The following is a 46316-nucleotide window of genomic DNA, read 5'->3' on the forward strand; positions in this document are numbered from 1 at the left end:
AAAGGCCAGCGATGTCGGCGCAAAGTCTTTCCGCATCACTTCGACCTCTGGCAACAACAACCTGCATGGCACCGCAGTGCTTTATAAGTAAGCTGAAACAGGCTTCAGATAAATTCCTGTCTGAAGCCTTTTTTCTATCCATTGCTGCGTAATTGCGGGTAGCGGCGAAAAATATAGACGCACCAGAGCAGCGCGACCAGACCAATCATCCCGCCGACATTGCCTACATCGGCCATCCTGAAATGCAGGCTGACCTGATTCCCCAGCAACGCACCCGCGCCAATACCAATATTGTAGATACCCGACATCAGCGACATCGCAACGTCTGTCGCGTCCGGTGCCAGAGAGAGTACCCGTATCTGCATGCCCAGGCCGATCATCATCATCGCCATTCCCCAGACAATGCACAGGATGGAGATCGCCGCGGGACGAACCGCAGCGAAAATCAGCAGCCCCATGCAGAGCGTAATCAGCGCTATCGCGGCAATCAGCAGAGCTGAAGGGAATTTATTGCCCAGCGAACTGAACAACAGGCTACCGATAATGCCCGCCGAACCAAACAGCAGCAGCAGCAGGGTGGTGAAGTTCTCGTCTGAATGCGCAACTGCCTGCATAAAGGGTTCGATGTAGCTGTAGGCGGTGTAATGCGCCGTCACCACCAGCGTAACCAGCAGATACATGCTGACTAACGCGGGTCGACGGAACAGCATCGGTACGCTGCTCAGTGAGCCGGTGTGTTCACTCGGCAGACGCGGCAGAATCCGCACCAGCATGATCATCAGCACCAGCGCGGAGAGGCCGATAGCCCCAAAGGTCGTACGCCAGCCCAGATACTGACCGACCACGCGGCCAATCGGTACGCCCAGCACCATGGCAAGCGCCGTGCCGGTGGCGAGCATACTCAGCGCCTGGGTTTTCTTACCCGCCGGGGCCACACGGATCGCCAGCGAGGCGGTGATCGACCAGAATACCGCATGCGACAGTGCGATGCCGATGCGTGAAACAATCAGCGAGCGGAAGTCCCAGGCTACCGTTGAGAGCACATGGCTGGCGATAAATATCAGGAACAGCACACCGAGCAGCATTCGTCGCTCAATATTGCGGGTCAGCAGCATCAGCGGCAGAGAGAGCAGCGCGACCACCCAGGCATAGATGGTCAGCATGATGCCAACATCAGCGGTCTGCATCGAAAAATCAGCGGCGATATTGGATAGCAGCCCAACCGGCACAAACTCAGTGGTGTTGAACACAAAGGCGGCAATAGCCAGCAACACCACGCGAAGCCAGGCCGTTTTACGTGAAACAGTAGTTGATTGCATGAGGAGTCAAGTCAGTCAGAACAGCGAATCGGATGTGGCAGAAACATCCGGCGAAAGTGACCTGCGTCACAAATTACTGACTATTGTAGTGAATAAACCCGGAAGGGGAACCTTATAAACCGTTTTTAATCCTGATTATTTTTTATCGCCCTGTGGCAGGGCGATAGCCTGAGGTTATTGACCGCGTCGCCGTGCTGGCATCATTCGCAACAACGTATTGTCCTTCAGCAGATAATGATGAAACAGTGCCGCCACAGCATGCAGTCCGATAAGCCAGTAACCGAGTGGTGCCAGCGTTTCATGCCAGTCAATCAGCCAGTCGGCGAGATCAAAATTGGGTATGGCTGCCACCGGCATACTGATGCCGAACAGCCACCACTCGCGGCCTTTCAGATAGCGTGACGTCAGACCCAGAATCGGCAGCGTGATAAACAGGGCATAGATAAGCGTATGCGTCAGATGCGCCAGCCCGTTTGCCAGCGACGTATAGCCGGCGTAATCGCGGGAGCGCGATGACGGGTGCGCAGCACCAGACGGGTAATCATCAGCACCAGCACCGACGCGCCTGCGCTAAAGTGGGTAATAATCATCGTATAACCCTGCCACGAACCGCGCTGAGTAAAACCGCGCAACTCGATAGTGGCATAGGCGATGACCACCAGCACAAAGGTCAGCCAGTGAAGGGCAATTTGTGATCCAGCATATTTTTCCCGCATGGTAAAACCCGCTAAACAGAATCAGGCCTTCTAACATAACGGAAAATAGCGGCAAATCTTAACAAATTAGCGCAGCGGGATAACTTTTCCGCCGCCACGACGCTAGCGTGACGTCAGGGTATGTTTCAGGGCCACGCTTTGCTGTTGATCAGGGCCGGATTTACCGTTTAGCGGACAGCAGGTATCACAGCCCATCGCGCGTGGGTAGTACTTTTTCGCCTGTAAAATAGCCGCGTTGACCTGATAAAAACTGCCGAGAAACAGTCTGTCAGCGGGCCCCGGCAGAAACGCACAGCCCGCGGCATGTACCACATGGTTTTCGTTATAACCCGATAGTTTGTTTACGTAATAATAGAGAGCCACAGGCGGTCCTTTTTGCTGTGTTAAGCGACAAAAGTAAGCAAATGTCACAATCAGACCGATTATAGCGGGAAAAGCGCATTTTGTTCCTGCTGGACCTGAAGGTTCTGGTACCAGCGGCAAAACCAGGCCCGGAAACTTTTCCGGACCGCGTGGGCAGCAGGGCTGACTTCAGAGCTGTTTAGATTGCAGTCGCCAGGCGACCATCAGCGCCAGCAGCAGCAGGGCGCTGATAAACAGTGTGATACCGGACCAGCCGTAATTGTGCCAGAACAGCCCACCGAGCGTGCCGGCCACGCTGGAACCGACGTAATAACTGAACAGATAGAGCGACGAGGCCTGACCCCGCGCCCGACGCGCTCGCGGACCTATCCAGCTGCTGGCAACCGCATGGGCGGCAAAAAAGCCGGCGGTGAACAGCATCATGCCAGGCAAAATCAGCCACAGCGAATCAAAAGCAGTGAATAACAGGCCTGCCAGCATAATCGCGGTGGCACCGAACATCACCGGCCCGCGTCCCATCCGGCTGGTTAACGCGCCCGCTTTGGGTGAACTCCATGAACCGGTAAGGTAGACAACTGACAGCAGGCCCACAACGGCCTGACTCAGATGCCAGGGCGCCGCCAGCAAGCGATAGCCGATATAATTAAACAGAGTAACGAACGCGCCCATCAGCAAAAACCCTTCGGCGAACAGCACGGCAATCCCGGGTCGCGCCAGTGCAGGCGAAAATTGATCAGCAGGTTGCGCGGGCGCAGCGAGGTGGCGCGAAAATGGCGCGACGGTGGCAGGATTTTCCAGAACATCAGCGCCGAGGCCAGTGAAAAACAGCCGATAACCGCAATCGCGACGCGCCAGGAGTAGAAATCGGTCAGAACACCACTCAGCAGGCGACCACTCATGCCGCCGATTGAGTTGCCGCTGATATAGAGTCCCATCGAAAACGCAACGATCCGGGGTGACATCTCCTCGCTCAGATAGGTCATGCCGACCGCCGCGACGCCGCTCAGTGACAGCCCCATCAGCGCCCGCATAATCAGAATGCCGTGCCAGCTGGTCATGGTGGCGGAGATCAGCGTACAGATTGCCGCCAGCATCAGGGCGGTCACCATCACAGATTTACGCCCGACAGCATCAGAGAGCGGCCCGGTCACCAGCAGGCCGAGTGCCATCAGCCCGGTGGAGATGGAGAGTGACAGACTGCTGGCCGCCGGCGACACGCCAAACTGCTGCGACAGCACCGGTAAAATCGGTTGTACACAATAGAGCAGGGCAAACGTCGCCAGACCGGCTGAAAAGAGTGCCAGCGTGACACGCATAAATTGCGGTGTCCCCCGGGTGATCCAGCCTGATGAGGCTGGCGAAACTAACGGTCTGCCTGCGACCTGATTCTCAACGGTAGCGGCCTGAGTAGTGCGGCTCACAATCTTTCCTCAGTGATGAAAAACCTGTCGTCAGCTTAAAAAAGGGTGATTATGATGTCTAATATATTAATAATCTCAAATGAGACGTTGAACATATGAATATTGAGCTGCGTCATCTGCGCTACTTTATCGCCGTGGCCGAAGAGTTGCATTTTGGCCGGGCGGCGTTGCGGCTGAATATTTCCCAGCCACCCCTAAGCCAGCAGATTATTCAGCTGGAAACAGAGACCGGTGCCCGTTTGTTTAATCGCACCAACCGCAGCGTGCAGCTGACGGCCGCCGGTCATCAACTGCTGCAGGATGCCCGCGCAATCCTGCTGCAGGTTGAACAGGCCTCAGATCGGGCGGCGCGACTGCACCGCGGTGAAGAGGGTGAACTGCGCATCGGTTTTACCTCTTCCGCACCCTTTACCGCAGTGGTGTCAGATGCGCTCTACCAGTTCCGACAGCGCTGGCCGCAGGTGCATATCCAGATGCAGGAGATCAATACCCGTCAGCAGCTGGCACCGCTTCATGATGGACGGCTGGACCTCGGGGTAATGCGCAACACGCCGTTACCGGCGGATTTACGCCACCAGCTGCTGCTGAGCGAGCCGCTCTATGCGGTGGTGCACTGGGCGCATCCGCTGGCGACGGCGGAAAAAATCTCCGTCGCCGCGCTGGCGGCTGAGCCTTTTCTCTTTTTTGATCCCCAGGTCGGCACCGCCCTCTACAGTGAGATTCTGGCGCTGCTGCATCGTTATCAGATCAAGCCCTACATCACCCAGGAGGTGGGCGAGGCGATGACCATTCTGGGTCTGGTGGCGACCGGGTTAGGCGTGTCGATTTTACCCGCCTCTTTTCGCCGGGCGCAGCTGGCGGATGTGGTCTGGCTGCCGCTGGAAGAGCGCGATGCCCTTTCCGAGCTGTGGCTGGTCTGGTCCGCAGAGCGCGAAATAAATAACCAGATGCGCCATATGATGGCGTTGCTGCAGCAAAATAAGGCGTAACTTCGGCCAGTCGTCACGACAATGTGTGCGATAAATCACATTTCTAATCAAATATTTGACGCTGCCGCCTGTTCTGCATCACCATGACGCATGTTTATTTAGAAGCGCGAAAATAACCGGGAGCAGGGTTGTGAATCTGGACAGTCAACCTGGCCATATTGACCAAATTAAGCAAACAAATGCAGGCGTCGTTTACCGATTAATTGATCAACATGGTCCTATTTCGCGCATCGAACTTTCCCGACGCGCCCAGCTTGCGCCGGCCAGTATCACCAAGATTGTCCGTGAAATGCTGGATGCCCATCTGGTACAGGAAACGGAGTTTCAGGAGCCAGGCAGCCGGGGACGTCCGGCGATTGGGCTGATTCTGGATACCGATGCCTGGCACTATCTGGCGATTCGCCTTCATCGCGGTGCCATGACCTTTACCCTGCGTGACCTCAGCAGCCGCGAACTGGCAGAAGATACGCTGCCGCTGCCGGACGAATCGGCCAGGCCGTTATTGACCGCGCTGATTGAACAGGTTGACGCCTTCTTTATTCGTCATCAGCAGAAGCTGGAACGCCTGACGGCCATCGCGGTGACCCTGCCAGGCTTAATCAACGCCGCCTCTGGCGTGGTGCATCGCCTGCCGGGTTACCAGGTGCGTGACATGCCGCTGGGTGACGCGCTGGCGGCCCGTACCGGTTTACCGGTCTTTGTGCAGCACGATATCTCCGCCTGGACGCTGGCCGAATCGCTGTTCGGTGCCTCACGCGGCGCGGAAGATGTGATTCAGATTGTAATTGATGAAACGGTGGGCGCCGGCGTCATTAGCGGCGGTCAGTTGCTGCATAAACGCGGCCGGGCGCTGGTGGAGATCGGTCATACCCAGATCGATCCCTACGGCCAGCAGTGTTACTGCGGTAATCATGGCTGTCTTGAGACGGTCGCCAGCATCGGCAGTTTGCTGGCGCTGGCCGCTCAGCGTCTGCCAACACAACCCGACAGCCTGCTTCATCAGCAGCCGCTGACGCTGGCGTCGCTCTGTGAGGCGGCCCAGGCGGGCGACCGGCTGGCACGCGATACCATTGCCAGCGTCGGGCATCACGTCGGGCGAATCCTGGCAATGATGGTAAATATCTTTAACCCGCAACATATTCTTATCGGTTCGCCGCTGAATGCCGCGGCAGATGTGCTGTTTCCGGCAGTCAGCAACACTATTCTGCAGCAGTCTCTGCCAGCTTACAGTGCTGTTATCCAGCTGGCACCTACCGCCTTTAGCGAGCCTGGCACGCTGGGCGGTGCGGCGCTGATTAAAGATGCCCTCTATAGCGGATACCTGTTAGTGAAGTTATTGCAAGGTTAAGCAAGACTAATCTTGCGCTAACGCAATCTGTTCTCATCAGCCATTCCTTAAAATGCCGTTTATCCGCAGGGTTAATCGCCGATTAGCCATAAACGGTTTAAGAGGAGAGGGGAGTGAAAAAACTATTTGTTACCGGCACCGATACTGCAGTGGGTAAGACCGTGGTGTCACGTGCCCTGTTACAAAGTTTTATCAAAGCAAACTTCAGTGCGGTCGGGTACAAACCCGTGGCGCGTTGCGCAGTAAAAACCGCTGACGGCCTGCGTAATAAAGACGCGCAGGTGCTGCAAAGCGCGTCCTCTGTTGCGCTGCCGTATCAGGCCATCAATCCGCTGCTGTTTGAGGAGCAGGAAATCTCAACCCACAGCGGCCAGATTATTCATTATGACGCCCTGACTCAGGGCTTAACAAACCTGACGCAGCTGGCGGACCGGGTGGTGGTAGAAGGCACCGGCGGCTGGCGTAGCCTGATGAACGATGCGCGGCCGCTCTCCTGCTGGGTCATCGAGCAGCAATTACCCGTGGTGCTGGTGGTCGGCATCCAGCCGGGCTGTATCAGTCATGCGCTGTTAACGGCAGAAGCCATTCGGCAGGATGGATTACCGCTGGTTGGCTGGGTTGCCAATCGCATTAATCCGGGGCTGGCGCAATACAGCGACATTATTGAAGTGCTGCGTGAAAAAATTTGTGCGCCAATGCTGGGTGAGCTGCCTTATCTGCCGCGCGCAGAACAACGCGATCTGACGCCGTATATCGATATCTCACTGCTTGATCGGCCTGACCTGCACGCTGTGAGTGCAAAGACTGCCTGATCATGAAACAAAATAAATCATATCTGCCGGTAATGAACGTAAAGTTGCAGGTTGATTACCGGCGTAACGCAAAAAATTTATCTTAATTATTCAAGCACCTGGCTAGAAGCGCGAGGTGAAACTGACACGATGGTGTAAAAAATGCATTAACTCCGCTAATCACTGTTACCGGAGCACCATCATGTCGCAATCGCACGAGAAAGGTTTGTTGTACGGACTTGACGCCCGTATCGGTCCCGTCCCGGCATTTTTCGCCGCCTTACAGCATCTGCTGGCCAGCGTGGTCGGGATCATTACGCCGCCGTTGATTATCGGTTCAGTGCTGGGTCTTCAGGCCTATATCCCTTATCTGATTAGCATGTCACTGTTTGTTTCAGGCCTGGGGACGTTTCTGCAGGCCAGGCGTTTTGCCGGCGTCGGGGCCGGCATGATCTGTCTGCAGGGCACTAGCTTTGCCTTTCTTGGGGTCCTGATATCGGGCGGGATGATGATGAAAGCACGCGGCGGATCGCCTGAAGAGATCCTGGCAATGCTGTTCGGCTGTAATCTGGTGGCGGCACTGATCCCGATACTGATCAGCCGCTGCGTGGGTCAGTTACGAAAAGTGCTGACGCCAGTGGTGACCGGCACGGTGATTACCCTGATTGGCATCAGCCTGATTAAAGTCAGCATGACCGACTGGGCTGGCGGACACAACGCCCGCGATTTTTGGCGCGCCGGGCAATCTGGCGCTGGGTGCGCTGACGCTGCTGGTGATCGTGGCGCTTAACCGTTCCCGCAACCGCTGGGCTCGCCTGATCGCGGTCGTGACCGGCATTGTGGTCGGCTGCATTGCGGCGGCGTTAACCGGCCATCTGCAGCTGAAAGCGCCTGACAGCAGTGACTGGGTGGTGCTGCCCGCCTTGTTTAAGTTTGGCTTTGCCTTTGACTGGACCCTTTTCCTGCCGATTGCGCTGGTCTCGGTCATTGCAGTGATTGAGGCGGTAGGGGATCTCACAGCGAATTGCCTGATTTCACAACAGCCCATCAGCGGCGCGGCGTTTCAGCAGCGGCTGCAGGGCGGCATCGTCGCCGACGGCCTGAGCTGCGTGCTGGCTGCGATCTTCTCAGCCTTTCCCAACACCACCTTTGCGCAAAACAATGGCGTGATCCAGATGACCGGGGTCGCCAGCCGTTATGTCGGTATGGTACTGGGCGTGATGCTGGCGCTGCTCGGCCTGTTCCCGGCGATTGGCGCACTGCTGCAGCAAATCCCGCCACCGGTGCTGGGTGGCGCAACTATCGTGATGTTCGGCAGTGTGGTCGCAGCGGGCATCCGGGTGATGACGCAATCGCCATTAGGTCGTCGTGAGATGCTAATCGTCGCGGTTTCATTTGGTGTTGGTCTGGGTGTCGAAGCGGTGCCGGAGGTGCTGAAGCAGCTTCCGCCGCTGATCAATACCTTATTTGGTCATGCGGTGACCACCGGCGGACTGCTGGCGATCCTGCTGAATATGGTACTGCCGGAGGAGGCGCGTGCCGTAACGGCGTCAGAGGCGTCAACGCTGAGTGGTAACGAAAAGCAAGCGTAAAAAAAAGGGCCGTGATGGCCCTTTTTCCGTCAGGGGTTCAGGCGGCGGCGGGTCCGGCCTGAACTCAGGTAATCCGCAATATAATCCTGCGAAATTTCACCGCTGTAGCGGCCATCTTCATCGACGATCGGCATCCAGACGGTATTGTGTTCATACAATTTTGACAGTACCACGCGCAGGTTCTCTTCCGCTTTACCGGTCACCTTAAAGGTATGCAGACGTTCTTCACAGCGGCCGCTGGCGTGACGTGCCTCACGACGTTTCACAAAGCCGAGCGGTTTGCCATCCTCATCCACCACGGTAATCGAGCGCATGTCATTCTCATCCATGGTGCCGAACGCCTCCTCCAGTGAGGTGGAACGCCGGACGGTGATGGTCGGTTGCTGATCGGTCACGTCACCCGCCTGCACCAGCAGCAGGCGCTTCAGCGTCCGGTCCTGACCGACAAAGGAGCCAACAAATTCATTGGCCGGCGTTGCCAGCAGCTCATCCGGACTGGCGCACTGCACGATTTTCCCCTGACCAAAGACCGCAATCCGGTCGCCCAGTTTCAGCGCTTCGTCGATGTCGTGACTCACCAGCATCACGGTTTTCTTCAGCTGACGCTGCATATCGAGAAATTCATTCTGGATCACTTCGCGGTTAATCGGGTCAACGGCACCAAAGGGTTCATCCATCAGCAGTACCGGTGGATCCGCCGCCAGCGCCCGAATCACCCCGATCCGCTGCTGCTGGCCGCCTGACATTTCACGCGGGTAGCGATGCAGAAACTTGTTCGGGTCAAGCGCCACCATACTCATCAGCTCGGTGGCGCGCTCCCGGCAGCGCTTTTTATCCCAGCCGAGCATACGCGGCACCACGGTAATGTTCTCTTCGATGGTCATGTTAGGAAACAGACCGATCTGCTGGATCACGTAACCGATGTTGCGGCGCAGGGTAGTCGTATCCTGGGTGCTGGTGTCTTCGCCATTGATCAGAATACGGCCGCTGGTGGCGGGGATCAGGCGGTTAATCATCTTCAGGGTGGTCGTTTTGCCGCAGCCCGACGGCCCCAGCAGTACGCACATCTCACCGGCAGGGACTTCCAGGCTGACATTATCCACGGCTTTCATGGTGGTGCCGTTTTTCTGGGTAAAGGTTTTCGTCAGGTTTTCCAGTGTAATCATTATCGAATTCCCTTAGGAGTCAGCGCCTGCTGCAAACGGTGCAGCAGCCAGTCAAGTACGATCGCCAGCAGGCAAATCATTAACGCCCCGGCAATCAACATACGAATATCACTGCCGCTGATGCCATCCAGCAGCAGCTGGCCCAGCCCACCGGCGCCAATCACTGCGGCGATCGCCATCACGCCGACGTTCATCACCACCGCGGTGCGGATGCCGCCAAAAATCACCGGCAGGGCCATTGGAATTTCAACCCAGCGTAGTCGTTGCCAGAAGGTCATGCCGATGCCGCGACCGGCTTCGCGCAGGCCGCCGGGCAGGTTCTCCAGCGCGGTGTGGGTGTTACGCACAATCGGTAGCAGCGAGTAGAGAAACACCGCGGTAATCGCTGGCAGCGCACCAATGCCCTGACCAATCAGCGAAAACAGCGGGATCATCAGGCCAAACAGCGCAATGGTCGGGATGGTCAGCACCACGGTCGCGATACCGAGGATCGGCGTGGCCAGCCAGCGCACCCGGACAATCAGAATACCGAGCGGCACGCCAATCACAATCGCCAGCCCGACGGCCACCAGCACCAGCCAGGTGTGCTGCCAGCTCAGCGTCAGCAGGCTGCTCCAGTTATCCATGATGTAGTGAAGGGTATCCACAGTGCCTCCTTACAGCATGTTTTTGGATTTAAGGAAATCACGCGCCACCTGTTCCGGTGACTGGTGATCGATATCGACCCGCTTGTTCATCTCGGTGATCGACTCGTCGGTAATCAGCGGTGACAGCTGATTCAGCGCCGCTTCCAGACCGGGATGGCTCTCCAGCACATCTTTACGTACCACCGGCGTGACGTTATAGCTCGGGAAGAAATGCTTATCATCCTCCAGCACTTTCAGGTCGAAGCCTTTAACCCGGCCGTCGGTGGTGTAGATCAGACCTGCATCAACAAAGCCATCGCGGATGGCGTTATAGACCAGACCTGGGTCCATCTGGCGAATCTGCGGGCGGTCCAGCGTCAGGTTATAGGTCTTCTGTAGCGGTTTCATGCCGTCTGAGCGGCCGGAAAACTCCAGATCCAGCCCCAGCCGCCAGTTATGGTCCGGATCGCGCTGACGCACCTGTTCAATCTTTGCCACCAGCTGCGACATCGTGGTGATACCCTCTTTCTCCGCCCGCTGCCGGGTCATGGCGAAAGCATAGGTATTGTTCATCGGGGCCGGTTTAAGCCACACCAGACCCAGTTTCGCATCGAGTTTTTTAACCGTGTCATACGCCTGTTCTGAGGACATCGGCTGGTTGATATGGTTAAAAATGATCAATGAGGTGCCGGTGTACTCCCATGTCATATCGAGCTGCTTATTCAGCAGCGCATTACGGCCAATGGTGGTGGCGATATTACGCTTGGGGATCACCTCAAAACCTTTTTTCTGTAACCACAGCACCGTCATCGCCGACAGGATGTGCTGCTCGGTAAAGCTCTTGGTGGCCATCACCAGCGGGGTAGCCGCCTGGGCCGTCTGGCTCAGGGCCAGCGTCGCTATCAGGGTCAGGGCACTCTTTTTTATCCAGCGCGTGAGCATCGCAAAATTCCTTATTGTTATGCCGCAGCGTGCGGACTGAGAAAGCGGCCAAGCGCGGCCAGCAGCATATCCAGCACCAGCGCCACCAGCGCAGTCGCCGTTGCACCCAGAATCAGCGTCGGGAAGTCGTTGAGGTAGATGCCAGGGAAGATCAGCTCACCAAAGCTGCTGGCACCAATCAGAAACGCCAGCGGCGCGGTACCAACATTAATGGCGGTGGCAATACGCACGCCCGCAAGGATGACCGGTAGCGCATTGGGCAGTTCAACCTGGCGCAGACGCTGCATTTTAGTCATACCAATGCCGTTGGCAGCTTCGATCAACGAGGGGGGGACCGCACTCAGACCGGAGAAAGTGTTACGTACGATAGGCAGCAGAGAGGCGAGAAACAGTGCAATCAGCGCGGGACGGTCACCGATGCCGATGATCACCATCGCTAATGCCAGCACCGCCAGCGGTGGCAGCGTATTACCGACGTTAAATATCTGCATGACATATTCGGCCCAGCGACGGGCGAAAGGCCGGCTGAGGATAATGCCGCTGGGAATACCGACCAGCAGGGCAAACAGCATTGACCAGAAGACCAGAAACAGGTGTTGCTGACCGAGATAGAGCAGATCGACTCTTCTGGCGACTAACTGATCCCAGCCGAGGCCCCAGACTAGCGCACCCATCACCGCGGCCACAGCCAGCAGCGCGAGACCAGCGCGACGGGCCAGTGAAGCATTTTGCATAAGGGACTCTCCCTGATTACGATCTCAATTGTTATACCGATCATTAGCAGCCCGACAGAAGCAGCAAAACCCGCCGCCGCTTCCAATACCGTAACTGCGATAAAATGCAGATCAAATGGCTGTTTATCGACGAATTTTAACTGAACGCTGAAAAACAGGCTTTAATGCTATAGCAGCCCTCAGCGAGGCGCGCTAGCTTTAACGCGCGAAAGCAGCCGGTGAAAAACAGGTTAAAATAGTGTTAAAGCCGCATGGAGATTGGGCTAACGCATCAATGAAAATTTTTCATCGACTTTGGGTGACAACGTCACAATTTGTGCCACTAATGCGCACTGACGGGAAACTGCATTCGCTTAATCTGCGCGAGTGTTGCAGCTTAAAAAAGGATCTCTATGACTGAAAGCGCACAGCTCCAGACCGGGCACCGCCACTGGATTTTAATCGCCTGTATGCTGGCGATGTTTATGGCGGCGATTGAGGTCACCATTGTGGCCACCGCGATGCCGACCATCATTGCCGAACTGGGCGGTTTTTCGCAGTTTGGCTGGGTATTCTCCATTTACCTGCTGACTCAGGCGGTCAGCGTACCGCTCTATGGGCGACTGGCGGATATCTATGGACGTAAGCGCATGTTTTTTATCGGTACCACGCTTTTCCTGATCGGCTCGGTACTGTGTGGATTTGCTCATACCATGACGTGGCTGATTCTTTTCCGCGCGTTTCAGGGACTGGGAGCCGGTGCCATCATGCCGCTCAGCTCAACTATCGTGGCAGACATTTACTCACCGCGTGAGCGCGCCAGCGTGCAGGGCTGGCTCTCCAGCGTCTGGGGCGTGGCGGCCATCGTCGGTCCGCTGACCGGTGCCTGGCTGGTGCAGCACTTCAGCTGGTCAGTGATCTTCTGGGTCAACCTGCCGATAGGGCTGATCAGTATGCTGATGCTGGCGCGCTGGTTACCGGCTCATCAACAGGAGGCGCAGCCGCAGCCGCTGAATCTGGCGGGCAGTGGCTGGCTGATGCTGTGCATCAGCGCACTGCTGATTGCGCTGCTGCAGGCTGAACAGCTGGGCTACTGGCTGATTCCGTTCCTGCTCTTTTCGCTGTTCGCCGGCTGGCGGCTCAGTCGCCACGAGCAGCAGGCTGACGCACCGCTGTTTCCGCTGATTATCTGGCGCAGCCGGCTGATTATTGCCGGTAACGCCGGCAACCTGATCATCGGGGCCGCCATGATGGGGATAAGCGCCTTTCTGCCGACCTGGATTCAGGGGATCGGCGGTGGTTCGCCGTTGCAGGCGGGCAGCGCGCTGGCGATGATGTCGATTGGCTGGCCACTGGCCAGCACCCTGAGCGGGCGACTGATGCTGCGCACCTCTTACCGCTTTACCGCGCAACTGGGGGCGCTGTTGCTGATTACCGGCAGTGCGCTGCTGCTGCTGCTGCAGCCTGACAGCTCGTTGTATCAGGCGGGCTTTACCGCTTTTGTCATCGGAACCGGGATGGGCATGACCAGTACCACGTTTCTGGTGTCGGTACAGAATCAGGCGGATTATCAGATTCGCGGCATCTGTACCGCCTCGATTATGTTCAGCCGGATGATGGGATCGGCAATTGGCACCGCCATCATGGGCGCGGTGCTGAACCTCAACCTGCTGTGGCGACTGCCGCAGGCGCAAGACCCGGTGCAACAGATTATGGCGGATGAGAGTCGGCGTCAGCTGGCTCCGGAGACGCTGCAACAGATGGTGCAGGCGATTGCCGGCTCACTGCACTGGGTGTTTGTGGTGGCACTGGTAATTGCGCTGTTTGCGCTGGGCGTGGCGTGGATGATGCCGCGTCAGCGGCCGGAACATGCAGAATAGCGAGCAGGGCGACAGCGCGTCGCCCTGATATCATTTACTGTGCGGGCGCGTCCTGTGAGCTGCCGGCACTGTCTGGCACGCTGGCGTCATCGTCACGCCCCATGCGCTTGTAAACAATCTTTTGTGTGTCGTTCTCACAATGTCCCACCACCTGACCGCCAGCCTGATCAACCTGATCGTTGGCGACGATGTCGAGACTAAAACCCGATTCGGGCACACCGTTCTGAATAATTTTCTGGCTGATCTCGGTTTTTACCGATTCACAGGATGCCTGTGCCAGTACGGGCAGCACAAACAACGTCGCGGTTAACAAAACCCTCTGTAGCTTCATCACGTATTCCTTATGTTAGTCGTCCGTCATTACTATAGCTGAAAATCAGGGTGCAACTGGCCGGCCGGAGCGGCGATCCAGACAACGCAGGGTGTTCGGCTCCCAGTAGGCGTTGAGATTCAGGCTCTGCTCACACTTATCGCGGGTATCAAAAGCACGATCGGTCTTATCAAACTCCTTCTCGACGCGGCTGTTCACCTTATTACGCAGCATACGTGTGTCATTCCACTGCTCTTTATCCTGACGCGCCGCTTCATTACTGGCGGCGCTGCTGCCATCTTCAATAATCAGGCGATTAGTGGTCGCACTGGCATTGAATGCTGCCGCTGACAGCAGGCTCACCAACAGGACCGGGATAAATTTTTTCATTGCGCTTTCCTTCAGTTAACGCAGACATCACCAATGGGAACGGCTGTTGCCGCGGGTATCGTTAGTATATCATCGCCGTTTCTTTGCTCACCAGCCGTGTGTGGTTTGTTTACGTTTATGAGAGGTCGGGTTGCTGATTAAAACCGCTTTGCTGTTTTTTATTACCGCGCTGGCGGAAATCATCGGCTGCTTCCTGCCGTGGCTGTGGCTGAAAAAGGGCGGCTCTGTCTGGTTGCTGCTGCCCGCCGCTGCCAGCCTGGCGCTGTTTGTCTGGTTACTGTCGCTGCATCCCGCTGCCAGCGGACGGGTTTATGCCGCCTATGGCGGTGTCTACGTGCTGACTGCACTGCTGTGGTTACGGGTGGTCGATGGGGTGAAACTCAGTGCCTGGGACTGGAGCGGGGCGATCGTCGCCTTTATCGGTATGCTGATTATCGTGCTGGGCTGGGGACGCGGATAGAGCCAGCCGGTGCGGCTGGCCCGGAGGGTTACGGCTTATGCACCTTGAGACCGGCCAGCGTCTGACTGACGGGCATCATCTCAAGGGTATTAATATTGACATGCTTAGGCAGCGTGGCGACCCAGTAGACCGCTTCGGTGACATCCTCCGGCGTTAAGGCAGTGGCACCTTCGTAGACCTGTCCGGCTTTATCATCGTCGCCCTTGAAGCGCACATTAGAGAACTCGGTGCCGCCGACCAGTCCTGGCTCGATATCGGTGACGCGCAGTGCGGTGCCGTGCAGATCGGTACGCAGATTCAGGCTGAACTGGCGGACAAAGGCTTTGGTCGCGCCATAGACGTTGCCACCGGCATAAGGCCAGCTGCCGGCAATCGAACCGATATTGATCACATGCCCGACATTACGCTCAACCATCTGCGGCAGCAGGGCACGCGTCATATAGACCAGTCCCTTGGTATTGGTGTCGATCATGTTTTCCCAGTCTTCTACATTGGCGCGGTGGGCTGGCTCAATCCCCAGTGCCAGACCGGCGTTATTGACCAGCACGTCGATTTCGCGCCAGTCGGCAGGCAGCTGATTCACCGCCTCTTCAATGGCCGCACGGTTCCGCACATCAAGCTGCACGGTATACAGATGCTCACCCAGCTCATCTTTCAGCGCTTTCAGGCGCTCGGCACGTCGTCCGCTGGCAATCACTTTGTGACCGTTTGCGATAAAGCGACGGGTGATGCTTTCACCAAAACCGGCGGTCGCGCCGGTGACAAAAATAATCATCTCACTGTTCCTTATGCCATTTTCAGAGTCGATGGCTTCACCATAGCATTTCATTTCCGCTTGCGCCCGCCGAAAAACCGATCGGGTTGTAAAGGCATTTTACCGTCACGGCAGCTGCGCTGTTTTGGGGCGCACTGCACGCTAACGGGGCAGTGCAGGCGAAGGATCAGCCGGTAAAACGCACCCGATTCTGCATTCGCTAATCAGGCAACCGGTTGCTATTGCAAAGCAATCGGTTGCGGGGGCATTTCGTGCCGTATAAGTTGCGCAACAAGTGGTTTTTAATTTAACTGATTGATATTACAGTTAAAAATAATCATTTCGTTCTGGCACGGCAGTTGCAATGTGGCATTAAGGCAATCATCTGCATAATTAAAAGAAAGCCGCAGTGCTTTCGGTAAGGAAAAGTCATGTCATCAGCGACAGATACGGCGATACGCGCCAGTTTTTTTGACTTCACATCGGTGGTGGACCAGCCCGACGCGCTGCTGTCTGCCGCGCGCTATCTGGAGGATGGGGTGCTGCAACTGCGCGACGGACGCGTGATCGGGTTAGCGCCGTGGGAGGCGTGCAGTGCCGGACTGGCGGGGCAGCCGGTCATTGACCTGCGCGGCAAGCTGATCGTGCCGGGTTTCGTCGATACCCATATTCACTACCCGCAGACCGAAATGATCGGCGCGTTTGGCGAACAACTGCTGGAGTGGCTCAACAACTATACGTTTCCGGTAGAGGCGCAATATCACTGCCCGGACCACGCTGCCCGGATGTCGGCCTTTTTCCTGCATCAGCTGCTGTCGAATGGCACCACCAGCGCACTGGTGTTTGGCACCGTGCATCCCCAGTCGGTTGAGGCGCTGTTCAGCGCGGCGGAAGCGCTGAACATGCGGCTGATTGCCGGCAAAGTGATGATGGATCGTAACGCGCCTGACAACCTGACTGAAACACCGGAACAGAGTTATCAGCAGACCCGCGCGCTGATTGAGCGCTGGCACCAGCGCGGACGGCTGAGCTACGCGCTGACCCCGCGTTTCGCCCCGACCTCCTCGCCACAGCTGCTGGAAAAAGTGCAGCAACTGCGGCAGGCGTTCCCGGATACCTGGCTGCATACTCACCTGAGCGAAAATCCGCAGGAGGTCGCCTGGGTGAAGCAGCTGTTTCCTGAACGCGCCGGCTACCTTGATGTCTACCATCACTATCAGCTCACCGGTCGTCGCAGTGTGTTTGCGCACTGCGTCCATCTCGACGACAGCGAATGGCAATGCCTGCACGACACCGATTCCACCATCGCTTTCTGCCCGACCTCAAACCTGTTCCTGGGCAGCGGGCTGTTTAACCTTAAACGCAGCTGGCAGCAGGGCGTCAAAGTGGGTATTGGCACCGATGTGGGTGCCGGTACCACCTTCAGCATGCTGCAAACGCTGGGTGAAGCCTACAAAGTGGGCCAGCTGCAGCAGTATAAGCTGAGCGCCGCTGAAGCCTTTTATCACGCCACGCTGGGCGGCGCGCGGTCACTGGACCTCGATCATGCCATAGGCAATTTCAATCCGGGTAAAGAGGCGGATTTTGTGGTGCTCGATCCGGCCGTTTCCGCCTTACAGACTTTGCGCATCGGCAACAGCAAAGATATCTGGGAAAAACTGTTTGTTCTGATGACGCTCGGCGATGATCGCAACATTGCCCAGACCTGGGTTAACGGACGTCCGGTATGGCAGCGCGACGCGGGAGAGCAAGCCGCATGATCCAGTTCCTGTTAAATAATCAATTAGTCACCGAAGCGTCGTTAGATCCTAATCTTACGGTGCTTAACTATCTGCGCGGTCATCTGCGCCGCACCGGTACCAAAGAGGGCTGCGCCTCGGGCGACTGCGGTGCCTGTAGCGTCACGCTCGGTAAAGTGGTCGATGGTGCGATGCAGTATGAAACGGTCAACAGCTGTCTGACACTGGTCGCCACGCTACAGGGCAAGCAGCTGATCACTGTCGAGGATCTGCGTCACGGCGGTGCCCTGCATCCGGCGCAGCAGGCGATGGTTGACTGCCACGGCTCGCAATGCGGCTTCTGCACGCCTGGCTTTGTGATGTCGCTGTTCAGCCTGCAAAAATCGGCCAGCGGCTGGGATCGCCATCAGGCGGAGAGTGCGCTGGCCGGCAACCTCTGTCGCTGTACCGGCTACCGGCCGATCATGGCGGCTGCGCAGCAGCTCTGTTCACAGCCGGTCAGCGACCCGTTTGATCAACAGGCTGCCAGCGTAGTGCAACGACTGGCAACGCTGTCGAATCATGAGATGCAGCAGCTGAACGGCGATGGGCGGCGCTGTTATCTGCCTAAAACCCCGACTCAGCTGGCGCAGATCTATCTGGAACATCCTACGGCGCGGCTGATTGCCGGTGGCACCGATCTGAGCCTGACGATCACCCAGCAGCATCAGCGCATACCGGTGCTAATTGCGCTGGAGCAGGTCACGGCGCTAAAAGTCTGCAGTGAATTTGACGATCACTATCTGCTCGGTGCGGGCGCCTCACTGCAGCAGGTTGCCGATTTTCTGACCGACCGGATTCCGGGTATCAGCGAAATGCTGCAACGTTTCGCGTCATTGCAGATTCGCCTGCAGGGCACGCTGGGCGGCAATATCGCCAATGCCTCGCCGATTGGTGATGCCTCGCCAATGCTGCTGGCGCTGAACGCCAGTCTGCTGCTACAGCAGGGTGAGCAGCAACGTACGCTGTCGCTGGACCAGTTTTTCACCGGTTACCGGCAGACCCGATTGCAGCCAGGGGAATTTATCCGGGCGATTCGTATCGACAAAGTGACGGTGTCACCGGATTTTGTGGCCTGGAAAGTGTCGAAGCGGCTGGATGATGATATTTCCGCGGTGTTTGCTGCCTTTAATCTGGAAATTGAACAGGGGCAGGTACGCGCGGCACGGATCGCCTTTGGTGGCATGGCCGCGACGCCAAAGCGGGCGACGCATTGTGAACAGGCCCTGCGGGATCAACCCTTTAATGCCGTGACGGTGTCACGTGCCGCGGCCGCGCTGGCGGCAGATTTCCAACCGCTATCTGATTTCCGCGCCAGCGCTGACTACCGCCTGCAGGTGGCGCGTAATCTGTTGCGGCGCTACTACCATCGCTACAACGGCGAATTAACCTGTGTTGAGGTGACCCGCTATGTCTCATAATCGTCCTGAACTGAGTGAAGAGGTGCGCAAAGCGCAGCATAGCGCCGGGATCCAGAGCGGCGTTGGCCGCAGCAACAAGCATGAAAGCGCTGAGAAACATGTCTCCGGCGAGGCACGGTTTATCGACGACAAGCCTGAGCTGCCGGGCCTGCTGCATCTCTGCCCGCGGCTGAGTGAGCATGCCCATGCGCGCATTACCCATATTGATGTTCAGCCGTGCTACGCCATTCCCGGCGTAGTCAGCGTGCTGACCTGGCAGGATGTGCCCGGCATTAATGATGTCGGTCCGCTGGAACCAGGCGATCCGCTGCTGGCGCACGACAAGGTAGAGTATCTCGGGCAGATTGTGATTGCGGTGGCGGCCGATTCCCCGGACGCTGCCCGGCTGGGCGCCGCCGCTGCCGTAATTGAATATGAGATGCTTGAGCCGTTGCTGGATGTTGAACAGGCGCTGGCGCAGGGCAGCTTTGTGCAGGAGCCGCACGTTCATCAGCGCGGCGATGTCGACGCCGCGCTGGCACGTGCCCCGCACCGCATCAGCGGTTCCTTCCATATTGGCGGTCAGGAACACTTCTATCTGGAAACCCAGACCGCGCTGGTGATCCCGGGCGAAGATCAGCAGCTACAGGTTTTTTCCTCGACCCAGAATCCTACTGAAGTGCAGAAGCTGGTGGCGGAAGTGATGGGCATCAGCCTGAATCAGGTCACCATCGATATGCGGCGGATGGGCGGCGGTTTTGGTGGCAAAGAGACCCAGGCGGCGGGCGTGGCCTGCCTGTGCGCCATCGTCGCGCGCCAGACTGGCCGGGCGGCGAAGATGCGGCTTTCCCGTCGTGATGACATGCGCATTACCGGCAAGCGTCATCCCTTTTTTGTCCGTTACGAGGTTGGCATCGAAGAAGATGGCCGTCTGTGTGGTGTGAAGATCGATCTGGCGGGTAACTGTGGTTATTCACTTGATCTCAGTGGATCGATTGTCGATCGGGCGATGTTCCACGCTGACAACGCCTATTACCTGGGCGATGCCCGGATTACCGGTTACCGCTGCCGTACTAATACCGCCTCGAATACCGCCTACCGCGGCTTTGGCGGTCCTCAGGGAATGGTGGCGATTGAGCAGATCATGGACCACATCGCGCGCGATCGCGGCCTTGATCCGCTGGCGCTGCGCAAGCGCAATTACTACGGTAAGCAGGATCGCAATATCACCCATTACCATCAGCAGGTTGAGGATAATCTGCTGGACGAAATCACTGACCAGCTGGAACGGAGCAGTGATTATCAGGCGCGCCGGGCGGAGATTCAGGCGTTTAATGCCCGCAGCCCGCTGCTGAAACGCGGTCTGGCGCTGACGCCGGTTAAATTCGGCATCTCGTTTACCTCCAGCTTCCTTAACCAGGCAGGCGCGCTGATCCTGATCTACACCGACGGTACGGTGCAGCTCAACCACGGCGGCACCGAGATGGGCCAGGGGCTCAACACCAAAGTCATTCAGATCGTGGCTGAAGTGCTGCAGATTGAGGTTGATAAGATTCAGATCACCGCCACCGATACCGGCAAAGTGCCGAACACCTCACCGACGGCGGCCTCCAGCGGGGCCGATCTCAACGGTAAGGCGGCGCAGAATGCGGCGGAGATTCTGCGCGAGCGCATGACGCAGATGCTCTGTCAGCTGCATCACTGCGAGGCATCGGCAGTCAGTTTCCGTAACGGCATCGTGCGCGCCGGGGAAAAACATTACACCTTCGCAGAAGTGGCGCAGCTGGCGTGGTTCAATCAGGTGCCGCTATCCGCCACGGGTTACTATCGCGTGCCGGGCATTCATTACGATCGGCTGGCCGGGCGCGGTAAGCCCTTTTACTACTTCGCTTACGGCGCAGCCTGCTGTGAAGTGGTGATCGATACCTTAACCGGCGAATATCGCCTGTTGCGCGCTGACATCCTGCATGACGTGGGTGCCTCGCTGAATCCGGCCATTGATATCGGTCAGGTTGAAGGCGGTTTTGTGCAGGGCGTTGGCTGGCTCACCTGTGAAGAGCTGGTGTGGAACCCGAAGGGACAATTGCTGACCGATGGCCCGGCCAGCTACAAAATCCCGGCCATTAGCGATGTTCCGGCCGATCTGCGGGTGACGCTGGTGGAGAACCGCAAAAATCCGCAGGATACGGTTTTTCACTCGAAAGCCGTCGGGGAGCCGCCCTTTATGCTGGGCATCGCCGCCTGGTGTGCGTTACAGGATGCAGTGGCCAGCGTGGCCGGTTATGCGCAACATCCGCTGCTGGATACGCCCGCCACGCCGGAACGGGTGCTGAACGCGGTGCTGCAGTTGTCAGGAGTCTGTGATGATCTACCATGACTGGATTAGCGTGCTGCATCAGTTGCGTGAAAAGCGCCAGAGCTGCGTGCTGATCACCGTGCTCAGTGAGCGCGGTTCGGTACCGCGCGACAGCGGCAGCAAGATGGTGGTCACGCTGCAGGAGAACTTTTTGACGATTGGTGGCGGTCAGCTTGAGTTTCAGTGCATTGCCCAGGCGCGCGCTATGCTACAGAGCGGGGCTTGCGCGCCGCACACCGAAGAGTACAGCCTCGGCGCACGGCTGGGTCAGTGTTGCGGCGGCAAAACCACGCTGCTGTTTGAGCCGCTGTTGCAGTGTCAGCCGGAGATCCTGCTGTTCGGCGCTGGTCATGTCGGCCAGGCACTGGTTAACCTGCTGGCTACGTTACCCTGTCACATAACCTGGATTGACAGCCGTCCCGATCAGTTTGACCGGGTACCGCCAGGCGTGGTTACGCTGCAACCGGAGGATCCGCTCGACTGTGTGGCGCGGGCGGGACCCGATAGCTATTTCATCATTATGACCCATCATCATCCGCTCGATTTCGAGCTGTGTGAGGTGGTGCTGAAACGCGGCGATTTTCGTTATGCCGGTGTGATTGGCTCGCAGACCAAAAGCCAGCGCTTCCGCTACCGGCTGGCGGGCAAGGGCGCACAGGCCGATCGGCTGGCGCGACTGCGCTGCCCGATTGGCCTGCCGGACGTCAAAGGCAAGCTGCCCGCCGAGATCGCCGTAGCGATTGCCGGTGAAGTGATTAGCGTTTATCAGCAGCACCTGACCTGAGTTGTTCAACCGCCCGCAACCTGCCAGGATAAGGCTTTGCGATGCCCATCCAGGAGCAAATCATGAACGCCCATCAGAATCCTTTCTTTAGCGTCAGCACGCTGCCTTATCAGGCACCGCCGTTTGATCAGATTCAGCAGCAGGATTTTCTGCCCGCCTTACAGGCAGGCATTGAAGAAAAGCGTCGGGAAGTTGAGGCAATCGCCACGTGCAGTGACGAGCCGACGTTCCTCAATACGTACGAGGCGCTGGAGAAGAGCGGGCAGCTGCTGAACCGGGTCAATCTGGTGTTTAGTGCCATGACCTCGGCGCACACCAGCCCGTATCTGCAACAGGTGGATGAAGAAATCGCTCCGCAGCTGACCGCACTCAACGACGAGATCATGCTTAACCGGCCACTGTTCTCGCGTCTGGATGCGGTCTATCTGCAGCGCGCCCAGCTTGACGCTGAATCCAGGCGGCTGGTTGAGGTGATCTGGCAGCGCTTTCAGCTGGCGGGTGCCAATCTGCCTGAGGCGCAGAAACAGCAGTTAAAAGCCCTGAATCAGGAAGCGGCGCGTCTCAGTACCCGTTTTACCAACAAGCTGCTGGCCGCCACCAAAGCGGGCGGTCTGGTAGTCGATCAGGCAGAGAAACTGGCGGGACTTTCTGCCGCTGACCTGGCGGTGGCGCAGGCAGAAGCACGTGCCCGCGGTCTGGAGAATGCCTGGCTGCTGGTGCTACAGAACACGACTCAGCAACCTGCACTGCAAAGCCTGAGCAATCGCGAGACCCGCGAGGCACTGTTTAATGCGGGCGTGACCCGAACCGAAAAGGGTGACGAAAATGACACGCGTGAGCTGGTGCTGCGTCTGGCTCAGGTGCGGGCGGAGCAGGCCAGGCTGCTGGGCTTTGCCAGTTATGCGCAGTGGAAACTGCAGGACCAGATGGCGAAAACCCCGGATGCTGCGTTTGCCTTTATGCGTAACATCGTGCCTGCCGCCCGTGCGCGTGCTGAACGTGAAGCGGCGGCTATCCAGCAAACCATCGATCGCCAGCAGCAGAGTTTTACTCTGCGCGCCTGGGACTGGAATTTTTACGCCGAACAGGTGCGTCACGCGCAGTACGATCTCGATGAGAGCCAGATTAAACCTTATTTTGAACTGAACTCGGTACTGCAGAATGGCGTGTTCTGGGCGGCGACACAGCTGTATGGCATTCAGTTTTCGCCACGACAGGATTTGCCGGTTTACCATCCCGATGTGCAGGTATACGAAATTTTCGATGCCGATCAAACCCCGCTGGCGCTGTTCTATGCCGATTTCTTCAAGCGCGACAGCAAAGGCGGCGGGGCGTGGATGAGTAACTTTGTTAACCAGTCGACGCTGCTGGAGAGCAAGCCGGTGATCTACAACGTCTGTAACTACACCAGACCGCCAGCCGGTGAACCGGCGTTGCTGAGCTGGGATGAAGTGATCACGATGTTTCACGAGTTTGGGCACACGCTGCACGGCCTGTTCGCCAGCCAGCGCTATCCGAGCCTGTCAGGCACCGAGACGCCGCGCGATTTTGTGGAGTTTCCGTCGCAGATTAATGAGCACTGGGCCAGTGAGCCGCAGGTGTTCCGCCATTTCGCCCGTCACTATCAGAGCGGGGAACCGATGCCCGCCGCGCTGCACGAAAAAATTATCCGCGCCGGAAAATTCAACAAAGGCTACGAGATGAGCGAGTTGCTGGCGGCGGCGTTGCTCGATCTGCACTGGCACAGTCTGGCGGGCGACCGGACACCGCAAAGTGTGGACGGTTTTGAACAGCAGGCGTTGCAGAGCGACAATCTGGCGTTAGCGGCCGTACCGCCGCGCTATCGCTCCAGCTATTTTCAGCACATCTGGGGCGGCGGCTATGCTGCTGGTTACTACGCCTATATCTGGACCCAGATGCTGGCCGATGACGGTTACCAGTGGTTTGTTGAACAGGGCGGGCTGACACGGGAGAATGGCGAGATTTTCCGGCAGAAAATTCTGTCGCGTGGTAACAGCAGCGACCTGAAAACTCTCTATGAAAACTGGCGTGGCGGCCAGCCACAGCTGGAGCCGATGTTGAAAAATCGCGGCCTGGCGGAGTAGTTAATCAGCGGGCGTTTGCGCCGCCCGCTGATGCATAAAAGTGCAGGCTGACTAACCCAGCGGTCCGCCTTCAATGGCTTCACACATTCCGGCCAGCACCCGCTCGCCGGTTTCACTTTTCAGCGATCGATACCACTCTGCGGTCACCGCCGGATCTTTCGCATGGGTAACGTCACAGCGCTTACGCGCTTTCAGCACCAGATCTTTTACCCGCTCAACCCGGCGCGCCTGGTAACGCAGCAGGGCATCTTCGATGCCGAGCGAATGCGATGCCAGCGTCGAGGCCAGCACGATAGCATCTTCCATCGCCGCACAGCCGCCCTGGCCGATATCCGGTGTAGTGCTGTGGGCCGCATCACCCAGCAGCGCAACGCGTCCTTTAACCAGGCGGCTGAACGGTTCAATATCGTGGATTTCGACCCGGTTGGTGGTGTCGGGGTTGATCGCAGCAATCAGCTTCTGCACCGGCATGGCCCAGCCAGCAAAATAGCCGCTCAGATCGGCTTTGACGGTGCTGCGATCCTGCGGCAGCCCTTTCGGCAGGGGCACGTCGAAGAAAAAGTAGAAGCGGTTATCGCTCACCGGCATCAGTGATACGCGTTTGCCGTCGCCAACGAACGTGGTCCACTGATCGGCAGGCGCGATGCTTTCATCTATTGCCACCAGACCGTTCCAGTTGACGTAACCGGCATAGCGCCGTTCCAGCGCCTGTTCCAGTACATATTCACGGATCACCGAATGGGTTCCGTCAGCCGCAATCAGAAAATCACCCTGAGCCTGGCTGTTATCAGCAAAGGTGGCAATCACCCCGTTATCACTCTGTTCAACCTGAATCACCCGTTTGCCGAAATTGACCCGCTGGCGACCAAAGGTATCGATCAGCATCGCCTGCAGTTCAGCGCGCGCCACCGGATAGGGAAACTCACCGACCTGCTGCACCAGCGGCGACATACTAAACCGGGTCAGCGCGGCACCGGTCACCGCGTCGTGATAGGCCATGTAGGCCATGTTGCCGCCCAGCGCGCGCAGCGCCGCCTTCATGCCAAGGGCATTCAGACACTTCACGCCGTTTGGCCAGATTGAAATCGCGGCCCCGACCGGCTTCATCTCTTTCACCGCTTCAAAGACTTCAACCTCAATACCCGCTTTTTCCAGCGCAATGGCACAGCTCATACCGCCGATACCACCCCCGATTACGATCGCTTTCATAGTTATCTCCTGTCTGCTTGCTACTGATACTGCAACTTTTGTACCAGTACCTCCCAAAACAGCCAGAAAGCCTTTATTGTCATCCTGTTCAATAACATAGCGCAGGAAATTAGCGTGAAGAGGTTACCCCGAATGATGCCGGTGCACGCTTATGCTGCAATATGATGCGCCCGAACGGTGCACCACAGCAGAAAAATTCTGCTGTTGTATCATTTGTTTCATCGGGCCAGGCGGTTAACACCGTGGCTCCTGCAACCCATTGGCGCAAAAGAAGAGATACAAACGGAAGCAAACAACAGGCCCGATAACTGAAAAATCACTACAGAAAAATTGATTAGTTGAATAGTTATCAACTGATTGTATCCGGGTCGCGACGGTTTATTTTTAACAAATTATTAAACTTGCACATAATAACTGGCCCACAGGTTGCCGGGGTTTTATTTCTCATATTTAATCAAGACGTTACCCGCTGGAATATGATAATGGATGTAAAAAATCACCTATAAATTTTTTTCTGCTGCGTCAGTCCAGGAATAAACCCTGACTGGCAATCATAAATAAATAACGCGATGAGCGGATAAAATAATTTTTAGGATATTCTGTAGGCGCGCCTTCTGGAAACGCATGATATAGATCATCCGGAACTCAAGGACTCTGGAATACGATCATGAAAATCGGAATCACCAATAACCACTACCCGGAGCAGCGTAATATTTTAGTTAATCCGGAAAATGAATATGTAAATCTCAAAAAGTACAATCTGTTTTACTTTATTAACCCGTTACGGACTCGGTTACTCAAAAAAAATAAATCCTTCATCTTTCTGCCGCTGCCATTTTCATCCGCAACCCGGCCCGAGGTTCTGCATCTGTTTAATGAAGTGGCGATTACCCGTCAGAAATGGGTTGCCTCGTTTGAAACGGAATTACCGCGTGTGTTACCGGTGCCGGGTGTGGCTAAGCAGGATAACCCCGAGCTGAAGCGGCTGATCCCGCATCTGCTGAAAGAGAACTGTCTTGGGCTGATCGCCATTTCAGATGCGACGCTGAATATACAGATGAAACTGTTTCCGCCCGGAGACGGTGTGGCGCAGCAAATCAGACGCAAAACGGTAGTATTACATCCACCACAGACCCTGTTCACGCCGCATAAAGCGCCGCGTCAGGCCGGGGTATTCCGGCTGGTGTTCGCCGGCAACGAGTTCTACCGTAAAGGCGGAGCCGAAGTGGTCCTGGCGGTAAGCGAGCTGATTGAAGAGCGCAAACTGGATGAGTCACAGCTGGATGTGCAGCTGATCGGCGATCTCACCAAACGGCATAATGTGGCGCATCGGCAACATCAGGACGATGAGGCGTTCTGGCGTTCAATTGAGAACCGCATCGGCCGTTATCGCTGTTTTAATCACCGCTCCCGACTGGATAATGGTGCGCTGCTGCAGCTGTTTCGTGACAGCGACATCGGCTTACTGCCTACCTGGCAGGAGACTTACGGCTTTTCAGTGCTGGAAATGCAGGCCAACGGCTGTCCGGTGATCACCAGCAATGTGCGTGCTTTACCGGAGATTAATCCGGCCAGCGCCGGTTGGGTGATTGGCGGCGCGCTCAACGGCGATCGTGAATACAGTGTCAGCACGCCTCAGGAGAAACAGCAGCTGCGTCAGGCGCTGGTGGATGGGCTGAAGCAGGCGCTGCTCGCCATTTTCGATCGGCCCGAGATGCTGCAGGAAAAAGGGGAGGCGGCTATTCTGCGCATCAAAGATCAGCACGATCCGCAGCGTTATATTGTCCGGCTACACGATATTTACCGCCGCGGCGTGATCAACGTCACTCAACACCCACCGGTCCTTCCAGTTTGATAAGATTTTTCAGACGACGCGTGCCAGACTAGCCATACTTAGTGCAGCGTTCATCTGGAGATCGATCATGAAAATTTTCCTCAGCCTGCTGCTGTCCGGACTGCTGGGCAGCAGCGCCTTTGCTCAACCTTCATCCCCGTTTCCGGCGCGTGCGCCGCTGCCACAGCTGACGCCCGTGGCCGCACGCTGCGATGTCTCAGCCTGTCAGACCAATTGCTATGTCGAACGATCCCATTGCAATACCCGGGATAGCGGCGCGTGCAGTTCACAGGCACAAATCTGTGTACAGGCCTGTGCCGACCAGTGCAAATAATTCGAATCAGAGAAGATACTGTTAATCGCCAATGAAAAAGTCTTTGTCGTACCTTGTTTTGTGGTCCCTTTCTGCCAGCTGTGTTGCCGCCGATCTCACCTCACAGCAGGTCACTTCCCTGGTTAAAGCCGCAATCGAGCCGCTGATGGAACAGCAGGAGATCCCCGGTATGTCAGTCGCGGTGCTGTATAAAGGCCGCACCCAGTTCATCAACGCCGGTGTGGCTGATCTGGCGTCCGGACGCAGAGTCACCGAAAACACCCTGTTTGAACTGGGATCGGTGAGTAAAACCTTTACCGGCGTGCTGGCCGGGGTGATGATCCGTAATCGCGACATCGCGCTCAACGATCCGGTACAGAAATACTGGCCGCAACTGACCGGCGAGCAATGGCGTCACATCCGGATGCTGCATCTGGCGACCTACACGGCGGGCGGTCTGCCGCTGCAGTTGCCGGATACGGTGACCGATCAGGCCTCGCTGCTTAACTATTATCAACAGTGGCAACCGCAGGCCGCGCCGGGTACGCTGCGTCACTACTCCAATGCCAGTATCGGTCTGTTTGGTGCGCTGATGGTTAAGGGCGATTACGAGCAGGCGATGCAAAAAAATGTCTTTCAGCCGCTGCGGCTGACCCGCACCTATATTACCGTGCCACCTTCAATGATGCTGAACTACGCCTGGGGTTATAAAAACGGGCAGCCGGTGCGGGTGTCGCCGGGCATGCTGGACGCAGAGGCTTACGGAATAAAATCGACCGCCCGCGATATGCTGACCTTTATGCAGGCGAATGCCGATCCTAATCGGCTCTCTTCGGGGAATACGGTGTTGCGTAACGCCATTCGTACCGCGCAGTCGCGCTATTTCAGCGTGCGCAGTTTCTATCAGGGACTGGGCTGGGAGATCTACGACTGGCCGGTGAGCGGCGCCACGGTGATCGCTGACAGTGAAAACGGCATCGCGTTGCAACCCCAGCCCGCGACGCAACTGAAGCCCGTCGTGCCTTCTCAAAGTGCCAGTTGGGTGCATAAAACCGGTTCCACCAACGGTTTTGGCGCTTACATCGCGTTTATTCCCGACAGGAACACCGGCATTGTGATGCTCGCCAACAAGAACTACCCTAATCCGCTGCGGATAAAAACAGCCTGGCAAATTCTTGAGGCGTTGCAGTAATCGCCAGCGTCAGTGTCCGCTGGCGGTCCCCTGTTATGGCCAGCGGGAGGCGCGAACGTATCGCCAAAGCGCGCCAGCTGATGGAGCAGGGGGTGGATAACGGCAAGCCGCGGGCGGATCGGTGCGGATTTGCCAGCAGCGACGTAATGCGCCGCACCTTTGTGCGCGTCACCGGCTTGACGCCAACACTCTATCGCCGACTGGTACGTCAGGCGTAAAGCTGGCGCGCCTTGTTCATTTGCGCTAAAATTAAAATCAAATGAACAGAGGGTTGTGTTATGTCAATTGCCATTTATACGCCTGCCAGCAGTGGCCGTAACAGCTCGTTGCTGCATGCGCTGAACCTGCCGGAAACCCTGCCGGATGCGCATCAGCGGATTGCCGTCGGTTTCAGCAGCGGGGTACTTAAACGCACCGCGTCGCTATCCGCATTTGATGAAGCCTGGCTGTGCCGCCTGGCGGGCATCGATCGCAGTACCTATAACCGCAAAGTCAAAGATCCTCAGCAGACTTTTTCGCCCGATCAAAGCGGACGGATTTATATGCTGATCCGTGTGCTCTCTGCCGCCAGCACGCTGTTGCGTGACGATCCGGCACGGCTGGTACAGTGGCTGGAAACCCCCGCTAAAGCGCTGGGCGGCAAAAAGCCGGCAGAGATGACCACTACCGTTGCCGGCGCGGAAGCAGTACTGAATCTTATTGGTCAGCTTGAACATGGCGTCATCACCTGATGGCGTCGGTGCATTTTTACCGGCTGGTAAAAAGCGAATATGCGATGACCGCCTTTGATGGTTTTGGTGCCCGCACCTACGGCGGACGCTGGAATTCAGTGGGTACCGGCTGTGTTTATCTGGGTTCCAGCCGGGCGCTGTGCGTGCTGGAAGCGCTGGTGCATCTCACTATTCAGGATCTGGCGCAGGACTATTCGATGCTGTCGATCAGCGTGCCTGACTCGCTGATCGCCGAACTGTCGCTGGCGGCACTTCCCGCCGACTGGCAGGCCGATCCCGCACCGCAATCGACCCGGGAGATTGGCGATGGCTGGCTTGCCAGCCAGGATCACGGCCTGATACTGAAAGTCCCGAGCACCCTGACCGGGGAGTGGAATGCGTTGTTGAATCCTGCCCACCCGGCCGCGGCGACGATTATCAGCAAGGTAGTGGTCGAGCCTTTTTTCTTTGACCCGCGCTTCAGGCTGCAATAGTGCCCGATCGGCCAGGCGGACGCCTCAGCGCGCGGCTCTGGATTCTGAAATGGCCTGTGCCGCACAGATCAGCGCCAGATGGCTCAGCCCCTGCGGCATATTTCCGCGCCAGCTCTGGCTGCGAACATCAAACATCTCATTGAAAATGTCGACGTTGCCATGCCGGTCAAGCGTGGCGAGGATCTGCTGCATTGCCTGGTCGGCCTGCTCAATGTTTCCCATCTCGGCCCAGGCCTCTGCCAGCCAGAAAGCACAGGCGAGAAAAGTGCTCTCTTCCTGGTCGACGCCGCTATAGCGATAGAGCATGGCGCTGTCATTGCCCAGTTCATGATGGATCGCGTGGTAGGTTGAAAGCATCCGCTGCGGATTAACCGCGTTGCCGTAGCTGTGCACCAGCGCCAGTGAGGCATCGAGGCGATCCTCACTGCCGACGTAAAACAGGTAAGCCTGTTTCTGTTCTGACCAGCAGTGCGTCTCAATCCAGTCCCGAATCCGATCGCGCTCCCGCTGCCAGCGGCCCAGCCAGGTGGGTTCGATATGCTGGTTTTCGGCCAGCGCAACCGCCCGATCCAGCGCCATCCAGCACGCCATTTTGGAGTGGGTATAGTGCTGCAACTCCGGCAACTCCCAGATGCCACAATCCTTTTGCCGCCAGTGATCGGCACAGCAGTTCGCCAGCTCGCCCAGCATCCGCGAGGTGGTGATATCCAGCACGTGTCCCGCTTCGATAAACAGTTGCGCGGTTGCCAGCATGTCGCCATACATGCTGAGCTGCACCTGATCGCGGGCGTTATTGCCGACCCGTACCGGCTGTGAATCCTGATAGCCGCTTAACGGCGGAAAGCGTTCTTCCGGCACTTCATCGCCATTCAGGGCATAGCAGGCACGCAGCCTGACGCCGTGACGCAGGATAGTCTGCGACAACCACGAAAAGGCCGCTTTACAGTCCTCCAGCGCGCCGAGATAAACGAAGGCTTTAATGATCAGACAGGCGTCACGCACCCAGGCGTAGCGATAATCGTAATTCTTCTCGCCGCCGATGCCTTCCGGCAATGAGGTGGTGGCTGCGGCCGCCAGCGCACCGGTGGGGGAGTACCAGAGAAATTTGAGTGACAGAGCAGAGCGCTTCACCAGTGCCGGGTAGCTGCCGTCATAGCTCAGGCTCTCCACCCAGCTGGTCCAGCCGGTGTGGCTGGTTTCGATCCGTTGATCGATGGCGGATAGCTCAGGGACAGCCAGCGGCTCATTCTCGGTGATCAACAGGGCGCAGAGTGAGCGCGAGCCGGCCGAGGTCCGCAGCGTGGCGCAGACCTGCTCATCATCCAGCAGGGTAATGCGGATATCATCGCTGGTACGGAACATCGCCATGACGTCGGCAATGTGAAACACCTTGCCTTTCTCCGTGTCGGCAATCCACGGCGAACGGGTTTCCGCCGCGGTGCCGAATCGCAGCCTGATCTCCAGCTCAACGTCGCCGCTCACGCCTTCAATCCGGCGGGCCAGTTCGCCCCACGGCAGCCGTCCTGCCAGCGTACTGTTGATCGATTCGGTCAGCAGCACCGTGCCGCTGTCGGTCTCAAACCGGGTTTCCAGCACATTGCTGTTATCGCGATAACGGCGCGTCACCCGGTAGGGTTCGCGCGGCACGATTTGAAAGTAGCCGCCGACACCGGCATCCAGCAGACGGTCAAACAGCGGTTTTGCGTCGAGGTTCGGGGCGCACCACCAGTCAATCGAGCCATCCGGCGCAATCAGCGCTACTGAACGCCCTTCACCAATGGCGGCATAATCACCCAACCCCGCGAAACCATTATCCCGGGACGGCTGCTGGAAAATCTGGTTCTCCATGGTTTTCTTCCTTGTTTCACTGTGATGACTAAGACAACAGGCGAAGGCAGGACAAAAAAGTGGCCGCATTATGCGGCCACCGTGGACGGGTTTACAGGGTGCCGGTGCCGCCATCTGAGCACCAGACCTGGCCGGAGGAGTAGCTGCTCTCCGTCGAGGCCAGCGTGACGTAGAGCGGGGCGATTTCAACCGGTTGACCCGGACGGCCCATCGGTGAATCGGCACCAAACTGCTTCACTTTTTCCTGTGGCTGACCGCCGCTGGATTGCAGCACGGTCCAGTACGGCCCAGGCGCTACCGCATTCACCCGGATACCCTCGCCGCCCAGCTGCTTCGCCAGGGATTTGGTAAAGGCGACGATGGCCGCTTTGGTCTGGGCATAATCCAGCAGAATATCGCTGGGTTTAAAGGCCTGTACTGACGAGGTATTAATAATTGACGCACCGCGTGGCAAATATTCCAGTGCCGCTTTGGTGATCCAGAACATCGCATAAACGTTAGTTTTAAACGTCGCGTCGAAATCTTCCGTACTCAGGGTACGAATGGACTCATTAAACTGCTGGCGTCCAGCGTTATTGACCAGAATATCCAGACCACCTAATTTATCTGCCGCCTCTTTTACCAGCTGCTGACAAAATTCTTCAGAGCGAATATCACCCGGAATAGCGAAAACCTTACGGCCTTCCGCTTCGATTAATTTAATCACGTCGTCGGCGTCGGGCTGTTCTTCAGGCAGATAGTTAATCACCACATCTGCGCCTTCGCGAGCATAGGCAATCGCTACGGCACGACCAATACCCGAGTCACCCCCGGTAATCAGTGCCTTACGGCCAGTCAGGCGGCCAGTGCCGCGGTAGCTGGTTTCACCGTGGTCGGGAAACGGAATCATTTTGCTGACTAAGCCTGGCGCCTGTTGCGGTTGTTCCTCAAAAGGAGGCTTAGGAAATTGATCGAGATCGAGCGTCTTGTTCGTTGGTGTCGTCATTGTAAGCTCCTTGTACATCATTATCTGAGTGATTAAGCCTGGCACAAATGTGATATTTGTCACATCTGACTGCTTATTCATTGAGCAGTAAAGGTCAGGATGAATTAATAATGCTGATCAAGAATAGTCATAAAATCGCAGGCTGTGCTGCTGGATGGCGATATTTTGTGGAGAAAATGAGGGCTATTTAAAGCGAAGCGTGAAAGAGAGAAAGGGTTATTTTACCGGCGCTCAGGCACCGGCGATAATATTAAACGGGATCAACCGCCGCGTACTGAACCCCGCCAGACTACGTCAGCCTGATATATACGCCGATCGCTTTGCTGTTCAGCTGCTGGTTGTAATTCATCCTGTTGCGCTTCGGTCTCCGTCAGCCAGCGGATAGCGTCACGGGCAAACTGTTCTACCGGCTGGGCGAAGGTGGTGAGGTTGTAGGATGACCAGCCAGACTGCGGAATATTGTCGTGGCCGACAATGCACAGATCTTCCGGGATGCGCAGGGCAAAGCGGTGGCGCGCCTCATCCATAAAGCCGCACGCCAGCAGGTCGGTGGCGCAGAACACCGCGTCAGGACGGACTTTGCGGGTCAGCAGCCGCTGCGCCATGATCTGACCGCTTTCATAGGAGGTCGAGCCAAAGTGTTCGACCTGGACCGGAACACCGGCTCTCTCTGCTGCTGCCAGAAAATCCCGCTCGCGTTTCAGCAGGCTCGGGGTACCGGCCAGCGAATTGACAAATGCGATGCGCTGGCAGCCAGCCCGCACAAAGGCATTGACCGCCATCTCCGCCGCCGGGCGCGAGTCGAGATTGATACTCAGCGAGCCGGGCAGGGATTCATCGCGGTTAATCAGCACCAGATGCTGCCCATGTTTGTAGCAGAGCCGGGTGATGGCGCTGTCAGGCATGCCGGAAAGAATGATTGAGGCATCGGCGCGAAAGTTGATCGCCTGCTGTAATGCGGCCGAGACCCGATCATCGGAGCGGTCGGTATTGATCAGCATCGCCACCTTTCCCGCTTCCTGCAGGTATTGGGTCATCCCGCGGACCAGGCTGGCACGGTAGGGTGTATCCACTTCAGAGGCGATCAGGCAGACAATGCCACTGCGGTTGCGCACCAGACCGCGCGCCAGATGGTTAACGTGGTAGCCCAACTCTTCGGCGGCTTTCAATACCCGTGCCCGGGTAGCATCCGACACGCTGGCACCCGGCGTAAAGGTGCGTGATACCGCAGAGCGGGAAACGCCCGCCCGATCAGCGACATCCTGCGCACTGACCACCGCCTTCAGTTGATGCATGATTTTCTCCCGCGTTATGCATGATCCGCTCTGAGTCTGCCTGAAGTTGCAAGGCTGTGCAAAAGTAATCTCACCGATAGTGTTTCAAATTTGTGACAGCGCCTGTCAATTGCTTAACATGTTAATTGACAGGGCAGCAGGGCCGCCTTACTACTTTGCACAGCAGTGCAAAATAAAAGCGCGTTCAGGCGCTATCCTCGCCCTCAAGGAGAACACCATGCGTTACTCATCTCTGTTCGCTGCGGTTATCGTCAGTTGTCCGGCCCTGCCGTTTGCGGCAGCCGCGGCTGGTAATCTCAATATGATCTGTTCGGCGGATGTGGTGGTCTGTGAGCAGATGACCCGCCTGTTCAGTCAGTCTCATCCTGATATCCATCTCAGCATGGTGCGGCTATCGGCCGGAGAAGCCTATGCGCGTATTCGCAGCGAGGCGCGTAATCCCCGTACCGATATCTGGTGGGCAGGCACCGGCGATCCGCATATGCAGGCGGCTGAAGAGGGATTGTCCCAGCCCTACAAATCGCCGCTGCTTGACCAGCAGCAGGCGTGGTCGCAAAAAGTGGCGGAGATCTCCGGTTATCGCACCGTGGGCGTCTATGCCGGTGCGCTGGGCTGGGGTTACAACACTAAACTGCTGGCGGAGAAAAAGCTGAAGGAGCCCGCCTGCTGGGCCGATCTGCTCGATCCGGGCTTTAAAGGGGAAATCCAGATCGCCAATCCTAACTCCTCCGGCACCGCTATAACACCCTGGCGACGCTGGTGCAGATCATGGGCGAAGACAAGGCCTTTGATTACCTGAAAAAACTCAACGCCAACGTTTCGCAATACACCAAATCGGGTTCAGCACCGGTTAAATCGGCTGCTCGCGGTGAAACCACGCTCGGCATCGTCTTTATGCATGATGCGGTGGCGATGGAAGTGGATGGCTTCCCGATTAAACCTGTCGCGCCCTGTGAAGGCACCGGTTATGAGATTGGGTCCATGTCGATCATCAAAGGCGCGCGTAATCTGGCGAACGCCAAAAGCTGGTACGACTGGGCGCTGAGCGCTGAGGCGCAATCGCACATGAAAGAGGCGAAATCGTTCCAGCTGCCGTCGAACCGCAAGGCGGAGATCTCCGAGTATGCGCCGCGCTTTGAGAATATCAAACTGATCGATTATGACTTCAAAACCTACGGGGATTCGGCGAAACGCAAAGCGCTGCTCGGACGGTGGGATAAAGAGATCGGTGCCAGCGCCCGGTAACGCTGTTTTTCGTCCGGTGATGCGAAGCCGGACACCTGCAGAACCGCGGTGGCGCAAGCCTGGTGTCCGCATCAGATCGAGGTGATTCATGAATGCGCACAATCGTCGCTTAACCGGCGCGTTAATAGCCGGTGCGGCTGCCCTGATACTGTTGCCCTGGTACAGCCTGGAGCAGGGCTTTTTCTCGGGACACTGGCTGGTCTCACTGTGGCGTGATGAGAACAGCGCGCCGGCGCTGTGGCAACTGATGCAGCATGGCTGGCTGGCTATCGCCGTGGCGTTATGGCTGCTTGCTGCTGCCTGCGTCTTCCTGCCACCGGGGCGCAGCCGCAGCGGTTTACTGTTACTGTTCAGCGCCTGCGGCATTCTGTTCCTGGTGGTGGAAGGCCATGCCATCGGGTTTAGCGGCTGGAACTGGCTGTGGCTCGAAAATCTCATGGGGCCGCTGGAGCAGGGCCAGCCGGCAATGGGCGCGGGCGCGTTACTGCTGCTGACGGTATTTCTGCTGATTTTTTCCTTTGCACTGGCCGAACGCGGCGTGCTGAAAGGCGATGCCTTTGTGGTGGCCGCGATTGTGCTGCTGGTGGCGCTGGTGTCTGCCTTTGTACTTTATCCGGTGCTCAGTCTGTTTGTCGCCTCGGTGCAGGACATTGATGGCAGCTTTAAGCCCTACGGGCTGATCGCCAATCTGCAGGACCCGGCTATCTGGAGTGTCGGCTGTGTGACCGGCGGCACCTGCGGCACGGCGTGGCGCACGCTGGGTCTGGCGCTGATGACCGCCAGCGGCTCCACGCTGCTGGGACTGGCGTTTGCGCTGGCGGCGACCCGTACCTCGCTGCCGTGTAAAAAAGCGCTGCGGATGCTGACCATTCTGCCGATCATTACGCCGCCGTTCGTTATCGGGCTGGCGCTGATCCTGTTGTTTGGTCGTTCCGGCGTGGTCACCACGTCACTGGCGACGCTGTTTGGCATTGAGCCTGGCCGCTGGCTGTATGGCATCACCGGGATCTGGCTTGCTCAGGTGTTGTCCTTTACCCCGATTGCGTTTCTGGTGCTGATTGGCGTGGTTGAAGGGGTCAGCCCGTCGCTGGAAGAGGCGTCTCAGACTCTGCGTGCCAGCCGCTGGCGCACCTTTTCCCGCATCTCTCTGCCGCTGATGGCGCCCGGACTGGCGAACGCCTTTCTGATCAGCTTCATCGAAAGCATGGCGGATTTCGGCAACCCGATGGTGCTGGGCGGCAGCCACGGCGTGTTGTCGACCGAAATTTTCTTCTCGGTGGTTGGGGCGCAGAACGACCCGAGCCGTGCCGCAGTGCTGGCGATGATCCTGCTGGGCTTTACCCTGACGGCGTTTCTGCTGCAGCGGGTCTGGCTGTCAGGGAAAAGTTTTGCCACCGTGACCGGCAAAGGCGACGGCGGTCGCCATGTGCAGCTGCCACGCCCGGTGCGCTACAGCGTCTATGGCATGGTGATCCCGTGGGGCCTGTTCACGCTGGTGATTTACGGCATGATCATGATTGGCGGCTTCGTGCAATCGTGGGGCCTGAATAATGCGCTGACGCTGGATCACTATATCCGCGCCTTCAGCGTCAGCCTGAATCAGGGGCAGCTGGTCTGGAGCGGCGTCGCCTGGAACTCTTTCTGGACCACGCTGGAGATCGCCCTGATCGCCGCGCCGCTCACCGCAGTGGTGGGGCTGCTGACCGCCTGGCTGATTGTGCGGCAGAAGTTTGCCGGACGGCAGACGTTTGAGTTCATGCTGATGCTGAGTTTTGCCATTCCTGGCACCGTAATCGGTGTCAGCTATGTGATGGCTTATAACCTGCCGCCGCTGGAGATCACCGGCACCGCGATGATCCTGATTGCCTGCTTTGTGTTCCGTAACATGCCGGTCGGCGTGCGTGGCGGCATTGCGGCGATGAGTCAGCTCGATAAAAGTCTGGATGAAGCCTCTCTGACCCTGGGTGCCAACAGCTTCCGGACCTTACGTAAAGTGGTGCTGCCGCTGCTCAAACCGGCGATCAGCGCGGCACTGGTTTATGCCTTTGTGCGCGCCATTACCTCCATCAGTGCGGTAATTTTTCTGGTCAGCGCGCAATACAACATGGCGACCTCTTACATTGTCGGGCTGGTGGAGAATGGTGAGTACGGCGTCGCCATTGCCTATTCGTCGGTGCTGATCGTGGTGATGTTAGTCATTATCGGGCTGTTCCAGCTGCTGGTGGGTGAACGCCGCCTGCGCCGTGCCACACAATCTGCGGCCATTGCCGCGCCTGTTCCTACCCTGACTCAGGAGAGAGCCGTATGACCCCCATCAATGCTGGATCGGTGGTTTTTGAGCATGTCGCTAAACGCTTTGACGGCTTTACTGCGCTGCCCGACCTGTCGTTAACCGTGGAGCCAGGCACGCTGGTGACGCTGCTGGGGCCCTCCGGCTGTGGCAAAACCACCACGCTGCGGCTACTGGCCGGGCTGGAGCATCCGACCTCGGGCCGTATTCTGATCGGCGGTAAAGATGTCACCCATCTGCCCGCCAATGAGCGCGACGTGGCGATGGTGTTTCAGTCCTATGCGCTGTTTCCTCATATGAATGCGCTCGACAATATCCTCTATGGGCTGCAGTCGTCGGGAATGAACAAACGCGAGGCGCAGGATCGGGCGCGGGAGGGGCTGAAACTGGTCGGGCTGGAAAGTCAGGGGCAGCGTCTGCCGTCTGAACTTTCCGGTGGACAGCAGCAGCGTATTGCGGTGGCCCGCGCGCTGGTGCTGGAACCGCAGGTGCTGTTGCTGGATGAGCCGCTGTCGAATCTGGACGAGCGTTTACGGCGTCGGGTGCGCACGGATATTCGCGATCTTCAGCAGCGGCTGGGGTTTACCGCGGTCTATGTGACGCACGATCAGGAAGAGGCGCTGGCGGTCTCCGATAAAATCATTGTTATGAAAGAGGGGGATATAGCCCAGCAGGGCGCGCCGGAAACCCTTTATCATTCGCCTAATTCGGTGTTTATCGCCGACTTTATGGGCGAGGCTAATATTCTGCCGTGCGACATTGAGCAGGCGGAAGCCGGTGAGGCACTGGTTCGGGTCGGTAACCAGCGTTTCCGGCTGCGCGATGCCGGGGCCAGAATCGGTAGCGGGCAGCTGGCGGTGCGGCCGCAGTTTATCACCTTGTCCGTCGACGGGCAGGGTGCGCTGCAGGGTGAAGTAATTCACAGCAGCTGGCTGGGCGACCATATCGAATATGAAGTCACTACCGAGCTGGGATCGCTGTTCATCATCGATCCGCACATGGAGCAGCGCCTGCCGCTTGCCGCCCGGGTCGGCGTTAATTTTAAGCCACAGGGGCTGGCCCTGATTGCCCGCTAATCTGCTTAACCGCAAGGAGTTACCATGGAATTGCATGAAGAAATGCTGTCGCGTCTGGCGCTGGCTGAGGCGGTCGCCCGCGCAGGCGGTGCTACGGCGTTATCCTACTTTTCCCGTCGCGACACGCTGGTGGTGGAAACCAAATATGATCTGCAGGATGTGGTGTCGATTGCCGATCGCGACGTGGAGCAGATGATTGCTGCCGCCATCCGTGAGGCATTCCCTGATGATGGCTTTCTGGGTGAGGAAACGGGCCTGCAGGCAGGCCGGACTGCGTATACCTGGGTGGTCGATCCGATTGATGGTACCAGCCCGTTTCTCAACGGAATGCCAAACTGGTGTGTATCGGTTGCCGTGCTGCGGGGCGACATGCCGATTATCGGTGTGATTTATGCCCCGACCTTTGATGAGTGCTATGTGGCGGCGCTGGGCGAGGGCGCAACGCTAAATGGCCGTCGGTTACAGGTTGATCCGGCACGCACTTTACAGAATCACGTCACAGGCTTTGGTGCTAACAGCTATGTCAGCCCACAGCAGGTTGGTGAAATTGTGGCCGCCTTGCTGACGGCGGGTGGTAACTTTATTCGCATCGGCTCGGGCGCCTGATGCTGGCGTGGGTGGCGGCCGGTCGGGTTGTGGGCTACTACGAACCTTATATGCATGCCTGGGATTGTCTGGCAGGTTACTGTCTGGTGAAAGAGGCGGGCGGCTGGGTGCATCCCTTTAACATCGAAGGCGATCGCATCATTAAAGGGGCGCAGGTGCTGGCGGTCGCCCTGGTGCTGAAGCGGATCTGCGGCGCATTGCCGCTTTGTGACGCTGTCACGACGCTAAGGCCATGACAGCCAACTTAGCGTCGTGACCTTTAACCTTTCAGTGTTTTCGTCAGGTAGTGACGTTGCATACCGGTTTGCGGAAAGTCGGGCAGGGTGATCTGCTGTTGATAACCCTGTTTCAGATAAAACGGCAGCGCCTGAAAACTGAAGGTATCCACCAGCGCCTGCTGACATCCATAAGCTATTGCCTGCTGTTCTGCTGCCCGCAGTAAGGCACTGCCCAGATCGGTGCCGCGCAGCGTATCGTCCACCCACACATAGTCGATACAGAGCCAGTTCCCCTTACGTGAGGCGATCACGCCGCCCCGCAGCGCTCCCTCTGCGTCATGATGAAATACTGCCAGCGGTCCGTGGTTCTCACTGTCAATAAACTGGCGGTTGTAGTTGCCCAGTCCGGCCAGTAATGCCTGCCGGTCTTTCTCCTCGATCTGCTCCGTCACGGTAAAACCCGCATGTAATCTCATGCTTTTCCTCCTGTCAGGCTGCTTCATGGCGGTGTATATCCCCAATGGGGGATAATAAGGTATTTATCCTCTAAAGGGTATAAAATGATATTTATACCTTATCGGGTATAATATGCGCTTTATCCCCTTTCGGGGATAATCAGAATGCGCTATGCTGACCTTCTGCTGACCCCGAGGAACAGACCCGATGATATACAGTCCGCTGCAGCTGGCGAACCGGCTGAAGCTTATCCGCCAGCGCAATGGCTGGACCCAGAGTGAGCTGGCTAAAAAAGTGGGCCTGAAACAGGCGACCATTTCACATTTCGAAAATTCACCGGACAACACCTCGCTGGCGACGCTGTTTAAGCTGTTGCAGTCGCTGGAGCTGAGCCTGGAGGTACAGGAGAAAACGGCCGCCGCTGCGCCGCCACTGAATGACGAGGATGACTGGTAATGCAGAGGCTGATTGCGTGGATGAACGGCGAGCGGGTCGGGGTGCTGACCCGTCAGCGCAATGGCGCGCACGAATTTCAGTATGACAAAGCATGGCTGAGCAATCCGCTCGCCAGGCCGCTGTCACTCTCGATGCCGCTGCAGGTTCCTGTCATCACGTCCCACGCGGTAATTAACTTTTTCGACAACCTGTTGCCGGATAGCCCGTTGATTCGTGACCGGATTGTGGCGCGCTACCAGATAAAATCCCGCCAGCCGTTTGATCTGTTGCAGGAAGTGGGACGTGACAGCGTCGGTGCGACCATGCTGTTGCCGCCCGAGATGCCGCTGCCGCCATTACAGGTGCGTTACGAGCTGCTGGATGAGGCGCGTCTGGAGAGTGTGCTGTCAGCCTATCAGGCTGACATTCCGCTTGGGATGCTGCGCGAAGAGACCGACTTTCGGATTTCGGTAGCGGGTGCGCAGGAGAAAACGGCGCTGCTGCAGACCGAACAGGGCTGGAGCATTCCTGCCGGGGCCACGCCGACGTCGCACATCATTAAACTGCCGATTGGCGAAATTAAGCAGCCGGCGGCGACGCTGGACATGCGCGAAAGCGTAGAAAATGAGTATCTCTGTCTGGCGCTGGCCAGAGCGCTGGGGCTTAACGTCCCGCAGGCCACCATTATCCGTGCTGGCGCGATGCGGGCGCTGGCGGTGGAGCGCTTCGATCGGCGCTGGTCACGCGACAGAACCCGGCTGATACGCCTGCCGCAGGAGGATTTTTGTCAGGCGCTGGGGCTGCCGTCATCGACGAAATATGAGTCTGACGGCGGGCCGGGTATCGCGGAGATCATGCAGTTGCTAATGGGATCGAGTAATGCGATAGAGGATCGTTATCACTTCATGCTGTTCCAGGTGTTTCAGTGGCTGATTGGGGCGACTGACGGCCACGCCAAGAATTTCTCGCTGTTTATTGAGCGCGGCGGCAGCTACCGTCTGACGCCCTTTTATGACGTGATTTCCGCCTACCCGGTGCTGGGCGGCACCGGCCTGAATAAGCGCGCGCTGAAGCTGGCGATGGGGCTGCGGGCCAGCAAAGGCAAAAAAAACGGGATCGATAAGATATTCCCGCGTCATTTCTACGCGACGGCAAAAAGCGTCAATTTTGATAGCGGTAGTCTGCAACAGATTTTTGACTTCTTTATCCGGGCTTTTCCGCCAGCGGTGATTGCGGTGCGGGATGCGCTGCCTGCAGGATTTCCGCAGCATATCGCCGATGCCATCTTCAGCCACTCGTTGATCATGCTGGAGCGGTTACGGCAGAAAGATTGATCGCGGCGGTAACAGGGCGGCCCGGAACCCCATAGACTGATTCTTTTTCCCGTTAGCCTGGAGTCTGTTATGCACACCGATTCTGTTACGCACACCGATCGTTACGCCCTGGAATCCATTCCGTCGCCGCCGACCTTTCCTGACGTGGCGAGCCACGTGATGGCGGATGAAACCCTGCATCGCCGGCTGGCGGCGATTGTTCAGCGTATGAAACAGCATCAGATTGCGCAGCTGATTATCTACGCCGATAAAGAGCACGGCAGCAACTTTGAGTATCTGGCGGGCTTTATTCCGCGCTTCGAAGAGGCGCTGCTGGTGATTAATCAGCAGGGCGAGCTGGCCTACATCATGGGCAACGAAAACCTCAAACTGGTGCCATTTGCCCGTAATCCGGGGCGCAGCCTGCACGCGGCGTTGTTCTCGCTGCCCAATCAGCCGATGAGCGGTGAGCCGTCGCTCTCCCGCTTGCTGGGTCAGGCAGGAATTGTGCCGGACAGGCGTACCGGGCTGGTGGGCTGGAAGCTGTTTAGCGGTCAGCAGCCCGCAATGTTCGATTTACCACACTTTATCTGTGCGGCAGCGGCTGAAGCGGCGGGTGGCATGGCACATCTGATGAACGCCACTGGATTGTTTATCTCACCCGATGACGGCGCACGCTGCATTAACAGCGCCGATGAAGTGGCATTTTACGAATCGGGCGCGAATCGGGCTTCCACTGCCATGCTGGCGGCACTGGACAGCGTGGCGCCAGGCATCAGCGAGAAGCGCATTGGCGCGTTGCTTAACCGCGATGGCCAGCCTGGCAACGTGATGACCATTGCTGCCACCGGCGATCGCTTTACGAAAGCGCAGCTTTATCCGTCGGATAAACAGATTGCGAAGGGCGATAAGCTGTCGTTAACCGTCGGCTATAAAGGTGGGCTGACCAGCCGTGCCGCCTACGTCGTTAGCCAGGCATCAGAGTTACCCTGTCACGTTGCAGACTGGCTGCCCCGGCTGGCGATCCCCTATTACCACGCGGTGGTCAGCTGGCTGGAACAGTTACGCATCGGCATCACCGGTGGCGAACTCTATGCGTTAATTGAGGCAGCACTCCCCAAAGCGCAGTATGGCTGGCACCTTAATCCGGGGCATCTGGTGGCGGACGAAGAGTGGCTAAGTTCACCGGTTTCGCCCGGTTCAGCCATTATTCTGAAGAGTGGCATGCTGTTGCAGATCGATATCATTCCTTCGGTGGCCGGTTACGGTGGCTGCAGTATTGAGGATACCGTCGGTCTGGCGGATGCGGCACTGCGCGCCCAACTGGCTGCGCAGTTTCCAGCGGTCTGGCAACGGATGATGCAGCGCAAAACTTATCTGTGCGAGGTGTTGCGGCTGAAGCTCTCCGATGAAGTGATCTTACTCTCAAACACGGTGGGTTATCTGCGGCCATTTTTGCTGGATCAGGACCGGGCGCTGGTGCGACAACCGATCAGCGACGGGGTTTAAAAAAACGTGGTCGGCTGTTAGGTTAATAGCCTGTTAACCCCGGATAAAGGTCAGGAGCCGTAATGTCCGATATTGTGCATTTCCCGCTATTTGTTGCTTCCATTTTACTGCTCTGTATTACGCCAGGTCCCGATCTGGCCTATGTAGTGGGACAAAGCGTCGCCAGGGGACGATGTTCCGGTATCCTGTCAGCCGTCGGGGTTGCACTGGGCAGTTGTACCCATGCCGTGGCCAGTGCGCTGGGGCTGACTGCGCTGATTGCCGCCTCGCCGCTGCTGTTCACGCTGATCAAGTATCTCGGTGCGGCCTACCTGATCTACCTTGGGGCCAGAATGATTGGGTCAACCTTTATTACATCCGCAGCAGCGGAGATCACGTCGCCGCCGCGCGCGCAGCCGGGCACCCGCTTACTGCTGCTGCGCGGTTTCATCACTTCAATCACCAATCCCAAAGTGCTGTTGTTTTTTATCGCCTTCTTCCCGCAGTTTGTGGTGGCTGGAAGTCAGCATCACGCCAGTGCCTTCCTGTTGCTGGGGATGACCTATGCGCTGGTCGGCCTGATGACCGACGTGATGTTTGCGCTGCTGGCGGGCGGGGCCGCAGGCGTGGTGGCGAACAATAAGAGGTTACAGAAAGTGCTGGATCGGCTGGTCGGAGCCACTTTTATCGGCCTTGGGATCCGTCTGGCACTGACCCGTCGCTGAGTCGAATCGGGTGCAGCCGGCCCGGTCAGCCGCAGCCTGAACCGGCCAGGGAAGGCCGGTAATAATTTGTATAATTTAACTGAGAGTAAAAGCAGCACGCTTCTGTCAGGATACGCGCCACAGACGTATTTCGGTCCTCTCACTCGATGAAATGGTTTACCAAAAACGCGGTTTTGTTTGCCTGCAAAACCTCCCTTGCCGCATTTATCGCGTTATCTGTTGCTCTGATTCTTAACTTTGAAAAACCGGCCTGGGCGCTGACCACCGTGTTTGTCACCTCTCAGCTTTATGCCGCGTCGACCGTCTCGAAATCGCTGTTTCGTCTGATAGGAACCGTACTCGGCGGCGTCTTTATCCTGCTGATCTATCCCGAAACGGTGCAGTCACCGCTGCTGTTCAGCCTGTGCGTCTCGCTGTGGGTGACCTTTTGCCTTTATCTGTCGCTGCATGACCGCACGCCGAAAAGCTACGTCTTTATGCTGGCCGGTTATAGCGCGGCGATCATGGGCTTCCCGGAGGTGAACACGCCGTCGGCTATCGTTAATACGGTGATTTCCCGTATTGAGGAGATCACCCTCGGCATTCTCTGTAGCACGCTGGTCCACCGGCTGGTTTTCCCGGTTCCGATGCACCATTTGCTTGGGCAGAGCGTTGATCACTGGTTTCAGAATGCGCGTAAATTGTGTGATGAGCTGGTCAGCGGGATGGCAAAGAATAAGTCTCTGGAGCGGGAGGATATCCTGATCCAGATGGCGGGCTATCCATTGAACGTCGAAACGCTGCTGACGCACTGCGTATATGAAGGGGAAGCGGCGCGTAATGTCATCCGTCTGGTCAGCGTACAGTATCAGCATCTGACCTATCTGCTGCCGACGCTGACGGCGATTGAATCCCGCCTCGGGGTGCTGGCTGAACTGAATATTCGCTTTCCGCTCTGTGTCACCTCGGTGTTCCAGCAATTTCTGCTGTGGCTTAATCACGATCGGGTTAACGATATCGAAGGGCTGCGTAACGCCATCGCAGACGGACAGGCGACGCTGGAGCGTGACTGGCAGGCGGGAAATCTGGCGACTGAAGAGAGCCTGCTGCTGATTGGCTTACTGGACCGGCTGGCTAACTTTGTTCGTATTGCAGATGCTTACCAGAACGTCAGCGCCCGCGCCGGCGATCTCTACAGTCATGGCGACGGGGCGGCCATCAGAAACATCCGCGAGCATCGTCACATCGATAACGGACTGCTGAGCCTGTCGGTGCTGACGGCCTTTCTGGCCACCTTTCTCTCCAGCCTGTTCTGGATTGGCAGCGGCTGGGCCGATGGGGCGAATGCACCGCTGATGGCCGCGATTATCAGCTCGTTTTTTGCCGGCGTGGATTCACCGGTGACGCCGATGAAGCTGTTTGTGAAAGGGGTGATGATTGCGCTGGTGGTCAGCCTGTTTTATATCGCGTTCCTGATCTCCCAGGCCAACACGCTGCAGGCATTAATGATCTGTCTGCTGCCGGGGCTGATGCTGCTGAGCCTGGTGATTGCTAATCCGACCACCAATCTGATTGGTCTGAGCGTGGCGATCCAGATACCGGGCTTTATCGGGCTGAGTCATCACTATGTTCCCGATCTGATCCTCACCCTGAATGCGGCTATCTCGTCGATGGTGGGCATTATGTTTGCGGTGGTGCTGACGGCGCTGATCCGTAACAAGCGGCCCTCGTGGATTGCCCGACGCGCGGTACTGCGCGGACTGCGCGACCTGCTGAGCTTTATTAAAAAGGTCGAACGCAATTCCGCCACGCTGCTGTCCCGGCAACAGTTTATTGCCCGGATGCTGGACCGGGTGAACATTATTCTGCCGCGCAAACGGCTCGATCCGGTACCGGACATCGTGGTGGGTGGCTATCTGATCAGCGAAACCTGGCTGGGCGCCAACTGCTACGACTATTATGCCCGCTATCGTGAGGTGTTAGAGGCACACCGTATCGACAGCGGTCAGATGTTCCATGAGCTGGGACTCTACCTGAAGCGCAAAATGAAGTCGCTTCAGCTGCTGCCGCATCCGGATCTGCTGGATGAACTGGATCAGTTGCTGCTGCGGCTGGAGAAAATTGCGCTGCAGGAGCGTGCGGCAGTGGCTCCGCTGGTTCACCTGTTTAACATGCGCGTCTCGCTGTTCCCGCAACAGCGCTGGCCAGGCTGATGATGCTATCGGTTGTTCAGATTTTGCGATAAGGCAGGAATATCACCGAGTTCCGCCCCTTTAACCTTCAAAGTAAGTTCGACATTACGATGTAAAATAATCGTGATCGCGGCCAGCAGTGCAGGCAGAGCCAGAATATAGAAAATAGCTGACTGTGCCGGGAAAATGCCCATTAGTACGCCACCTAAC

General features: G+C 57.3%; 38 protein-coding genes and 6 pseudogenes (1 of these 44 cut by a window edge). 27 read left to right on the forward strand and 17 right to left on the reverse strand.

Annotation, left to right across the window (positions count from 1 at the left end):
• A protein-coding gene (bhsA, locus tag HA41_RS03035) for a multiple stress resistance protein BhsA (protein ID WP_094119535.1) crosses the window boundary here: on the forward strand, positions 1-91 show its 3' portion. The gene continues 167 nt to the left of window position 1, outside the view; 91 of the gene's 258 nt are visible here — the last part of the coding sequence; its start codon lies off the left edge, out of view; it ends in the stop codon at positions 89-91.
• A gap of 43 nt (positions 92-134) precedes the next feature.
• On the opposite strand, the gene HA41_RS03040 is transcribed toward bhsA, so the two are convergent.
• From HA41_RS03040 to HA41_RS03055, 4 genes and pseudogenes are all read right to left on the reverse strand, one after another.
• A complete protein-coding gene (locus HA41_RS03040; protein ID WP_094119536.1) occupies positions 135-1319 on the reverse strand; it encodes a sugar transporter in 1185 nt (394 codons plus the stop codon).
• Positions 1320-1493: 174 nt separating this feature from the next.
• Positions 1494-2035, reverse strand: a pseudogene (cybB, locus tag HA41_RS03045) (cytochrome b561).
• Between the two features lie 102 nt (positions 2036-2137).
• The gene (locus HA41_RS03050) at positions 2138-2398 is read right to left on the reverse strand and encodes a hypothetical protein (RefSeq protein ID WP_094119537.1); all 261 of its coding nucleotides are present in this window, start codon (positions 2396-2398) and stop codon (positions 2138-2140) included.
• 168 nt (positions 2399-2566) lie between these two features.
• Positions 2567-3819: pseudogene (locus HA41_RS03055) on the reverse strand (MFS transporter).
• A gap of 95 nt (positions 3820-3914) precedes the next feature.
• On the opposite strand from HA41_RS03055, the gene HA41_RS03060 reads away from it, so the two are divergent.
• The 4 genes and pseudogenes from HA41_RS03060 (at position 3915) to HA41_RS03075 (ending at position 8539) form a co-directional block, all read left to right on the forward strand.
• Positions 3915-4808 (forward strand): LysR family transcriptional regulator, encoded by an 894-nt coding sequence (locus tag HA41_RS03060; protein WP_094119538.1) that lies wholly within the window; start codon positions 3915-3917, stop codon positions 4806-4808.
• A 130-nt stretch (positions 4809-4938) separates the two neighbouring features.
• Positions 4939-6156, forward strand: coding sequence for a sugar metabolism global transcriptional regulator Mlc (gene mlc, locus HA41_RS03065; protein WP_094119539.1), 1218 nt, complete (start codon positions 4939-4941; stop codon positions 6154-6156).
• A 113-nt stretch (positions 6157-6269) separates the two neighbouring features.
• Positions 6270-6968, forward strand: a complete 699-nt coding sequence (gene bioD / locus HA41_RS03070) for a dethiobiotin synthase (RefSeq protein WP_094119540.1) — start codon at positions 6270-6272, stop codon at positions 6966-6968.
• 181 nt (positions 6969-7149) lie between these two features.
• Positions 7150-8539, forward strand: a pseudogene (locus HA41_RS03075) (nucleobase:cation symporter-2 family protein).
• 29 nt (positions 8540-8568) lie between these two features.
• Here the strand turns inward: HA41_RS03075 and osmV are convergent.
• From osmV to osmY, 4 genes are read right to left on the reverse strand one after another with little or no spacing between them, the layout of a single operon-like run.
• Complete coding sequence (gene osmV / locus HA41_RS03080; RefSeq protein ID WP_094119541.1) at positions 8569-9705, reverse strand: osmoprotectant ABC transporter ATP-binding protein OsmV; 1137 nt, start codon at positions 9703-9705, stop codon at positions 8569-8571.
• Positions 9705-10352 carry an osmoprotectant ABC transporter permease OsmW gene (gene osmW / locus HA41_RS03085; protein WP_094119542.1) on the reverse strand — a complete coding sequence of 216 codons (648 nt, stop codon included), beginning with the start codon at positions 10350-10352 and terminating at the stop codon, positions 9705-9707. Before osmW ends, osmV begins: the two co-directional genes overlap by 1 nt.
• A 9-nt stretch (positions 10353-10361) precedes the next feature.
• Complete coding sequence (locus tag HA41_RS03090; RefSeq protein WP_094119543.1) at positions 10362-11273, reverse strand: glycine betaine ABC transporter substrate-binding protein; 912 nt, start codon at positions 11271-11273, stop codon at positions 10362-10364.
• 17 nt (positions 11274-11290) lie between these two features.
• Positions 11291-11947 carry an osmoprotectant ABC transporter permease OsmY gene (gene osmY, locus HA41_RS03095; RefSeq protein ID WP_244175084.1) on the reverse strand — a complete coding sequence of 219 codons (657 nt, stop codon included), beginning with the start codon at positions 11945-11947 and terminating at the stop codon, positions 11291-11293.
• A 452-nt stretch (positions 11948-12399) separates the two neighbouring features.
• Here osmY and HA41_RS03100 point away from each other — a divergent pair, with 452 nt between their 5' ends.
• Positions 12400-13866: an MDR family MFS transporter gene (locus HA41_RS03100; RefSeq protein ID WP_094119545.1), complete on the forward strand. Its 1467-nt coding sequence runs from the start codon at positions 12400-12402 to the stop codon at positions 13864-13866.
• Between the two features lie 34 nt (positions 13867-13900).
• Here the strand turns inward: HA41_RS03100 and HA41_RS03105 are convergent, their stop codons facing one another.
• Positions 13901-14197, reverse strand: coding sequence for a DUF1161 domain-containing protein (locus HA41_RS03105; protein WP_094119546.1), 297 nt, complete (start codon positions 14195-14197; stop codon positions 13901-13903).
• Positions 14198-14242: 45 nt separating this feature from the next.
• On the reverse strand, positions 14243-14566 hold the full coding sequence (locus HA41_RS03110) for a DUF1283 family protein (protein ID WP_094119547.1): 324 nt from the start codon (positions 14564-14566) through the stop codon (positions 14243-14245).
• Positions 14567-14699: 133 nt separating this feature from the next.
• On the opposite strand from HA41_RS03110, the gene HA41_RS03115 reads away from it, so the two are divergent.
• The gene (locus HA41_RS03115; RefSeq protein WP_143807236.1) at positions 14700-15026 is read left to right on the forward strand and encodes a YnfA family protein; all 327 of its coding nucleotides are present in this window, start codon (positions 14700-14702) and stop codon (positions 15024-15026) included.
• Positions 15027-15054: 28 nt separating this feature from the next.
• On the opposite strand, the gene ydfG is transcribed toward HA41_RS03115, so the two are convergent.
• Positions 15055-15801, reverse strand: coding sequence for a bifunctional NADP-dependent 3-hydroxy acid dehydrogenase/3-hydroxypropionate dehydrogenase YdfG (ydfG, locus tag HA41_RS03120; RefSeq protein WP_094119549.1), 747 nt, complete (start codon positions 15799-15801; stop codon positions 15055-15057).
• A gap of 410 nt (positions 15802-16211) precedes the next feature.
• Between ydfG and guaD the strand changes: the two genes are divergently transcribed.
• The 5 genes from guaD to dcp all read left to right on the forward strand — a co-directional run bounded on the left by guaD (position 16212) and on the right by dcp (position 24203).
• Positions 16212-17540 carry a guanine deaminase gene (gene guaD / locus HA41_RS03125; RefSeq protein WP_094119550.1) on the forward strand — a complete coding sequence of 443 codons (1329 nt, stop codon included), beginning with the start codon at positions 16212-16214 and terminating at the stop codon, positions 17538-17540.
• Positions 17537-18979 (forward strand): xanthine dehydrogenase small subunit, encoded by a 1443-nt coding sequence (gene xdhA, locus HA41_RS03130; protein WP_094119551.1) that lies wholly within the window; start codon positions 17537-17539, stop codon positions 18977-18979. Before guaD ends, xdhA begins: the two co-directional genes overlap by 4 nt.
• Positions 18969-21335 carry a xanthine dehydrogenase molybdopterin binding subunit gene (gene xdhB, locus HA41_RS03135; protein ID WP_094119552.1) on the forward strand — a complete coding sequence of 789 codons (2367 nt, stop codon included), beginning with the start codon at positions 18969-18971 and terminating at the stop codon, positions 21333-21335. Before xdhA ends, xdhB begins: the two co-directional genes overlap by 11 nt.
• Positions 21322-22098 (forward strand): xanthine dehydrogenase accessory protein XdhC, encoded by a 777-nt coding sequence (gene xdhC / locus HA41_RS03140; RefSeq protein WP_094119553.1) that lies wholly within the window; start codon positions 21322-21324, stop codon positions 22096-22098. Before xdhB ends, xdhC begins: the two co-directional genes overlap by 14 nt.
• Before the next feature lie 62 nt (positions 22099-22160).
• Entirely contained in the window at positions 22161-24203 is a 2043-nt protein-coding gene (gene dcp / locus HA41_RS03145) for a peptidyl-dipeptidase Dcp (RefSeq protein ID WP_094119554.1), read from the forward strand.
• A gap of 51 nt (positions 24204-24254) precedes the next feature.
• Here dcp and hpxO read toward each other — a convergent pair whose 3' ends face one another.
• Positions 24255-25412 carry an FAD-dependent urate hydroxylase HpxO gene (gene hpxO / locus HA41_RS03150; protein ID WP_094119555.1) on the reverse strand — a complete coding sequence of 386 codons (1158 nt, stop codon included), beginning with the start codon at positions 25410-25412 and terminating at the stop codon, positions 24255-24257.
• Between the two features lie 667 nt (positions 25413-26079).
• Between hpxO and HA41_RS03155 the strand changes: the two genes are divergently transcribed.
• From HA41_RS03155 to HA41_RS03180, 6 genes are all read left to right on the forward strand, one after another.
• Positions 26080-27267, forward strand: a complete 1188-nt coding sequence (locus HA41_RS03155; protein WP_094119556.1) for a glycosyltransferase family 4 protein — start codon at positions 26080-26082, stop codon at positions 27265-27267.
• 67 nt (positions 27268-27334) lie between these two features.
• Positions 27335-27580, forward strand: coding sequence for a hypothetical protein (locus HA41_RS03160; protein ID WP_094119557.1), 246 nt, complete (start codon positions 27335-27337; stop codon positions 27578-27580).
• 31 nt (positions 27581-27611) lie between these two features.
• On the forward strand, positions 27612-28751 hold the full coding sequence (ampC, locus tag HA41_RS03165; RefSeq protein WP_094119558.1) for a class C beta-lactamase: 1140 nt from the start codon (positions 27612-27614) through the stop codon (positions 28749-28751).
• Between the two features lie 35 nt (positions 28752-28786).
• Positions 28787-28969, forward strand: a complete 183-nt coding sequence (locus HA41_RS03170; RefSeq protein WP_094119559.1) for a hypothetical protein — start codon at positions 28787-28789, stop codon at positions 28967-28969.
• A gap of 60 nt (positions 28970-29029) precedes the next feature.
• The gene (gene parS / locus HA41_RS03175; protein WP_094119560.1) at positions 29030-29482 is read left to right on the forward strand and encodes a type II RES/Xre toxin-antitoxin system antitoxin; all 453 of its coding nucleotides are present in this window, start codon (positions 29030-29032) and stop codon (positions 29480-29482) included.
• Positions 29482-29955, forward strand: coding sequence for an RES family NAD+ phosphorylase (locus HA41_RS03180; protein ID WP_094119561.1), 474 nt, complete (start codon positions 29482-29484; stop codon positions 29953-29955). The genes parS and HA41_RS03180 overlap by 1 nt, the downstream gene beginning before the upstream one ends.
• Positions 29956-29979: 24 nt before the next feature.
• On the opposite strand, the gene HA41_RS03185 is transcribed toward HA41_RS03180, so the two are convergent.
• The 3 genes from HA41_RS03185 to HA41_RS03195 form a co-directional block, all read right to left on the reverse strand.
• A complete protein-coding gene (locus HA41_RS03185) occupies positions 29980-31803 on the reverse strand; it encodes a glycoside hydrolase family 15 protein (RefSeq protein ID WP_094119562.1) in 1824 nt (607 codons plus the stop codon).
• 91 nt (positions 31804-31894) lie between these two features.
• Positions 31895-32788: an SDR family oxidoreductase gene (locus HA41_RS03190; RefSeq protein ID WP_094119563.1), complete on the reverse strand. Its 894-nt coding sequence runs from the start codon at positions 32786-32788 to the stop codon at positions 31895-31897.
• A 260-nt stretch (positions 32789-33048) separates the two neighbouring features.
• On the reverse strand, positions 33049-34083 hold the full coding sequence (locus tag HA41_RS03195; RefSeq protein WP_094119564.1) for a LacI family DNA-binding transcriptional regulator: 1035 nt from the start codon (positions 34081-34083) through the stop codon (positions 33049-33051).
• Positions 34084-34300: 217 nt separating this feature from the next.
• Here HA41_RS03195 and HA41_RS03200 point away from each other — a divergent pair.
• From HA41_RS03200 to HA41_RS03215, 4 genes and pseudogenes are all read left to right on the forward strand, one after another.
• Positions 34301-35328 (forward strand): annotated as a pseudogene (locus HA41_RS03200) (ABC transporter substrate-binding protein).
• 88 nt (positions 35329-35416) lie between these two features.
• Entirely contained in the window at positions 35417-37636 is a 2220-nt protein-coding gene (locus tag HA41_RS03205; RefSeq protein WP_094119565.1) for an ABC transporter permease, read from the forward strand.
• Positions 37633-38694 (forward strand): ABC transporter ATP-binding protein, encoded by a 1062-nt coding sequence (locus HA41_RS03210; protein WP_094119566.1) that lies wholly within the window; start codon positions 37633-37635, stop codon positions 38692-38694. The genes HA41_RS03205 and HA41_RS03210 overlap by 4 nt, the downstream gene beginning before the upstream one ends.
• A 24-nt stretch (positions 38695-38718) precedes the next feature.
• Positions 38719-39511 (forward strand): annotated as a pseudogene (locus HA41_RS03215) (inositol monophosphatase family protein).
• Between the two features lie 48 nt (positions 39512-39559).
• Here the strand turns inward: HA41_RS03215 and HA41_RS03220 are convergent.
• Positions 39560-39994 carry a GNAT family N-acetyltransferase gene (locus HA41_RS03220; protein ID WP_094119567.1) on the reverse strand — a complete coding sequence of 145 codons (435 nt, stop codon included), beginning with the start codon at positions 39992-39994 and terminating at the stop codon, positions 39560-39562.
• Positions 39995-40181: 187 nt separating this feature from the next.
• On the opposite strand from HA41_RS03220, the gene hipB reads away from it, so the two are divergent.
• From hipB to HA41_RS03245, 5 genes are all read left to right on the forward strand, one after another.
• Positions 40182-40430, forward strand: a complete 249-nt coding sequence (hipB, locus tag HA41_RS03225; protein ID WP_094119568.1) for a type II toxin-antitoxin system antitoxin HipB — start codon at positions 40182-40184, stop codon at positions 40428-40430.
• Positions 40430-41743 carry a type II toxin-antitoxin system HipA family toxin gene (locus tag HA41_RS03230; RefSeq protein ID WP_094119569.1) on the forward strand — a complete coding sequence of 438 codons (1314 nt, stop codon included), beginning with the start codon at positions 40430-40432 and terminating at the stop codon, positions 41741-41743. Before hipB ends, HA41_RS03230 begins: the two co-directional genes overlap by 1 nt.
• A 69-nt stretch (positions 41744-41812) precedes the next feature.
• Positions 41813-43231 carry a M24 family metallopeptidase gene (locus tag HA41_RS03235; protein ID WP_094119570.1) on the forward strand — a complete coding sequence of 473 codons (1419 nt, stop codon included), beginning with the start codon at positions 41813-41815 and terminating at the stop codon, positions 43229-43231.
• A gap of 62 nt (positions 43232-43293) precedes the next feature.
• The gene (locus HA41_RS03240; RefSeq protein WP_094119571.1) at positions 43294-43935 is read left to right on the forward strand and encodes a LysE family translocator; all 642 of its coding nucleotides are present in this window, start codon (positions 43294-43296) and stop codon (positions 43933-43935) included.
• 146 nt (positions 43936-44081) lie between these two features.
• Positions 44082-46127 (forward strand): FUSC family protein, encoded by a 2046-nt coding sequence (locus tag HA41_RS03245; protein ID WP_094119572.1) that lies wholly within the window; start codon positions 44082-44084, stop codon positions 46125-46127.
• Between the two features lie 5 nt (positions 46128-46132).
• Here HA41_RS03245 and HA41_RS03250 read toward each other — a convergent pair.
• Positions 46133-46316 (reverse strand): annotated as a pseudogene (locus HA41_RS03250) (aromatic acid/H+ symport family MFS transporter); the annotation flags it as partial.

The sequence above is a fragment of the Pantoea conspicua genome, from assembly GCF_002095315.1.
GTDB classification, from domain to species: Bacteria; Pseudomonadota; Gammaproteobacteria; order Enterobacterales; family Enterobacteriaceae; genus Pantoea; species Pantoea conspicua.

Bases quoted from the DNA above. Each gene is read 5' to 3' on its own strand.
- HA41_RS03040 (WP_094119536.1), bottom strand. From the start codon at position 1,319: ATGCAATCAACTACTGTTTCACGTAAAACGGCCTGGCTTCGCGTGGTG.
- HA41_RS03060 (WP_094119538.1), top strand. From the start codon at position 3,915: ATGAATATTGAGCTGCGTCATCTGCGCTACTTTATCGCCGTGGCCGAA.
- osmV (WP_094119541.1), bottom strand. From the start codon at position 9,705: ATGATTACACTGGAAAACCTGACGAAAACCTTTACCCAGAAAAACGGC.
- HA41_RS03090 (WP_094119543.1), bottom strand. From the start codon at position 11,273: ATGCTCACGCGCTGGATAAAAAAGAGTGCCCTGACCCTGATAGCGACG.
- osmY (WP_244175084.1), bottom strand. From the start codon at position 11,947: ATGGGTGCGCTAGTCTGGGGCCTCGGCTGGGATCAGTTAGTCGCCAGA.
- HA41_RS03100 (WP_094119545.1), top strand. From the start codon at position 12,400: ATGACTGAAAGCGCACAGCTCCAGACCGGGCACCGCCACTGGATTTTA.
- HA41_RS03105 (WP_094119546.1), bottom strand. From the start codon at position 14,197: ATGAAGCTACAGAGGGTTTTGTTAACCGCGACGTTGTTTGTGCTGCCC.
- HA41_RS03110 (WP_094119547.1), bottom strand. From the start codon at position 14,566: ATGAAAAAATTTATCCCGGTCCTGTTGGTGAGCCTGCTGTCAGCGGCA.
- ydfG (WP_094119549.1), bottom strand. From the start codon at position 15,801: ATGATTATTTTTGTCACCGGCGCGACCGCCGGTTTTGGTGAAAGCATC.
- guaD (WP_094119550.1), top strand. From the start codon at position 16,212: ATGTCATCAGCGACAGATACGGCGATACGCGCCAGTTTTTTTGACTTC.
- xdhA (WP_094119551.1), top strand. From the start codon at position 17,537: ATGATCCAGTTCCTGTTAAATAATCAATTAGTCACCGAAGCGTCGTTA.
- xdhB (WP_094119552.1), top strand. From the start codon at position 18,969: ATGTCTCATAATCGTCCTGAACTGAGTGAAGAGGTGCGCAAAGCGCAG.
- xdhC (WP_094119553.1), top strand. From the start codon at position 21,322: ATGATCTACCATGACTGGATTAGCGTGCTGCATCAGTTGCGTGAAAAG.
- dcp (WP_094119554.1), top strand. From the start codon at position 22,161: ATGAACGCCCATCAGAATCCTTTCTTTAGCGTCAGCACGCTGCCTTAT.
- hpxO (WP_094119555.1), bottom strand. From the start codon at position 25,412: ATGAAAGCGATCGTAATCGGGGGTGGTATCGGCGGTATGAGCTGTGCC.
- HA41_RS03155 (WP_094119556.1), top strand. From the start codon at position 26,080: ATGAAAATCGGAATCACCAATAACCACTACCCGGAGCAGCGTAATATT.
- HA41_RS03160 (WP_094119557.1), top strand. From the start codon at position 27,335: ATGAAAATTTTCCTCAGCCTGCTGCTGTCCGGACTGCTGGGCAGCAGC.
- ampC (WP_094119558.1), top strand. From the start codon at position 27,612: ATGAAAAAGTCTTTGTCGTACCTTGTTTTGTGGTCCCTTTCTGCCAGC.
- HA41_RS03170 (WP_094119559.1), top strand. From the start codon at position 28,787: ATGGCCAGCGGGAGGCGCGAACGTATCGCCAAAGCGCGCCAGCTGATG.
- parS (WP_094119560.1), top strand. From the start codon at position 29,030: ATGTCAATTGCCATTTATACGCCTGCCAGCAGTGGCCGTAACAGCTCG.
- HA41_RS03180 (WP_094119561.1), top strand. From the start codon at position 29,482: ATGGCGTCGGTGCATTTTTACCGGCTGGTAAAAAGCGAATATGCGATG.
- HA41_RS03185 (WP_094119562.1), bottom strand. From the start codon at position 31,803: ATGGAGAACCAGATTTTCCAGCAGCCGTCCCGGGATAATGGTTTCGCG.
- HA41_RS03190 (WP_094119563.1), bottom strand. From the start codon at position 32,788: ATGACGACACCAACGAACAAGACGCTCGATCTCGATCAATTTCCTAAG.
- HA41_RS03195 (WP_094119564.1), bottom strand. From the start codon at position 34,083: ATGCATCAACTGAAGGCGGTGGTCAGTGCGCAGGATGTCGCTGATCGG.
- HA41_RS03205 (WP_094119565.1), top strand. From the start codon at position 35,417: ATGAATGCGCACAATCGTCGCTTAACCGGCGCGTTAATAGCCGGTGCG.
- HA41_RS03210 (WP_094119566.1), top strand. From the start codon at position 37,633: ATGACCCCCATCAATGCTGGATCGGTGGTTTTTGAGCATGTCGCTAAA.
- HA41_RS03220 (WP_094119567.1), bottom strand. From the start codon at position 39,994: ATGAGATTACATGCGGGTTTTACCGTGACGGAGCAGATCGAGGAGAAA.
- hipB (WP_094119568.1), top strand. From the start codon at position 40,182: ATGATATACAGTCCGCTGCAGCTGGCGAACCGGCTGAAGCTTATCCGC.
- HA41_RS03230 (WP_094119569.1), top strand. From the start codon at position 40,430: ATGCAGAGGCTGATTGCGTGGATGAACGGCGAGCGGGTCGGGGTGCTG.
- HA41_RS03235 (WP_094119570.1), top strand. From the start codon at position 41,813: ATGCACACCGATTCTGTTACGCACACCGATCGTTACGCCCTGGAATCC.
- HA41_RS03240 (WP_094119571.1), top strand. From the start codon at position 43,294: ATGTCCGATATTGTGCATTTCCCGCTATTTGTTGCTTCCATTTTACTG.
- HA41_RS03245 (WP_094119572.1), top strand. From the start codon at position 44,082: ATGAAATGGTTTACCAAAAACGCGGTTTTGTTTGCCTGCAAAACCTCC.